The organism is Pseudomonas sp. P4_C3 (assembly GCF_056402075.1).
Genome location: NZ_JBFUIC010000010.1, coordinates 1 through 57355 on the forward strand (window position 1 = coordinate 1; position 57355 = coordinate 57355).

The 57355-nt window shown below is 59.9% G+C and carries 50 protein-coding genes and 2 pseudogenes; 38 read left to right on the forward strand and 14 right to left on the reverse strand.

The window, feature by feature from the left end; translation table 11 throughout:
* Positions 1–408 (reverse strand): ABC transporter ATP-binding protein (locus AC1DVH_RS03940; RefSeq protein ID WP_477752753.1); only part of this gene is annotated, 408 nt, incomplete at its 3' end.
* Between the two features lie 35 nt (positions 409–443).
* Positions 444–1814 carry an aminotransferase gene (locus tag AC1DVH_RS03945; protein WP_477752705.1) on the reverse strand — a complete coding sequence of 457 codons (1371 nt, stop codon included), beginning with the start codon at positions 1812–1814 and terminating at the stop codon, positions 444–446.
* A gap of 363 nt (positions 1815–2177) precedes the next feature.
* Here AC1DVH_RS03945 and AC1DVH_RS03950 point away from each other — a divergent pair, with 363 nt between their 5' ends.
* From AC1DVH_RS03950 to AC1DVH_RS03960, 3 genes are all read left to right on the forward strand, one after another.
* Entirely contained in the window at positions 2178–2954 is a 777-nt protein-coding gene (locus AC1DVH_RS03950) for an IclR family transcriptional regulator (protein WP_477752706.1), read from the forward strand.
* Between the two features lie 191 nt (positions 2955–3145).
* Entirely contained in the window at positions 3146–3565 is a 420-nt protein-coding gene (locus AC1DVH_RS03955) for an aldehyde dehydrogenase family protein (protein WP_477752707.1), read from the forward strand.
* A gap of 58 nt (positions 3566–3623) precedes the next feature.
* Entirely contained in the window at positions 3624–4166 is a 543-nt protein-coding gene (locus AC1DVH_RS03960; RefSeq protein WP_477752708.1) for a hypothetical protein, read from the forward strand.
* A gap of 64 nt (positions 4167–4230) precedes the next feature.
* Here AC1DVH_RS03960 and AC1DVH_RS03965 read toward each other — a convergent pair whose 3' ends face one another.
* The 3 genes from AC1DVH_RS03965 to AC1DVH_RS03975 all read right to left on the reverse strand — a co-directional run bounded on the left by AC1DVH_RS03965 (position 4231) and on the right by AC1DVH_RS03975 (position 6340).
* Positions 4231–4533, reverse strand: a complete 303-nt coding sequence (locus AC1DVH_RS03965; RefSeq protein WP_477752709.1) for a hypothetical protein — start codon at positions 4531–4533, stop codon at positions 4231–4233.
* Between the two features lie 104 nt (positions 4534–4637).
* Positions 4638–5078, reverse strand: coding sequence for a GNAT family N-acetyltransferase (locus AC1DVH_RS03970; protein WP_477752710.1), 441 nt, complete (start codon positions 5076–5078; stop codon positions 4638–4640).
* Positions 5079–5476: 398 nt separating this feature from the next.
* On the reverse strand, positions 5477–6340 hold the full coding sequence (locus tag AC1DVH_RS03975) for a flavin-containing monooxygenase (RefSeq protein WP_477752711.1): 864 nt from the start codon (positions 6338–6340) through the stop codon (positions 5477–5479).
* A 175-nt stretch (positions 6341–6515) separates the two neighbouring features.
* Here AC1DVH_RS03975 and AC1DVH_RS03980 point away from each other — a divergent pair, with 175 nt between their 5' ends.
* Together AC1DVH_RS03980 and AC1DVH_RS03985 are read left to right on the forward strand one after the other, a co-directional pair.
* Positions 6516–6989: an AraC family transcriptional regulator ligand-binding domain-containing protein gene (locus tag AC1DVH_RS03980; protein WP_477752712.1), complete on the forward strand. Its 474-nt coding sequence runs from the start codon at positions 6516–6518 to the stop codon at positions 6987–6989.
* Positions 6877–7464, forward strand: coding sequence for a helix-turn-helix domain-containing protein (locus AC1DVH_RS03985; RefSeq protein WP_477752713.1), 588 nt, complete (start codon positions 6877–6879; stop codon positions 7462–7464). Before AC1DVH_RS03980 ends, AC1DVH_RS03985 begins: the two co-directional genes overlap by 113 nt.
* Here AC1DVH_RS03985 and AC1DVH_RS03990 read toward each other — a convergent pair.
* Positions 7389–8843 carry a tyrosine-type recombinase/integrase gene (locus AC1DVH_RS03990; RefSeq protein WP_477752714.1) on the reverse strand — a complete coding sequence of 485 codons (1455 nt, stop codon included), beginning with the start codon at positions 8841–8843 and terminating at the stop codon, positions 7389–7391. The two genes, AC1DVH_RS03985 and AC1DVH_RS03990, sit on opposite strands and share 76 nt — an antisense overlap.
* Before the next feature lie 1605 nt (positions 8844–10448).
* Positions 10449–11384 carry a LysR substrate-binding domain-containing protein gene (locus AC1DVH_RS03995; RefSeq protein ID WP_477752715.1) on the reverse strand — a complete coding sequence of 312 codons (936 nt, stop codon included), beginning with the start codon at positions 11382–11384 and terminating at the stop codon, positions 10449–10451.
* Positions 11385–11558: 174 nt separating this feature from the next.
* Here AC1DVH_RS03995 and gtdA point away from each other — a divergent pair, with 174 nt between their 5' ends.
* From gtdA to AC1DVH_RS04115, 24 genes and pseudogenes are all read left to right on the forward strand, one after another.
* The gene (gene gtdA / locus AC1DVH_RS04000; RefSeq protein WP_477752716.1) at positions 11559–12608 is read left to right on the forward strand and encodes a gentisate 1,2-dioxygenase; all 1050 of its coding nucleotides are present in this window, start codon (positions 11559–11561) and stop codon (positions 12606–12608) included.
* A 30-nt stretch (positions 12609–12638) separates the two neighbouring features.
* Positions 12639–13337: a fumarylacetoacetate hydrolase family protein gene (locus AC1DVH_RS04005; protein ID WP_477752717.1), complete on the forward strand. Its 699-nt coding sequence runs from the start codon at positions 12639–12641 to the stop codon at positions 13335–13337.
* An 88-nt stretch (positions 13338–13425) separates the two neighbouring features.
* Positions 13426–14793, forward strand: coding sequence for an MFS transporter (locus tag AC1DVH_RS04010; protein WP_477752718.1), 1368 nt, complete (start codon positions 13426–13428; stop codon positions 14791–14793).
* 21 nt (positions 14794–14814) lie between these two features.
* Complete coding sequence (gene maiA, locus AC1DVH_RS04015; protein ID WP_477752719.1) at positions 14815–15453, forward strand: maleylacetoacetate isomerase; 639 nt, start codon at positions 14815–14817, stop codon at positions 15451–15453.
* Between the two features lie 65 nt (positions 15454–15518).
* Entirely contained in the window at positions 15519–16718 is a 1200-nt protein-coding gene (locus AC1DVH_RS04020; RefSeq protein WP_477752720.1) for a 3-hydroxybenzoate 6-monooxygenase, read from the forward strand.
* Positions 16719–17100: 382 nt separating this feature from the next.
* Positions 17101–18045, forward strand: coding sequence for a 3-carboxyethylcatechol 2,3-dioxygenase (gene mhpB, locus AC1DVH_RS04025; RefSeq protein WP_477752721.1), 945 nt, complete (start codon positions 17101–17103; stop codon positions 18043–18045).
* A gap of 43 nt (positions 18046–18088) precedes the next feature.
* The gene (locus AC1DVH_RS04030) at positions 18089–18958 is read left to right on the forward strand and encodes an alpha/beta fold hydrolase (RefSeq protein WP_477752722.1); all 870 of its coding nucleotides are present in this window, start codon (positions 18089–18091) and stop codon (positions 18956–18958) included.
* Positions 18959–19076: 118 nt separating this feature from the next.
* Positions 19077–19865 (forward strand): 2-keto-4-pentenoate hydratase, encoded by a 789-nt coding sequence (gene mhpD, locus AC1DVH_RS04035; RefSeq protein ID WP_477752723.1) that lies wholly within the window; start codon positions 19077–19079, stop codon positions 19863–19865.
* Positions 19866–19877: 12 nt separating this feature from the next.
* Complete coding sequence (locus tag AC1DVH_RS04040; protein WP_477752724.1) at positions 19878–20813, forward strand: acetaldehyde dehydrogenase (acetylating); 936 nt, start codon at positions 19878–19880, stop codon at positions 20811–20813.
* A 10-nt stretch (positions 20814–20823) separates the two neighbouring features.
* Positions 20824–21843, forward strand: a complete 1020-nt coding sequence (dmpG, locus tag AC1DVH_RS04045) for a 4-hydroxy-2-oxovalerate aldolase (RefSeq protein ID WP_477752725.1) — start codon at positions 20824–20826, stop codon at positions 21841–21843.
* 1081 nt (positions 21844–22924) lie between these two features.
* Positions 22925–23227 (forward strand): annotated as a pseudogene (locus AC1DVH_RS04050) (HAMP domain-containing protein); the annotation flags it as partial.
* 171 nt (positions 23228–23398) lie between these two features.
* Positions 23399–23917: pseudogene (locus AC1DVH_RS04055) on the forward strand (methyl-accepting chemotaxis protein); the annotation flags it as partial.
* Positions 23918–24112: 195 nt separating this feature from the next.
* Positions 24113–25162, forward strand: a complete 1050-nt coding sequence (locus AC1DVH_RS04060; protein WP_477752726.1) for a WD40/YVTN/BNR-like repeat-containing protein — start codon at positions 24113–24115, stop codon at positions 25160–25162.
* A gap of 35 nt (positions 25163–25197) precedes the next feature.
* Positions 25198–27570, forward strand: coding sequence for an efflux RND transporter permease subunit (locus AC1DVH_RS04065; protein ID WP_477752727.1), 2373 nt, complete (start codon positions 25198–25200; stop codon positions 27568–27570).
* Positions 27571–27635: 65 nt separating this feature from the next.
* Positions 27636–29243, forward strand: a complete 1608-nt coding sequence (locus AC1DVH_RS04070; protein ID WP_477752728.1) for a DUF1302 family protein — start codon at positions 27636–27638, stop codon at positions 29241–29243.
* 20 nt (positions 29244–29263) lie between these two features.
* Positions 29264–30532, forward strand: a complete 1269-nt coding sequence (locus tag AC1DVH_RS04075) for a DUF1329 domain-containing protein (protein ID WP_477752729.1) — start codon at positions 29264–29266, stop codon at positions 30530–30532.
* Positions 30533–30682: 150 nt separating this feature from the next.
* A complete protein-coding gene (locus tag AC1DVH_RS04080; RefSeq protein ID WP_477752730.1) occupies positions 30683–31789 on the forward strand; it encodes an alcohol dehydrogenase catalytic domain-containing protein in 1107 nt (368 codons plus the stop codon).
* A gap of 62 nt (positions 31790–31851) precedes the next feature.
* Complete coding sequence (locus AC1DVH_RS04085; RefSeq protein WP_477752731.1) at positions 31852–32403, forward strand: cupin domain-containing protein; 552 nt, start codon at positions 31852–31854, stop codon at positions 32401–32403.
* 255 nt (positions 32404–32658) lie between these two features.
* Positions 32659–33660, forward strand: a complete 1002-nt coding sequence (locus AC1DVH_RS04090) for an AraC family transcriptional regulator (protein WP_477752732.1) — start codon at positions 32659–32661, stop codon at positions 33658–33660.
* Positions 33661–33830: 170 nt separating this feature from the next.
* Positions 33831–35168 carry an aromatic ring-hydroxylating dioxygenase subunit alpha gene (locus tag AC1DVH_RS04095; protein ID WP_477752733.1) on the forward strand — a complete coding sequence of 446 codons (1338 nt, stop codon included), beginning with the start codon at positions 33831–33833 and terminating at the stop codon, positions 35166–35168.
* A 55-nt stretch (positions 35169–35223) separates the two neighbouring features.
* Positions 35224–36087: an alpha/beta fold hydrolase gene (locus AC1DVH_RS04100; RefSeq protein WP_477752734.1), complete on the forward strand. Its 864-nt coding sequence runs from the start codon at positions 35224–35226 to the stop codon at positions 36085–36087.
* The gene (locus AC1DVH_RS04105) at positions 36084–37487 is read left to right on the forward strand and encodes an amidase (RefSeq protein WP_477752735.1); all 1404 of its coding nucleotides are present in this window, start codon (positions 36084–36086) and stop codon (positions 37485–37487) included. The genes AC1DVH_RS04100 and AC1DVH_RS04105 overlap by 4 nt, the downstream gene beginning before the upstream one ends.
* A 195-nt stretch (positions 37488–37682) precedes the next feature.
* Entirely contained in the window at positions 37683–38708 is a 1026-nt protein-coding gene (locus AC1DVH_RS04110) for an FAD-binding oxidoreductase (protein WP_477752736.1), read from the forward strand.
* Positions 38709–38718: 10 nt separating this feature from the next.
* Positions 38719–40056 (forward strand): acetylornithine deacetylase, encoded by a 1338-nt coding sequence (locus AC1DVH_RS04115; RefSeq protein WP_477752737.1) that lies wholly within the window; start codon positions 38719–38721, stop codon positions 40054–40056.
* A gap of 595 nt (positions 40057–40651) precedes the next feature.
* On the opposite strand, the gene AC1DVH_RS04120 is transcribed toward AC1DVH_RS04115, so the two are convergent.
* The 7 genes from AC1DVH_RS04120 to AC1DVH_RS04150 form a co-directional block, all read right to left on the reverse strand.
* Positions 40652–41083 (reverse strand): bleomycin resistance protein, encoded by a 432-nt coding sequence (locus AC1DVH_RS04120; protein ID WP_477752738.1) that lies wholly within the window; start codon positions 41081–41083, stop codon positions 40652–40654.
* A gap of 313 nt (positions 41084–41396) precedes the next feature.
* Positions 41397–42698 carry an OprD family porin gene (locus AC1DVH_RS04125; protein ID WP_477752739.1) on the reverse strand — a complete coding sequence of 434 codons (1302 nt, stop codon included), beginning with the start codon at positions 42696–42698 and terminating at the stop codon, positions 41397–41399.
* Between the two features lie 120 nt (positions 42699–42818).
* On the reverse strand, positions 42819–43298 hold the full coding sequence (locus AC1DVH_RS04130; protein ID WP_477752740.1) for a MarR family winged helix-turn-helix transcriptional regulator: 480 nt from the start codon (positions 43296–43298) through the stop codon (positions 42819–42821).
* A 73-nt stretch (positions 43299–43371) separates the two neighbouring features.
* Positions 43372–44511: a cyclohexanecarboxyl-CoA dehydrogenase gene (gene aliB / locus AC1DVH_RS04135; RefSeq protein ID WP_477752741.1), complete on the reverse strand. Its 1140-nt coding sequence runs from the start codon at positions 44509–44511 to the stop codon at positions 43372–43374.
* Between the two features lie 59 nt (positions 44512–44570).
* Complete coding sequence (locus tag AC1DVH_RS04140) at positions 44571–45353, reverse strand: enoyl-CoA hydratase-related protein (protein ID WP_019689441.1); 783 nt, start codon at positions 45351–45353, stop codon at positions 44571–44573.
* Between the two features lie 31 nt (positions 45354–45384).
* On the reverse strand, positions 45385–46152 hold the full coding sequence (locus AC1DVH_RS04145; protein ID WP_477752742.1) for an SDR family NAD(P)-dependent oxidoreductase: 768 nt from the start codon (positions 46150–46152) through the stop codon (positions 45385–45387).
* Positions 46153–46199: 47 nt separating this feature from the next.
* A complete protein-coding gene (locus AC1DVH_RS04150; protein ID WP_477752743.1) occupies positions 46200–47795 on the reverse strand; it encodes an AMP-binding protein in 1596 nt (531 codons plus the stop codon).
* A gap of 238 nt (positions 47796–48033) precedes the next feature.
* Between AC1DVH_RS04150 and AC1DVH_RS04155 the strand changes: the two genes are divergently transcribed.
* The 9 genes from AC1DVH_RS04155 to AC1DVH_RS04195 all read left to right on the forward strand — a co-directional run.
* Positions 48034–48810: an enoyl-CoA hydratase gene (locus AC1DVH_RS04155; protein ID WP_477752744.1), complete on the forward strand. Its 777-nt coding sequence runs from the start codon at positions 48034–48036 to the stop codon at positions 48808–48810.
* Between the two features lie 57 nt (positions 48811–48867).
* The gene (locus tag AC1DVH_RS04160) at positions 48868–49728 is read left to right on the forward strand and encodes an enoyl-CoA hydratase/isomerase family protein (RefSeq protein ID WP_477752745.1); all 861 of its coding nucleotides are present in this window, start codon (positions 48868–48870) and stop codon (positions 49726–49728) included.
* Positions 49729–49776: 48 nt separating this feature from the next.
* The gene (locus tag AC1DVH_RS04165; protein ID WP_477752746.1) at positions 49777–50973 is read left to right on the forward strand and encodes an acyl-CoA dehydrogenase family protein; all 1197 of its coding nucleotides are present in this window, start codon (positions 49777–49779) and stop codon (positions 50971–50973) included.
* An 11-nt stretch (positions 50974–50984) separates the two neighbouring features.
* Positions 50985–52127: an acyl-CoA dehydrogenase family protein gene (locus AC1DVH_RS04170; protein WP_477752747.1), complete on the forward strand. Its 1143-nt coding sequence runs from the start codon at positions 50985–50987 to the stop codon at positions 52125–52127.
* A gap of 30 nt (positions 52128–52157) precedes the next feature.
* Positions 52158–52907 carry an electron transfer flavoprotein subunit beta/FixA family protein gene (locus AC1DVH_RS04175; RefSeq protein WP_477752748.1) on the forward strand — a complete coding sequence of 250 codons (750 nt, stop codon included), beginning with the start codon at positions 52158–52160 and terminating at the stop codon, positions 52905–52907.
* Positions 52908–53852: an electron transfer flavoprotein subunit alpha/FixB family protein gene (locus AC1DVH_RS04180; RefSeq protein ID WP_477752749.1), complete on the forward strand. Its 945-nt coding sequence runs from the start codon at positions 52908–52910 to the stop codon at positions 53850–53852. It abuts the gene before it with no gap.
* A 10-nt stretch (positions 53853–53862) separates the two neighbouring features.
* Positions 53863–55377 (forward strand): 3-hydroxyacyl-CoA dehydrogenase, encoded by a 1515-nt coding sequence (locus AC1DVH_RS04185; RefSeq protein WP_477752750.1) that lies wholly within the window; start codon positions 53863–53865, stop codon positions 55375–55377.
* 2 nt (positions 55378–55379) lie between these two features.
* The gene (locus tag AC1DVH_RS04190) at positions 55380–56582 is read left to right on the forward strand and encodes a 3-oxoadipyl-CoA thiolase (RefSeq protein WP_477752751.1); all 1203 of its coding nucleotides are present in this window, start codon (positions 55380–55382) and stop codon (positions 56580–56582) included.
* A gap of 33 nt (positions 56583–56615) precedes the next feature.
* Positions 56616–57355 (forward strand): acyl-CoA dehydrogenase family protein (locus tag AC1DVH_RS04195; RefSeq protein WP_477752752.1); only part of this gene is annotated, 740 nt, incomplete at its 3' end.

Consider the following 57355-nt stretch of genomic DNA (forward strand, 5'->3'; position numbering starts at 1 on the left):
AGCCAGGTCCAACGCTTCCTTGACGCGAACCTTTGCTTCGGCGGCCGGTATTTTGCGCAAGTTGAGGGGGAAGGCGACGTTCTCGGCCACGCTCATGTGCGGGAACAAGGCGTAACTCTGAAAGACCACGCCCATGTCGCGTTTATAAGCCGGCAGTTTACTGATGTCAGTGCCGTCCATGAGGATACGGCCACGGTCTGGCGCGTCAAAACCGGCAAGCATCATCAGTGTGGTGGTCTTTCCCGATCCGCTGGGGCCCAGCAGGGACAGAAATTCGCCCTGGCGGATGTTCAAATCCAGGTTGTCTACGACCCAGCTGCGCTCGTCATATGTTTTGTGYACACCTTCGAACCGGACCAGTACCGGACTTTCCGCTACGGGTGCTTCGATGTTGTCGGGTAGTGGCATAGGGACCCTGGTAAGCGCGCGGCCGGATTGTGCGGTCATGACCGGATACCCGCGAGGACTTCATCGAGTGCCTGAGCCACAGCCTTGAGAATAGTCTGGATCTGATCGGCATCGACGATCAGCGGCGGTGCCATCACCAGGGTGTCGCCCAGTGCGCGCAGCAGGATGCCGTTGCGTTGCAGGACATCGCTGACCTTGCTGGCCACTTTGAATTCGGCGGGGAAGGGTTCACGGGTCTGCTTGTCAGCGACGAACTCCAGTGCCGCCATCAGACCGATGCCGCGTGCATCGCCCACCAGTGGATGATCGGCAAAGGCTTTGATGCCAGCCTGGAAGGCCGGGGCAACCTCGGCAACGTGTTCGACGATAGCCAACTCGTCGTACATGCGCAGGGTTTCCAGTGCAACGGCTGCGGCCACCGGATGCCCTCCGTAGGTGTAGCCGTGCCCCAGGCCACCCAGGGTATTGCTCTGATCGGCGATGACCTGATAGACCTGATCGCTGAGCAGCAAAGCCGAGATCGGCTGAAACGCTGCGGACAAACCTTTGGCACAGGTCAGCATGTCGGGCTGAATGCCCATTGCCTGGCAGCCCCAGTAATAGCCGGTGCGCCCGAAGCCACAGATCACTTCGTCGGCCACCATCAGAATGTCGTACTTGCGCAGTACCGTCTGAACCTTGGCGAAATACCCGGCTGGCGGCAGGATCACGCCACCGGTGCCCATCACAGGCTCAGCGAAGAAGGCGCCAATGGTTTCAGGGCCAGCGTCGAGAATGGTCTGCTCCAACTCTTCGGCTAGGCGGGTGGAGAACGCTTCTTCGGTTTCCCCGGGAAGGCCTTGGCGATAGAGGTGTGGGCAACGCACATGGATGACGTCGGCCAGGGGCTCGCCCCAACCTTTATGCATGTTGGGCAAACCGGTGAGGCTGGCGGCGGCCAGTGTGGTGCCATGGTAACTGCGGTGACGTGCAATCAGGCGTGTCTTGCCCGGTTTTCCCAGCGCAATGTGGTAGTAGCGAACGAATTTGATCGCGGTATCGATTGCTTCCGATCCTGAACTCTGGAACACCACTTTTTCCAGGCCCGCCGGTGCGTGGGCAATCAATTCGGCGGCCAGGTCTGCGGCCGGTCCATGACTGCGGTGCGCGAAGGTCTGCTGATAGGGCAGCTTCAACATTTGCGCATACGCCGCTTCAGCCAGACGCGGTTGGCTGAAGCCCAGCGTTGCACACCACAGGCCTGACATGCCCTCGATGTAGCGCCGGCCTTGGTCATCAAATACATGAATGCCCTCGCCACGCTCGATCAGCAATGGACCGAGTTGTTCGTGCAGTCGCAGATTGGTCTGCGAGTGGAGATGGTGGGCGATGTCTCGCTTGGCCAGGGCCGAATCACGAGCGGTCATGACGTCATCCTCTTAAATCATTAATCAGTCGTATGCGTATGCGGTACGTAGTTTCATTTTTACGACTATTGGCGGTGATCGTCAAATGTTTTGTGTATCGCTGTAAGCAATAACGTTTCGTTGGAAGAAAAATTATTCGATGGATTTTTGTAAGGGGAAAGACTTTTGTCGAGAAATCATCCGCTTATGCTGCGGTCGGTGAGATGTCGAGATGAGGAGTTCAGTAAGGCGAAAATGCAGAGTCACAGACTTGTTTATCGATGATATACAGTTGTATCGTTTCGCCTACGCGAACACAGTGCTTTAGCACAAAGCTTGCCAGCTCGACGCGGGCTTCGATGAATCGCATGAACGGGATCAAATATGAGCGACGATGCAGGGAAAGGTGGAGTCAGATCGGTGCAACTGGCCCTCGATGTGCTCGAACGAGTGGCAAGCGCGGGGGATGAGATTGGGGTCAGTGAGTTGGCCGTACAACTGGGGACTACTAAAGGCTCAGTGTTCAGGCACCTGAAGACTCTGGTCGAGCGCGGTTACTTGAGTCAAAACCCGCAGACCTCAAAGTATCGACTGGGCATCCAGGCCTATGTGCTCGGGCAGGTAGCCGCCAGCGGCATCGACCTGCTAAGTGCATCCGCTGACGCCATTCGAGATCTGCGAGACGAACTGGGATTGACGGTGGTTCTGTCGGTGCTTCAAGCGCGCCGGTTGATAGTGGTCGAAACGCTATTGGGTAAATCCGCGCTTGAAATTGGTGTGCGTATCGGCACTGAACTGCAGCTGCATTGCAACGCCCAGGGCAAGGTCGCGCTGGCCTTTGCCAAGCAGTTGAGCATGGATCAACTCCCAGGCGAGTTGCCCGCCATCACGGTGAATACGGTGACCGACCGTGCCGATTTGGTGCACCAGGTCAGCGAAGCGAGGTCTCAAGGTTGGGCGTCAGCCATCGAGGAAGAAACACTGGGAATTTCTGCTATCGCTGCTCCGATATTAGGCATCAACGAGGAATTTATCGGCACTGTAGCGCTGGTGGCGACCGTGCAGAATATTTCTCGTGAACTGGATCCTGAACAGGTCAGGGCATTGAAAAAAGCAGCGTTGCGCGCGTCTTGGAACCTTGGGTTCAAAGGAGACTTTTGACGGGTGTAGTCATTACTGGCTAGCCGCATCCAAATCGACATGCTCCACATACACGACTTCACGGACGAGCCGGTGTAGGGGTCACCTTGGACGGGTATAGGCCGATCTTCTACTGCTTCCTACTATGGGGTCATGTTCAATGCCCCATTGGGGTAACAAGAAGCCTGAGTCATGGCGATCGACAGTAATGATTGTTCACGCCTGGGCCCTGCAGCTCGTGTATTTCTCGAGCACACACACGGTCACTTTTTGATGGGCAGTGGCAGGCGCCTACAGCCAGCATTGCTGTGCTCGACCCCTCCAGTGGTCATCAGATCAGTGCTATCGGGGCAGGCAATGCCGCGGATATCGACGCCGCTGTGCAGGCTGCTCATCGTGCTTTCAATCAGCCATCCTGGCGCGGACTGTCGCCGCTGGATCGTGAACGCCTGATCCTGCGCCTGGCCGATTTGATCGAAGCCAATATGGCACTTCTGGCTCAAGTCGAAAGCGTCGATAACGGCATGCCTTTGGGCTTTGCCGAAATCAACGTGGGCGTCGCCGCTGACGTTCTGCGCTACATGGCCGGCTGTGCACACGGCTATCCGCGCGAGCGTAGCTTACAGTTGTAGCGAGTCGGTGAAAAAAAACATTCCGATATTGCCGACTGCCTGCACTGAGGGTACGTCCATGAACCATAAGCTTTCTTCGAGTATCTGCGGTTTATTGGCTGGGGTTGTTCTGGCCAGCAATGCTTCGGCTCAGGTCACCTTGGTGTCTTGGGGGGGCATTTTTCAAGATGCGCAGCGAGAAGTGTTCTTCGATCCCCTGCGATCCGAAGGGCTGAACATTCATGAAGACAGTTGGGACGGTGGCATGGGTATCTTGCGTTCGAAGATCATGGCCGGTGACTCCGGATGGGAGCGTCAACCCAACCCTGAGGACGGGCGCAGCGCACTGCTTTGCCTGAGTGCGGAAGGCAAGGAGATGGTCCACCGGATCCTCGATGATTCTCACGAGCGAAACGAACGCATGCTGCCAGGTCCCATTCACAGGCTCGGCAGTTGCCAACTTGCGCGCACTGTGTTTTGGCCATTGCCTTTAGGTCATCCAATTCAAGCACAACTGTTTGAAGATCAAGTAAAACATCTTGTTGGTGCTGCTGTAGAGCGTTGCGCTCTCGTAGCAGCGTGTCCCGATCTGCTTGCAGCGCAAGAAAGGTTCCTAGATTGATTTTCTCTTGATCTTCTCTGCGTGACCCAAACAGAAAGCTTGGCTTTTGATCAGAATGGTAGACCTACATCCAATGACGTAAATCAGAGTGACGGATTGTTAGCTGAGCTGGCTCGACATGACTTCCCAAAGGGACTGAAATACCAAGACTGCCATACGGTAATTCTTTGTTTCGTATGGCATCATAGATTTTTTCCGTAGCTATATACAGACATGGCCATTGAGGGAATAGGGCAGAAAGTTCATCAAGATAGGATAAAGTTGCTTGCCTGATTTGTGCTTCGAAATGAAAGAGATTGCACCAGCGCAATGCCGCTTCAATTGGGCGATAGAGAATTTTGGCGTGTGGATTGTATGTGTCGGACATAAAACGATGGACCTCCACTCCTCATGGAAGGCCTCTGCCGAACACCTGTGTTTCAACCAAACTAAGGGTGGCGGCTGTTTACTCGGATTTATGATTCGGTGAGGTCATCCATTCTCGTCGAAACATTGCACGTAATTTGTATTTGTCGATACTAAGAACATCCCCTCCTCGACAATGAATGACGAATAAGCTTTGAATGCTTTTGCTAAGAATGCTGCCACAGACTCGTCAGAAAACTGCAACATTATGAATGAATGCCCATCGTGGCGAAAAAACGCAAGGAGTTTAGTAATAGCTTGAGACCCGATTTTATTTCGCCTGTGCTCCGGAAAAATAAACAAACGACGAATTTCAGATGTCGTACGACGAAAAATGCAAAATCCGACAGCTTTGTCGCGCAATAATATTATAAGACACACATCATCTAGATCCTTGTCAGGCTCAGTGAACCAAGCGAGCTCCGGCTTGGCGGCCAACTGAACGGTAGCAATCATTGCCAGACGCTGCTCCTTGCTAGCTAAAATAATCGTTAATTGCCTTACCATGTTGTTTGCTCTTTCGCAGCTGATCGCTTGACTATCATAGGTATCTGACCTCCCAGTATTAGTCGGCCTTGGGATCGGACTGTCCAATTGGCTATTGTCAGATGTTTACAGGCAATATCATTTGAAAGTTCAATATTAAAGGAGCTGCTATTTTTATTTTTTACTGAAAAGGCACTCATGTTTTTAGACTCAAATCGTACGGAATTCAAGGTTGTTAAAGCTTTGGCAGTGTCGCAGTGAACATAAGTACACAACCTTCCCGTTTGAAGGTGACATTGCGAAAATGTTGTTTCAGATGGGTTTCAAAACCTGCTTCGGTATCCGCGCTATTAGCGAAAATGCACTTTCGGTTGTAGATTGTCATCAGCCTGCGTCCAAAGCCATTGTGGTCGGTGGCATCACCCAGAATGGTTGCACTGAACAATATGCCTTGGGGATCGACAATGCTCAGGAAACCCAGTTCGTCGAACCTGCCGATATAGCCGGACAGGAAAAAGCCAGACGCGCGCTTCATTACTCCAGTACAACCGTGCGCGATGTAGCGAACGGGTGAGCGGCACGTTGGCAAACAAGCGTTTTTCCCAGTTGGCATAGGCCCGTTCATCTCGTGGGATCACCCAGGCAGGGGTGCGCTGCAGGATGTGTAGCTTGGCCACTTTTTGCGCAATTTCCGGGGCGTACTGGATAGCGCTGCTGCCCGTGCCAATCGACAGTACATGCTTGCCTGTCAGATCGTAATCATGGTCCCACTGCGCTGAGTGGAATATTTGGCCCTTGAATTTTTCCTGCCCTGGAAGCGTGGGGATAGACGGGACATGAAGGGGGCCGGAAGCCATTACCACATGGCGAGCAACAAACTGCTCACCTGCCATGGTGTCGACGGCCCACAGTCCCTTGGCCTGATCGAAGTGCATGGCGCAGACTTTACGATTGAAGCGCACGAATGGACGGATGCCGAATTTATCTGTCGTATCCAGAATGTATTGCTGGATTTCCTGCCAGCCTGCATAACGTTTGCTCCAGTCGTGCTTCGGTGCAAAGGAAAACGAATACATGTGCGATTGCACATCGCAGGCAGCGCCCGGATAGCTGTTTTCCCTCCAGGTGCTGCCTACTTCGTCGGCCTTTTCTAGCACAACAAAGTTGTCGTTACCTGCTTCGCGCAACTTGATGGCCATGCCCAGCCCACCAAAACCTGAACCAATGATGACGACATCGATAATTTTTCTTACGCCGGTATCGGCTTGTGCTTGGTTGTTCATAGGCATTCTTGGACGGGGAGGAAACTCGACGGGGCCAGTCTAGGAACCTGTACTTGCTGGGGCTATGCTAGGATTGAGAATAAATTGATAATTCCGGCAAGCTAATAAAACCAATACGGCCAGTCACCCTATCCTCGGATTCATCTACATCATCAAGAGCCTGCATAAGCAGGGTTTGGATGTCTCCCCGCTACTACAGCGCCATGGTCTGAATCTGGAGCACCTGGCCCCCGATGCCCGTATTGATCGTAACCTGGAGCTACGCCTGCTCTGTGAGTTAGCCGAAGAGCTGGAAGAGCCCAGCATCGGCCTGAGCATGGGAAGTGGCGTTGGCTTTGCCGGCTACGGTCCCCTGGGGCTGCTTATGTTGAGTTGCGATACCGTCTATGAGGTCATGCACTGCGGACTGCGCTATCAACAATTGACCTATCTGTTCAGCGAACTTGGTTTTCATCCCGGCGAGAAAACTAATGCTTTGACCCTGACACCACTCAAGCTGGCAGAGCCAGCGCGGCGATTGATGGTCGACCATCCAGATGGCCGGCACCTACAAGTTTATACGCGACATTCAGACCAGCCTGCACAAGGGCCTGCACGTCATTCAGGTAGACATTCCTTACCCCAAGCCCGCGCAGGCCCAGCTCTATGAGCAGTTTTATGGTTGCTCAGTGAGGTTTGCCGCGAGTAAAGGGCGTTTCTGGATGTATAACGTGCACTTTCAATCGCACCTGCCCAGTGGCGATCCGACGGCTAAAGCGCTCTACCGCCAGCAATGCGATCAACTGTTGCAAAAGCAAAAACAGGAACAGACCAGCAGTAACCTAGCCGAACAGGTGCGTGCGCACTTGACCCTATTTACCGAAGACTTTCCAGCGGTCGCAGAGGTGTCCGCGATTCTGGGATTGCCCGAGCGGACCTTGCGTCATGAACTGCGCCGTCTGGGGACTTCGTTTCGTCGCATTCTGGACGACTTGCGCTTCAATCGCGCACGGCAGTTACTCGAGAACAGCCAGCTACCCGGGCCGACTCAAGCTCTGGGCGCAACAGCCTATGAGGGTGTTCGCGTCTCTGGTGCCGCGTACGCTGGAAAAGACAACATCGACTCGTTTGGCGTGTGCGCGTAAGTTGAGGACAGCACGGCGCTGAGTCGATCGCCCAACAGGTTCCAGGCGCTTTTCTTCTCTTCGGCATAGTCGTGATGCAGGTAGTGGCGTCTCACCCGCGAGCCTGCCAGTACATGATTTTGGCAGCGATCGATGACGTCCAGGCTGACCCCCAAAGCCTGCATCATGGTCGCGCCCGTGCGGCGCAGGTCATGTGGCGTCCAGTCGCCGTTTTGGCCGTGGGCAAGGAGCAGGGTGTCGTCGTGACGCCGTCTTGAGAGGGCCTTGCGGTTTTTGAACCGGGCTTGGYGATCGCCGACCTGTTTACTCACCACCTTTACGTCCACATGCCCATCATCCTGCTTGTTCGGAAAGCACCACTGGGAGTCTCCCGTCAGGGTCTTGAGTTCCTGAAAAAAATGCAGGGCGAAGGGGGAGAGGAASACATGGTGGTCYTGTTTCTTGCCMCGGGTGCCTTTGACGTTTTCGCTGGGGAGGAACCAGGTCTGCYGGKCCAGATCGACRTTTTTCCWTTCGGCYTGSAGCAAYTCGCCWATCCGGCACARSGTGCCCARGCTGATCCAGAGCGCGAGTTGAGTTTCTTTTKTCAACGGCCGAATGCCRTCKTATTTTTGSCCSGCGGGGAGGGCGTTGTAATCGGCGGTCATTTGCTGGAAGCGGTTGTGCAATTCCAATAGCTCMGCCGGSGAAAGGATSCGGCTTCTTTCSGCYTCGTAGTCRGCMGGRATCAAGGGGGWGATGTCGACCAGTTCCGTCGGRTCGCCCTCGAYCARYAASGCCCGCCARGGCTGGCGYTTTCTGGCCCMGCTGAACATCTGGGTGAGGTCGGCGAAGAAACTGATGGCTTGYCGGTGAGCGCCGCGGTTGACCACGGTGCGGGTCAGCGCCCGAATATCGTGTTCGGACACACTACTCACCGCGGTCTTGCCAAGTGCCGGGAATAGGTCCTTGTTAAAACGGCGCTGCAACTCGGCATTGCCGTCTTTCCGCGCGACGCCATCCAACAGCCAGGCCTTGGCCAGATCCTGGACGGTCAGTGTTTGCGCCTTCGACGTCTTTACCTGTTCGGCCTCTATATCAGCCGCGGCGTATGCCTGTGTCTTGGCGGTCTTCTTTTGCTCGTTAGGATTGATTTGCTCATCGATGAGCGCCCGGGCTTGGTTGCGTGCCTTGCGGATGTCCGTCAGGGATTTGCGCGGCCAGGTTCCGCAGGCGTACTCTTTGTTCTGGTCGCCCCAGCGATAACGATAGAAAAAGCTGACCGACACACCGTCCTTGCGGACGGAGATTCGACCGGCCAGATTGCCATCCTCCCGGAGGATTCGGCCGGCATCGTTGGGAGTCAGCGACTCGAGTTCTTTGATGGTAATTTTGGCCATGAAATGGACTCCCCCTACTTTTACCCCCACAAAAACGTCGGCTCTTAATGGACGTTACTAGACTCTCGTAGAGCAGAACACCGCTGGAGCTCAAGCAAATACTGGCTTAGAAAAATCCAGAGTAAAATTTTGGGATCTTTCAAGAAGTATGAAAAAGGAGATGGGGTGCTAGGGGTCGAGTGTTCGAATCACTCCGTCCCGACCATTTAATTTCAAGAAATCCAGTCACTTAGCGGTGACTGGATTTTTTTATAGCTTATCGTATTTTACATTGCTGATTTTTGCCCCGCTTTTTGCCCCACCGAAGATTTCGATTATCCGCCGGTCTGACTGTGTGGGGGATTTTACGTAGAGTGTGCGTTACCGGGGTTTCAAGCGACTCCGGTGTGAGTTCACGCCGCTTTTGGCCCTTTTTCGCGCTGCCTTTGGCACCAATCCTGTCTGATATTTCTCTTCCTTTCTCAGCTTTTTCGCATGTCAGATAGCCTTGCCAAGCGCCCTGTTTCCGGGCGATTAGGGCGTTTTTCCTCACCCGCTCCGCGGCACTAAACCTTGGAAGCTCAGTTCCGATTCTTCGTTCTTAACGGTCACCATCCAAAATCAGCGAACCGRCTGTACGTCACGCGGGCCGTGCCTTTGAAGACAAACAGAAGCACCTTTAGGCCGGACTTCCGATTGTGCGCTAGGGAAACGGAACAGAGCGCGGGGAGGCGGGGAGGGTGGTTGGGCAATCGCCAGGTCTGCGGAAGGTCTCTAGTCGCCGGTCGAGCCCTTTGATCACAAGGCCCAGGGGCCGATTTGGAATCAAACTATCGCGTCCGAGAGCCTTATTCATACCTCCAAATTCGACGTTTTTGGGCCCAAACCGCAGTGCCAAACAGACCGCAAATTCACCCGACTTCTTGCTGTTTTGGTGAAAAACCATTTTGCAGGTAGTTGGCACCGATTGAGTGCCGCTGAACCCTCGAAAGATCCGTCGGCCGCGGCTTCTAGCGGTCAGCTCGGAATCTCTTGCAAGGTCCTGGTCGGTGCCAAATCCGCTGCTAACTCACACTCTGGGTGGAATCATCACCTCTTCCGGAGGAGATGGACGCAAGATTTCTGTGTGCCAATGTCCCCCGCAGGAAATTTGGCGATGGAGGGCAGGGATGGACCTAGTTGACGGCTCGTCAGGCAGTCTTCTCCAACTCTTGTCCACTGGGGGTTAGCTTATGGCGACTAGCCGAGCGCACCGAACAAGGTGATCAGGCAGATACTGAGAATCAACGTTGTACTAGTAGGGCATGGTGGTTCATGGGGATCCTTGCGCGAAATCGCAGATCATCCAGGCTCTCGCGGCCAACGGTCGGGGGAGTAGGCGTCGTCACCGATTTGCCGCGCTACGGTCTGTACGGTGTGTTGATCCAGGCCTCGCCACCTACTCCGGAATTGAACATGAGGTCACCCTGCACGCTGCGTGGGATCGTCAGCATTACAGCCCCCGAATCCTGGAAAGCCTGGCGCAGCGGCTCAAGGACTTTTTGCGTAGTACGCACTGAAGCGCGACGCTTGTGTCTGCAACTCGAGCTATGACGTGGTGGCTAACAGGACACTACGGCGCCTTATTCAGCGAGCATCCGGAAACTCGATCTGATTGGCTGACGCGTAGCGCAGGCTATCGAGCAGGTCGGTGATCCCAGGGTCGCTCTCTGTCCCTTTGCGCCAGCACATTCCCAATGTGCCGAGGGCATCGAGTTCAAACTCCAGCGGGACGATCAGGCCGCGCTGGGTGAAGTGGTCGGCCACGCGGTCCGAGGCGATCGAGAGCATGTCGCTCAATTGCAGCAGCCACAGGTTTGCAATCAGCGAGGATGACTCCACCCGATAGGGTAAAGGCCGTTGACCGGCGTTGGTCAGGGCGATGTCCAGCTTGCTGCGAATTGGCGTGCCCACCGGCCACATAATCCAGTCGAAGGCATGCAATGCCTCCCAGTCCAGTGAAGGTTGGCAGGTCAACGGGTGTCCCGGCCTGCTGATCACCCGCATGGTCTCTTCATACAGCAGTTCGCTGCACAGACTGTGACGTGGGGCGAAGTTATCGAAGCGGCCAACCACCAGGTCCAGTTGCCCTTGCTCCAGTCGCTCGAGCAGCACATTCATGGTGTTTTCCTGAAGCTCCACCTGTGCATTGGGATGTAAACGCAGAAACTGGATGATCGCCGCCGGCACCAGGTTAGGCGCAGAAGCAGGTGAAGTGCCGATGGCCACACGATACGAACTACCTTCCTGCATGGCCGCCAGATTCTGCTGGGCCCGGTCCATTTCACTCAAAACCCGCTGTGCATGACCCAGCAGCATCTGTCCTTGAGAGGTCGGTTTGAGCCCGCGGGCATGGCGTTCGAATAAGGGCGCGCCAACACTGTCCTCCAGTTCCTTCAGCCATTTCGAAAGGGCCGGCTGAGTCGTGAACGTCACCCGTGCAGCCTCACTGATACTTCCGGTCTCGGCCAGGCTGATCAGCAATTGCAGGTGACTGAGTCGTAGTCGGCGGGTCCAGTCCATCTTTTTACCTATATATTTATTAGCATGGATGCATCATAAAATAGCATTATTAGGATATGGGATGCTGCAGGATAATTCATCGGGCCACGGTTTCCACCACGCATGGAAACCGCTCTTCGAAGCGTTTACCCGGCTAAAGGGTTTGACCTTCGGCTAACTCGCCAGGGTGTCCTGATGAATAACAAAATCAACGATGTGCGTGCCGATTTTTACCAGCGCATCGACAAGCACCATCTCTTTCCGCTTTGGGAGCAGCTGCACAATCTTGTGCCCAAAGAGCCCGCCGATGCCTGTGTCGGTGCGTTATGGCGTTATCGGGAATTGCGCCCTTATCTGACTGAAGCGGGTCGTTTGATCACGGCAGAAGAAGCGGTTCGTCGCGTTCTGGTCCTGGAGAATCCTGCCATCCGTGGCTCGGCTTCGATCACCTCGAGCCTGTACGCCGGACTGCAAATGATCTTGCCGGGTGAGATCGCCCCAAGCCATCGCCACAGTCAATCGGCGCTGCGCTTTGTTGTCGAAGGTCGTGGGGCGTTTACGGCAGTCGACGGCGAACGCACGACCATGGAGCCCGGCGACTTCATCATCACACCCTCCTGGACCTGGCATGACCATGGCAACCCGACTGAAGCCGAAGGCGGCGAGCCGGTGATCTGGCTCGATGGTCTGGACATTCCCATGGTGCGTTTTTTTGGCGCTGGATTCGCCGAAAACTACGAGGAGCCGGTTCAGCCACTGACCCGCCCCGAAGGCAACAGCTACGCGCGCTATGGCATGAATTTACTGCCGATGCGCCATGAATCCAGCTCGCGAACTTCGCCTGTATTCAACTACCCCTATGCCCGTACTCGCGAGGCGCTCGACATCCTGTTGCGCCAGGATCAGGTCGATCCGTGGGATGGGGTGAAGTTGCGCTACGTGAATCCGCTTACCGGCGGCTGGCCGATGCCGACCATCGCGACCTTCATGCAAATTCTGCCGCGAGGCTTCCGTGGCCAGACTTACCGCAATACCGATGCCACGGTTTTTTCGGTCGTGGAAGGTCGGGGCAGCGTCAACATCGCCGGCCAACGCCATGAGTTTGAAGCCCGCGACATCTTCGTTGTGCCGAGTTGGGCGGCGGTGAATTTTCAGACCGATGAAGACTGCGTGCTGTTCAGCTTCTCTGACCGACCGGTCCAGGAAGCGCTGGGCATTCTTCGCGAATCCCGTGAAACCCGTTAACCCCCAATTCGTTTCTATCAGGAGTCGAGCATGACTTACGTTGTCGAGCCTCAAGCGGTTACTGCACTGTCGATCAATGGCAGCGCTGACACTTTTCCGGTGCGCCGGGTGTATTGCGTTGGCCGTAACTACGCCGCTCATGCGCGGGAAATGGGCTTTGATCCCGACCGCGAGCCGCCGTTCTTTTTCTGCAAACCGGCCGACTCCGTTGTGCCGGTGGCTTATTACCAGCCCCTGGAACTGCCTTATCCGGCCGAAACCAGCAACTACCACTACGAAATCGAGCTCGTCGTGGCCATTGGCAAGGCAGGTCGCGATATTCCGCTGGAGCAGGCCAACGACTATGTCTATGGCTACTCCGTCGGCCTGGACATGACCCGCCGTGACTTGCAGATGAAAATGCGCGAAATGGGCCGCCCCTGGGAAATCGGCAAGGCGTTCGATGCCTCGGCTCCGATCGGTCCGTTGCACCCGGCCAGCCAGATTGGCCACCCGAGCAAGGCCGGTCTGTGGCTGCAGGTCAATGGCACTGACAAGCAACGCAGCGATATCGACAAGCTGATCTGGTCTGTCCCGGAAACCATTAGCTATCTCTCGCGCTTCTTCGAACTGCAGCCTGGCGACTTGATCATGACCGGTACGCCGGAAGGTGTGGGCCCGGTGGTGGTCGGCGAGCGCATGACCGGTGGCGTCGAAGGCTTGGGCGAGATCCAGGTCGACGTCGTTTAACCCGCTCCGGGCCGGCTCCACGCCGCCGGCCCCGGATCAAACCGCCAATACATGGCCCGAAAAATGTGCAGGGCCGGAGGATTCGCTCATGTCTTCCACTGATAAAAATAACAGTGTGGATGTACAGGACTTCATCGACACCAGGCCGGTCAGCCCCTTTCAGTGGTTGGTTCTGGGCTTATGCTTTCTGGTAACGGCCATTGATGGTCTGGACACTGCCGCCGTCGGTTTCATCGCCCCGGCCTTGCGCGAGGAGTGGGGTTTGACGCCTGCGCAACTCAACCCGGTACTCGGCGCTTCATTGCTGGGTCTGATGCTGGGGGCTTTCATCGCAGGCCCGTTGGCTGACCGTTTCGGTCGCAAAACCATATTGCTGATTTCCGTTTTATTCTTCGGTGGGTGGAGCCTGGCCGCCTGTGCATCGCAGGATGTCCTTGGCTTGACCGCGATGCGATTTCTCACTGGTCTCGGATTGGGTGGTGCCATGCCCAATGCGATCACCCTGACCTCCGAGTACTGTCCTCAGCGCCGTCGCTCGTTGATGGTCACCACCATGTTCTGCGGTTTCACCCTGGGCTCGGCGCTCGGGGGTGTGGTAGCCGCCCAGATGGTCCCAGTGTTTGGGTGGCGCAGCGTGCTGTTTCTTGGCGGCCTGTTGCCGCTGTTGTGTCTGCCATTTCTGTTTGTACTGTTGCCTGAGTCGGTGCGATTCCTGGTGCAGCACTCGGCGCCTGCGACGCGGATCAGCGCCATTTTGCAACGCATTTCAGCGCAACCGCTGGCAAGCAATCTCAGCTACGAGATTCACGATGGTATCGGTGAATCCAACACTCGCCAGTCGCCGATCCACCAGATTCTCAGCGGTAGCCATCGCATCGGAACCCTGCTGCTGTGGAGTTCGTTCTCCATGAGTCTGCTGATCATTTACATGATGACCAGCTGGCTGCCGATCCTGATCAAGGATACCGGCCTGCAGCYCAGCCAGGCGGCGCTGGTCAGCGCCATGTTTCAGGTCGGCGGCACCGTGGGCGCTATCGTCCTGGGTGGGGCCATGGATCGCTGCAACCCATTCCGGGTATTGGTCTGCGCCTACATCACCGGTGCTTTCTGCCTGATGGCGATTGGTCTCTTCCATGATCAGTACATCCTGTTGATTCTCGGGGTGTTCGGCATGGGCTTTTGCATCAGTGGATCGCAAGTGGGGGCCAATGCGCTGGCTGCCGGCTTCTACCCGACCACCATGCGTGCCACCGGGGTCAGCTGGGCCCACGGTGTCGGCCGCATCGGCGCGGTTCTCGGTACCCTCGGCGGTGGCTGGATGCTAGGCATGGGTATGGGCTTTAGCGGCGTCTTCACCCTCCTGATGGTGCCCGCCGTGCTGGCCAGCGTGGCGATATTTCTGATGGGCCTACGCTACAGCCGCTCGCTGCAGCAGACCCCAATCGTCGTTCATTGATCTGCCATAGGTACTGTCACTATGAAGCTCTACAGTTTCTTCAACAGCTCCACCTCCTACCGGGTGCGTATCGCGCTTGCGTTGAAGGAGCTGCCCTACGACTACCAGGGCATCAACCTGCGGGTCGGTCAACAATACAGTGGCGAACATCGCGAGCGCAGCCCAATTGGCGGTGTGCCGGTGCTCAACGCCGATGGCGATCTGTTGACCCAATCCCTGGCCATCATCGACTACCTCGACAGCCAGTACCCCGGCCCACGTCTGATCCCGGCCGATGCCCTGCAGCGTGCCCGCGTGCTGGAAATCGCCAACCTGATCGGCTGCGATATCCATCCCGTCAACAACGTACGGGTACTCAATTACCTGCAGAACGTATTGGCCGTCACCGCTGAGCAAAAGACTGCCTGGTACAAACATTGGGTGGCCGAAGGCCTGGGCGCCGTCGAAGCGCTGCTGCGCCGCCATGGCAGCGGCGACTACTGTATGGGTGACGAGCCTGGCCTGGCCGACTGCTGCCTGATACCGCAAGTGGCCAATGCCGAGCGCATGGGCTGCGACCTTTCCTCTTACCCGCGGGTGATGGCGGTGTATCGCCATTGCCTGGAGCTGCCTGCATTTCTGGCTGCCGCACCTGCACGGCAGCCCGACTTCATTGCATAACCAATCGGCAGGCTTCGCTGCTCATTCAAGCAGCCTGCTCAGCAACGTATTTGGAGACCAGAATCATGACTGCACAAGATAAAAAACAGTCGGTTATCGTCGTCGGTGGAGGCATCGGTGGCCTCGCCGCTGCCCAGGCATTGACCCAACAGGGTATTGCGGTACTGCTACTGGAGCAGGCTGACCATATCGGCGAGATCGGTGCCGGCATCCAGCTTGGCCCGAATGCCTATGCGGCGCTCGACGCTCTGGGAGCGGGCGAGGCCGCACGGAGTCGCTCGGTGTTCACTGATCATCTGATCATGATGGATGCAATCGATGCCCACGAAGTCGCTCGCATCGATGTCGGTGAAGCGTTCCGCAAGCGCTTCGGCAACCCCTATGGCGTAATCCACCGTGTCGACATTCATTTGTCGATTCTGGAAGTGGTGCAAAACAACCCGCTGATTCAGTTCAAAACCTCGGTCTGCATTAAAAACCTTGAGCAGGACGCCGATGGCGTAACGCTGACCGACAGTCACGGCAATACCTACCGCGCCGATGCCGTGATTGGCTGCGACGGTGTGCGCTCGGTGGTTCGCGATGCACTGCATGGCGAGCCGCCGCRGGTGACCGGGCACGTGGTGTACCGCGCGGTGGTCGAGGAAAATGACATGCCCGAGGACTTGCGCGTTAACGCGCCGATGCTCTGGGCAGGCCCGCGTTGCCACCTGGTGCATTACCCGCTGCGTGGTGGCAAGCAATACAATCTGGTCGTCACCTTCCACAGCAAGGAACAGGAAGAGTGGGGCGTTACCGAAGGCAGCAAAGAGGAAGTGTTGAGCTACTTCGAAGGTATTCACCCGCGCCCACGGCAAATGCTTGACCGTCCGACCTCCTGGCGGCGCTGGGCCACGGCTGACCGTGAGCCGGTGGAAAATTGGGGCGAAGGTCGCGCGACCATCCTCGGCGACGCCGCGCATCCCATGACCCAATACCTGGCCCAAGGCGCCTGCAGYGCACTGGAGGACGCCGTGGTACTGGGGCAGGCCGTCAAGCAATGCAACTTCGACCTGCAAGCGGCTTTCCGTCTGTACGAAACCATCCGTATCCCACGCACCGCCCGAATCCTCTGGTCGGCCAGGGAGATGGGACGCCTCTACCACGCCAAAGGCGTCGAGCGTCAGGTGCGCAATCAGCTATGGGACGGACGTGCGCAGGAGCAGTTCTACGACGCCATACAATGGCTGTACGGCTGGAGCCTCGATAACTGCATGAAGCACTGATACGCCTATCGACTTCGCTTAACGCAAGCGCGGGCCATTAAAAATTGGATCTCTGAAAAGAGGTCCATTTTTTTCGTCCAAAGAAAAGTCGTTCTTTGGCGCAGCTTTTTGCGCTGTCGGGATAACGGCGTAACCCATTGGAGCGCCGATGCCGGGAGAGCTTCCTATGATCGGGTCATGTCGATGGCGACGTATTGGGACCGCTGTTAGAAATGAGCACCGACGACCACGTGCCTTGCCGGACGAAGTTTTTGCGTGAGATGCCAACCGACGAAACCAGAGCGCCAATCAAGGTTGGTTACTGATGTCTGCTACGGAGTTGATCGCTCATGAATGATGCGACGTACCGAGTCACCCTTTCGTGTAAGCACGGTGGCCTGAAGTGAGTGCCTACCTGCAATGCCTGTCGCATACCCCGCTGGTCGGTCATGTCGATCCGCTTCCGGCGGTGCTGGCCGAGGTCGATGGCGTGGTGGCCGACGCCCGGCAGCGGATCGCGCAGTTCGATCCGGAGCTGGTGATCCTGTTCGCACCGGATCACTACAACGGCTTTTTCTATGACGTGATGCCATCGTTCTGCATTGGCATGGCCGCCCATGCCATCGGCGACTTCGGCACCGCTGCCGGTCCGCTCAGTGTTCCCGGGGATCTGGCCGAAGCTTGCGCTAATACAGTGCTGGAGGCTGGCGTCGATGTTGCGGTGTCTTATCGCATGCAGGTGGATCATGGCTTTGCCCAACCGCTCGAGCTGCTGCTTGGCGGACTCGATCGTTGCCCGGTAATCCCGGTCTTCGTCAACTCGGTGGCCATCCCGCTTCCGGGTTTCCAGCGGGCCCGCCTGCTCGGCGAGGCCATCGGGACTTTTGCCCGCACGCTGAATAAACGGGTCCTGTTCCTTGCATCTGGCGGTCTGTCGCATCAGCCGCCGGTGCCGGAACTGGCCAAAGTGGATGCCCGCATGGCCGACCGACTGATGGGCAGCGGCCGAAACCTGCCGGCCGATGAGCGTGAAGCGCGCCAGCAGCGGGTCATCCTCGCGGCTCAACGCTTCATCGAAGACCAGAGTTCGCTGCACCCGCTCAATCCGGAATGGGATCAGCAGTTCCTCGACATTCTTGCCGAGGGCCGCCTTGCCGAACTGGACGGATTGGGCAATGCCGAGCTGTCTGCCCTTGCCGGTAAGTCCACTCACGAAGTGAAAACCTGGGTGGCGGCTTTCGCCGCGCTCTCGGCCTTTGGCCCCTATCAGGCAAACGACCGTTACTACCGCCCGATTCCCGAATGGATCGCTGGCTTCGGCTCGCTCAGTGCCCAACCGTCGGTCTGAAGCGACTTCGTAATGCCATTCTCTGAACTCAAGGAGTTAGCCAATGAGAGAAACATCCCAAGCCCTGACCGAAGCGTCCAGCAGCAAATTCGCTCGTATCAACGAAGGCGATCTTGAGCTGAACATCCATTACAACGACTGCGGCCAAGGCGCCGAGACGGTAGTGATGCTGCACGGTTCTGGTCCGGGCGCCAGCGGCTGGGCCAACTTCAACCGCAACATCGAGCCATTGGTCGAGGCCGGCTATCGGGTGATCCTCATGGATTGCCCAGGCTGGAGCAAGAGCGACTCCATCGTTTGCACCGGCTCACGCTCGGATCTTAATGCCCGCGTGCTGGAGGGGCTGCTCGATGTACTGGGCCTTGAGCGAGTGCATATTCTCGGTAACTCCATGGGCGGTCACAGCGCTGTCGCCTTCGCTCTGGCCAACCCGCAGCGGGTCGGCAAACTGGTGCTGATGGGCGGCGGTACCGGTGGTGCGAGTTCGTTCGTGCCGATGCCGACCGAAGGCATCAAGTTGCTGCAGGGGCTGTACCGGGAGCCGACCGTCGAGAACCTGAAGAAGATGATGAACGTCTTTGTCTTCGACACCAGCGACCTCACTGAAGCGCTGTTCCAGACTCGCCTGGACAACATGCTGTCACGTCGGGACCACCTGGAAAATTTCGTCGAGAGCCATTCCATCAATCCGAAACAGTTCCCTGATTTCGGTCCGCGTCTGGGCGAAATCATGGCGCAGACGCTGGTCATCTGGGGCCGTAACGACCGCTTCGTACCCATGGACACCGGTCTGCGGCTGATCGCCGGCATCCCCAATTCCGAACTGCACGTGTTCAACAGCTGTGGCCACTGGGCGCAGTGGGAGCACGCCGACAAGTTCAACCGCATGGTGCTGGATTTCCTGAGCCACTGATCGGGCACCTGGCGCTGGCGGACTTCGGTTCCTCCCACTCCAGCGACAGGGATGCTCGATACCCTCTTGGCAGGGTATCGGGCGGGGCTTGAACGGCGCGCAATCTCTGAGGTGAGTTATGAGTGTTACCCAACAAACTCTGGATCAACTGGCCAGCGCCTTGCGCCAGGCCCAGGCCCGCGGTGAAGCGATCGAACCGCTGCGTGAACAGATTGGCGAAGACAACGCCGAGGCCGCTTATGCCATTCAGCGGCTCAACGTCGCCCATGGCGTCGCCAACGGTCGGCGCGTGGTCGGTCGCAAGATCGGCCTGACCAATCCCAAGGTGCAATGTCAATTGGGTGTGGATCAGCCGGACTTCGGCACCTTGTTCGCCGACATGTGTTACGGCGACAACCAGGTGGTGCCATTGGCCAGCGTGCTGCAACCGAAGATTGAAGCCGAAATCGCGCTGATCCTGGAGCGCGACCTGCCAAGCGTCGACACCACTTTCGCTGAGGTCCTGGCGGCCACCGGATTCGTATTGCCGGCGCTGGAAATCGTCGGCAGTCGTGTTCAAGGCTGGAACATCCGTTTCGTCGATACCGTGGCTGACAACGCCTCCAGTGGCTGCTTTGTATTGGGTGGCCCTGCCCGACGTATCGATGGGCTCGACCTGCGCCAGGCCAGCATGCACATGACCCGCAATGGCGAAGAGGTCTCCAGCGGCAGCGGCGCCGAATGCCTCGGTCATCCACTCAATGCGGCCGTCTGGCTGGCCCGCACCATGGCGCGGCTCGGTGAGCCGCTCAAGGCCGGCGACATCATCCTGACCGGCGCGCTCGGGCCGATGGTCACGGTCGCGGCCGGTGATCGGTTCGAAACCGTTATCGACGGTATCGGTCGCGTTGCTGTCGACTTTGCATAAGAGGCACTACCCATGAAAAAACTCAAAGTCGCCATCATCGGCTCGGGCAACATCGGCACCGACCTGATGATCAAGATTCTGCGCAATGCCCGTTACCTGGACATGGCGGTGATGGTCGGTATCGATCCAGCCTCCGACGGCCTGGCCCGCGCTCAGCGCATGGGCGTGGCCACCACCCACGAAGGCGTCGAAGGCCTGACTCGCATGGACGTGTTCAAGGACATCGATTTCGTCTTCGATGCGACCTCGGCCGGCGCCCACGTGAAGAACGACGCCTTCTTGCGTTCGGTCAAGCCGGGGATTCGCCTGATCGACCTGACCCCGGCGGCCATCGGCCCGTACTGTGTGCCGGTGGTCAACCTGGAACAGAACCTCGACCAGCTCAACGTCAACATGGTCACCTGCGGCGGTCAGGCGACCATCCCGATGGTCGCGGCGGTATCGCGGGTGGCCAAGGTGCATTACGCCGAAATCGTCGCCTCGATCGCCAGCAAATCCGCCGGTCCCGGCACTCGCGCCAACATCGACGAATTCACCGAAACCACCTCCAAGGCTATCGAAGTGATCGGCGGTGCAGCCAAGGGCAAGGCGATCATCGTGATGAACCCGGCCGAGCCGCCGTTGATGATGCGCGACACGGTGTTTGTGTTGTCCGAAGCGGTCGACCAAGCCAGGGTCGAAGCCTCCATCGTCGAGATGGCGGCTGCGGTGCAGGCCTATGTGCCGGGCTATCGTTTGAAGCAGAAAGTCCAGTTCGACGTGATTCCTGAAGACGCACCACTGAACATCCCTGGCCTGGGCAAATTCTCCGGCCTCAAGACCTCGGTGTTCCTCGAAGTCGAAGGCGCCGCCCATTACCTGCCAGCCTATGCCGGCAACCTCGACATCATGACCTCCGCAGCCTTGGCCACCGCCGAGCGCATGGCGCAGTCGATGCAACAGGCCTGAGGAGAATTTCATGAACGGCAAAAAACTCTACATCTCCGACGTCACCCTGCGCGACGGCAGCCACGCCGTACGCCATCAGTATTCGATCCAGAACGTGCAGGACATAGCGCGCGCCTTGGACAAGGCCAGGGTCGACGCGATCGAAGTCGCCCACGGCGACGGCCTGCAAGGTTCGAGCTTCAACTACGGCTTCGCCGCCCATACCGATCTGGAGTGGATTGAAGCGGCCGCCGATGTGATCAGCCACGCCAAAATCACCACCCTGTTGTTGCCCGGCATCGGTACGGTGCATGACCTCAAGGCGGCCTACGACGCCGGTGCCCGGGTGGTGCGCATCGCCACCCATTGCACTGAAGCGGATGTGTCGAAACAGCACATCGAATACGCCCGCGAGCTAGGCATGGACACCGTCGGTTTCCTGATGATGAGCCACATGATCGCGCCGGAGCACCTCGCGCAGCAGGCCAAACTGATGGAGAGCTACGGCGCGACCTGCGTGTACATGGCCGACTCCGGCGGGGCGATGAACATGCAGGACGTGCGCGAGCGCTTCCGCGCGTTCAAGGCGGTGCTCAAGCCGGAAACCGAAACCGGCATGCATGCCCACCACAACCTGAGCCTCGGTGTGGCCAACTCGATCACGGCGGTGGAGGAGGGCTGTGACCGCATCGATGCCAGCCTCGCCGGGATGGGCGCCGGGGCCGGCAACGCGCCGCTGGAGGTGTTCATCGCCGCTGCCGAGCGCCTCGGCTGGAATCACGGCACCGATCTCTACACGTTAATGGACGCGGCGGATGACATTGTCCGTCCGCTGCAGGACCGGCCGGTGCGGGTCGATCGCGAAACCCTGGCGCTGGGCTATGCCGGGGTCTATTCGAGCTTCCTGCGCCACGCCGAAATCGCCGCCGCCAAGTACGGCCTCAAGACCCTCGACATCCTCGTCGAGCTGGGCAAGCGGCGCATGGTTGGCGGTCAGGAAGACATGATCGTCGATGTGGCGCTGGACTTGCTGGCCACCACCAGGTCCTGATCCGGGTACTGGCTCCCCCGGCGGGCAGTCGCTCGCCGGGGGCATCGCAAGTGTGCTGGCCAGGGACTCTCGGCCTGGCCGCCCTCTACAGGAGTTCGTCATGCTGGCCAACCTATCCCTGAAGAACAAACTACTGTTCACCATCCTGCCACTGACGCTGTTGATCTATCTGGCGACAATACTGTTGGTCTACCAGTCGAGTCGCACCTCTACCGAGGCACTGGCGGAAGTTGCGGTGGACGCCATCGTCCATCAACAAGCCGCCGAGATTGCCGCCTGGTTTGACAGCGCGCTGCAAGGCGTGCGGACCAGTGCTGACCTGCTGTCGCGGGAAATAGTCGACGGCAAGCTGGTGGACAGCCGCATCGCTGATCAGTTGCTCGAATCGCTGTTGCAGAACAGCCCGCAGGCAAGCGCCGCCTGGTGGTTGCCTGCGCAAACCGGCGACACGCTGTATTGGCTACGCGGCGAGCAGGGCCTGCAGCCGGCCCCGGGCGCATCACGTGAGGCGGTGCGCGAGGCGCTGGGAACTATGGGGGGCGAGCGCGAAAGTGTCGCGCCGCCGCGTGCGCTACCTGGCCTTTCTGCATCGCGACCGGTGATCCTCGTGCAAGTGCCGGTGCGCGTGAACGGGCAGCTTGTCGGCACACTGGGCCTGGGCCTGGATGCCGATCAACTGCAGCGGCGAGTCGGCCAACTGCGCCCTTTGGATGTAGGTCTGGCGGCGCTGACTGCCCATGATACGACGCTGGTCGCTCATCCTGATCCGACGCGTGTGGGTCGCCGTGAAGCCGATACCGAGGCGGATTTTCTGGGCGACCACTTGCAGTCGATGATCGATGCGGTGCGTAACGGCAAGTCCCTGTCCCTGCGCTTCGTCTCACCGGCGATGCGCGAAGAAGTCTTCATGCTCGCGGTGCCGGTCGTCATCGGCAATACCGCTACACCCTGGTCGTTCGGCGTTGCCCTGCCCAGCGCGGCGGTGCTCGGTGGCGTCAAGACCCTCGCGATCAAGATGCTCATTCTCGGCAGCGTCGCCGTGCTGCTGGTCGGTGGTCTGATCCTGTTGCTTGGCCAAGCCATGGCGCGACCGCTGAATGTGGTGGTGCAGGCCATTGCGCAGCTGGCCTCGGGCGAGGCGGACCTGCGGTCGCGCCTACCGGTCAAGGGGCGCGACGAGCTGGCAACCCTGGCCCATGCACTCAACGGCTTCCTTGGCACCATGGCCGACTTGGTGGGAGAGATCAAAGGCAACAGCGAGTCCCTGCAACAGACCTCCACCAGCCTGCAGCAGGAAAGCCAGTCCACCGGCGTCGTGGTCGATACCCAGCGAGATGAGATCGGTCAGCTGGCCACCGCTATGCAGCAGATGGCCATGACCGTCGAGGAGGTGGCCGCCAATGCCGTTCAGGCTGCACAGGCCACCCAGGAGGGGGATCTGGCGGTGGCGCAGGGGCAGGCCACGGTGGCCCGGTTAAGCAGCGCCATCGTCGAGGATGCGCAGCTGCTCGGACAGATATCCCAGCTGACCGGACAACTGGACCAAGCCAGCCAGGCCATTGGCGTAGTGGTGGCGGTGATCCGTGATATAGCCGAGCAAACCAACCTGCTGGCACTCAACGCGGCGATCGAGTCGGCGCGGGCCGGCGAGCAGGGCCGTGGTTTCGCCGTCGTTGCCGACGAAGTGCGCGCCCTGGCGCGGCGCACGCACAGCTCGACCGAGGAAGTCGGCAAGAGCATCGGCATGATCCAGGACAGCACGCGCAGTGTGGTGGCGATGGTCCAGAAGAGCCGCGACACCTCTCAGGCGAATGTCGCCAACGCGCGTGAGGCCGGCATGGCACTGCAGCGCATCACCGAAATGATTGGCCAGGTGCGCGACATGAGCCGGCAGATTGCCACGGCTACCGAGCAGCAGGCCACCACCAGTGAACAGCTGTCGAAAAGCCTGGTGACCATCGCCAGTTCCGCGCAAAGCGCTTCACAGAGTGCTGGCCAGGTTCACCAGCGCAGTCACCACCTGCAGACCCTGGCGGGTCGCCTGAACGGTTTGGTCAGCCGCTTTCGACTGTAAGCACCGGTAGCGTGCGGCGGACCGGTCAGGGTTCGCGGCGCGCCCGTCACTCCGAAAAATGCCCGCTTCGACATTAATTGGCGCCCAAGGGACAAGTCAGGCAGTGCCGGGATAGTCCCCTGTTCGGCCATGACTTTAGAGTCGAACTGCCTCAGTCGTCAGCCATAGACGACGCTAACCCGGCGGAATCGACCCATGTCAAAACTTATAAAAATCGATCAAACCACGGCCTTGCCGGTGTCGCCTGCGACCCTCGGTCAACGCGCCCTGCGTGCCCTGATGGCGGCGCTTCCGTGGGCGATCATCGGCGGCCTGCTGTGGGCCGGTCTGTTCATCAAACCGCAACCGGTGGGCGCCACGGTGACGCCGCCGCTGCTCGAACGACGGGACCATTTCTACGGTCTGGCCCTGACCCCGGGCGGTGAAGTCTGGGCCAGCGGCTCGAATGGCAAGATCCTCGCTTTCGCTGCGAACGGCCAGTTACGCCGCCTGACTACGCCGACCGAACTCACCCTGCAGGACATCGCCGCATGGGACGGCAGCCATGCCGTGGCGGTCGGTAACGACGGCGTTGTGCTGTTCAGCCTGGACGGCGGTCATTTCTGGCAAGCGGCGGCCAATGTGCCGCGCTCGCAGGTCGCCAACAAGCTCAACCGCGTGCGTATCGCTGCGGGCGGCCTGGCCATCGCCACCGGCGAGATGGGTGCGTTGCTGATCAGCCATGACTATGGCCAGAGCTGGCAGCGCCTGCGCGAAGAAGAAGACGTGGCCTGGAACGATGTGGCCATCCTCGATGGCGGTCAGCTGGTGGTGGTTGGTGAATTCGGCCGCATCCTGCGCAGCGATGACCTCGGTCAGCACTGGGAAGCAATCGAAGCGCCGCTGCCCGGCTCGCTGATGTCGGTGCAGTTTCGCGATGCACAGAACGGTGTGGCGGTCGGCCTGGAAGGTGCGCTGCTGGTGACCAGCGATGCTGGCCGGCAGTGGCAGAACATCAACCTGGGCATACGCGATCACCTGTTCGACGTGCTGTGGAACCCGACCCAGGCTCGCTGGTTCGCCACCGGCTCGCTGGGGCGCTGGGTGAGCGGCAGCGGCGAGGCCGACAGCTGGAAGGTCGGCGTTCTGGATGACCGCAACCTGTCCTGGCACACCCGTGCCCTGGCCGTCGGCAACGATCTCTGGCTGGCCGGCGCCGACCTTGGTCGCTGGAACGACCGGCGCTGGTCGCCTCTGAAACCCTGATCCCTGCCATGGCCCACTTCATCCGAGACAACAGCATGATCGAACATATTGCCCAATTCTGTATCCGCCGACGCGCCTGGGTGGCTGGCGTGCTGCTCGCACTGACCCTGACGCTGGGCTGGTTCGCCCTGCACATCGAAGTCCGCACGGTATTCGAGGACATGCTGCCATCGCGTCATGAATACGTGCAGACCCACGAAAAATTCAAGGACACGTTCGGCGGCTCGAACATGGTCACCATCATGTTTGAGGTCGGGCAGGGCGACATCTTCCGCACCGACGTGCTCGATAAGGTGCGCAATGTCACCCTTGGCCTGCGCGAAGTCTCCGCGGTCAATCCTTACCAGATCACCTCTCTGGCCTCGAAGAAACTCAAAGAGGTACGTGCCTCCACCGCTGGCATCGAGAGTCGCCCGCTGATGTGGCCGGACCTGCCGGTCAACGCCGAGGCGATGGCCGAGCTGAAGCAGGCGGTACTACGCAACCCGCTGGTGTATGGCCCGTATGTGTCCAAGGACCTGCAGGCGACCCTGATCACCGTCGACTTTATCGACCAACAGGTCGACTACGCCAAGGTGTTCAGCGAAATCCGTGGCCTGATCGCCAAGGTCGACGATGGCAGCGTGAAAATCCGTGTGGCCGGCGACCCGATCCTTTACGGATGGGTTGGCCATTACTTGCCGCAAACCCTGCAATTGGTGATCGGTGCCCTGACGCTGACCCTGATCCTGCTCTTCGTTCTCCTGCGTACCTGGCGCGGAGTCAGTCTGCCGTTGCTCGCCGGCGCGGTCAGTGCGCTGTGGGCGCTGGGCATCTGTCGTCTGCTGGGCATCAACTTCGAGCCGCTGGTCATTGTCGTGGCGATGCTGATCACCTCACGGGCAGTGTCGCACTCGGTGCAGATCGTCAACCGTTTCGACGACGAAATCGAGCTGCTGGCGCCCGGTGCCGATATCTCTCGCATCGCCGCGCGGGTCGCTCTGGCGGATCTGTTCCGCCCGGGCATGCTCGGGGTGATTGCCGATGCTGCATGTATGGCGGTGGTCGCACTCAGTCCGATTCCGATGCTGCAGAAACTCACTGTGCTGTCGGTGGTCTGGGTGTCGACGCTGACCATTAGCGCGGTGATCCTTACCCCGATACTGCTGTCGTTCATCCGCAAGCCGCACGGCACTGCGCACCCGATCAACTGCTTGCCGGTATTGCGCAAGGTGCTCGACCTGAGCGTTTGGGTCAGCCTGTCGAAAGCCCGTTACTGGGTGCTCGGTGGCAGCCTGCTGGTGGTGCTCAGTGYCGGTCTGTACTCGCTGAACCTGAAGATCGGCGACGCCAATCCCGGTTCGCCGATCCTCTGGCCGAACTCGCCATACAACCTCGACTCTGCTGCGATCAACGCCCGCTTCGATGGGGTCGACCGGATGTTCGTGGTGCTCGGCGAGGACGGCCATGCCGGTCTGGTCAAGCGCAACGAAGTGCTGAAGGCGATGAACAGCTTCCAGCGCTTCATGGAAGCGCAACCGGAGATCGGCGGCTCGGTCTCGATCGCCGACGTGCTGCCGCTGGTCAACAGCAGCCTGCGCGAAGGCAATCCACGTTACCTCGAACTGGCCGACAGCGAGGGCGTCAACGGCAGCCTGATGGCCATGCTCGACTCGATTTCCGAGCCGGGCGACACCTCGCGATTTGCCGATGACCAGTACGCCAACGGCTCAGTGACACTGATGTTCCGCGATCGTCAGGGCGAGACCATCCGGACCGCCGTGGAGCGGATCAAGGAGTTCATCGCCAGCCATCCGCTCAGTGAAGGTCACTGGCAACTTGCGGGCGGCCTGGTCGGCGTGATGGCGGCGATTAACGAAATCATCCTGTCCAGCCAGATCGAGGCCATCGCCCTTGCCCTGCTGGTACTCGCCGTTCTCTGCACCCTGGTCTACCGCTCCAGCGTGGCCGGCATGCTGTTCATGGTCCCGGTGATCATTTCCAACATGCTGACCTTCGCCTTCATGACCTGGAAGGGCATCGGCATGAACATCAACACCGTGCCGGTAGCCGCGCTTGGCATTGGTCTGGGTGTGGACTACGCGTTCTACATCGCCGACCGGGTCAAGGAAGAAGTCGCCGCTGGCGCCAGCGCCGAGGAGGCGGTCCGCAGAGCCCTGCATTCGGCCGGTATGGGTGTGATCGTCACCGCCAGCGTGCTGATTCTCAGCACCCTGCTGTGGTGGATGTCGTCGCTGCGCTTCCAGGCGGAAATGGGCCTGCTCATGGCCATCTGGCTGAGTGCTTCGGCGTTCTGCGCGTTATTCGTCATGCCATCGCTGATCTATGTGTGCCGCCCGCGCTTCATCTTTGGCGAGCGGTCACAGGCATCGGTCGCTGCACCCGCTTCGGCGTGTCAGCTGAGCTGAGACGAGATTCCCAAAACAACAACAACCAACGGTTCCTCGCTGCCACCATCTCTTGGGGAGACATCATGAGCAAACACCGTAACCCGGGCGCACGCATGCGCGCACCGATCGACAAACTGGCTTTAGCGATCACGCTGAGTACGCTGGCCATGCCACTGCTGGCTGAGGACAGCTTCAAATACGACGGTTATCTGCGCGAAGAACTGTCGTGGAACGCCAAGAATTGGCAGGACACACCGAACTACAACGACAAGGGCAAGCTGTCGATGGCGCGCAGCACCGCGCGGCTCAATCTGGATTGGCAGGCCGCCGACAATGTCTCGGTCGTTGCCAAGCTGCGTGCCTCGCGTGAGGTCAAGACCGGCTTCCTCGAACATCTGGAGGACATGGGCGCGAACAGCTACCACCACGCCGATGGCCAAGGCGACATCATGGATCTCTACAACAAGCAGGAGATTCGTGAGCTGTACGTCGACTTCCCGGTCGGCGAGCGCACCTCGTTCCGTATCGGCAAGCAGCAGATCGCCTGGGGCGAAACCGATTTCTTCGCCGCCAACGATCTGGTACATGGCTTCGACTACACCTGGCGCAGCTTCCTCGAGCCGGCCAACGAGGAGCTGCGCAAGACCAACAACATCATCAAGATGAATGTCGATGTGCCCGAGCTGGACGGTGGCCTGGAAGTCTTCGTCCGCCCTGGCCTGGATCGCAAAGAGGACATCGGCACCGAGATCGACATCTATGGCGGACGCTGGTCAAGCCAACCCTATGCCGGTGTCGATTTTCGCAACATTGACCCGTACAACTTTGAAAACGACGAGGGCGACTACCGCGATTTCACCGGTGGCTTGCGCTGGAGCGGTATGGCTGGCGACACCAACTACTCGTTGTCGTACCTGAAGACCTTCTACAACTCGCCGATCCTCAATGCGTCGAACAACCTCGCCATCATCGGCCAGCCGAACACGCCGTCCGGCGCGGTCACCCGTGGCACCGACCAGACGCGTGGCGTCGCCGGCGAAGTGATCTATCCGATCGTCGATATCTTCGGATTCAGCGCCAGCCGCTACTCAGAGCTGGCCGACGCGGTGCTCAGCACCGAGGTGGCCTACATCAAGGACGCGCCTTACCAGATCGAACTCTCCACGCCAACGCTGATCAGCCAGATCGTTGCGCCCGGCTTCGATGGTTTCACCCGCAAGGACGTGGTTGCAATGATGCTGCGCATGGACAAGAACATCGCTGCCACCCAGACCCTGCTGGGCACGGAAAAGCCAATGTTCTTCTCGGTGCAGCTGTTCGACAAATGGGTACAGAACTTCGACAAGGACGATCAGCTGCTCTACAGCGTCGGCTGGGGCGGCAAGGTCAAGGAGCACTCGGTCCTCGCCACCACCATCTTCGACCTCAGCTACGGCAGCGGCCGCATCCACCCCAATCTGGTGCTGGGCGCTGACCTGAGCAACGGCGGCGGCTTCGCCGTGCCGTCGGTGACATTCGAGCTGACCAGCAAATGGCGCTGGAAAGTCGAGTACGACGCCTTCTGGGACGACGCGTCGCGCAACAGTGACAAGTGCAGCGCGCCGAACGCCGCGAGCTGTGACAGCACCACCATGTTCGGTTACTTCCACAACCGCGATCAGCTGTACACCAGCCTGACCTACCTCTTCTGAGCCACACCGGAGATTTTGTCATGACCGTATCCCGTTCTACCCTGCGCCAGTCCCTGGCCCTGAGCCTCATCGCCGTTGCCAGCAGCCTGTCGTGCCTCGCCGGCGCTGCGGAGCTGCCGGCCGGCACAGTGATTTCCGCCGCCAACCTCGACCAGATCAAGAACGAAACATTCGAAGGGCACACCATCGCCAGTCTGCTCACTGAGAAGATGGAGTGGCGCATCCGCAACAGCGGCTGGAAATTGCCGCTGGCCAAGTCGAAGAACGTTGCGCTCGATCCTCGCTGGGTCGCGGCGACAGCGGCCAACGCCGGCAAGACCTCGATCAACAAGGAAGCCTGCCGGATCGATGGCTGGGGCGCCGGCGCTCCCTTCCCGAACATCGATGAGAAGGACCCTCAGGCGGCAGAAAAAATTGTCTGGAACTTCCACCTCGGCCAGCTCATCGGTRACGTGTCCCAGGTGCAGAACTTCACCCAGCTGCTGATCGACGGCGGGCGCGGCATTCATGCTGAGCCGGTCGCCGAGTTTTCCCGGTACACCATGAAAGGTCGCCTGACCGGGGGGAGTTCGGTGGAAGGCGATGGTAGCGAGCGCGGTCGGCAGTTGCTGTACTTCAAGTCGCCGTCCGATATGAAAGGGCTCGGTACTTACACCGTCATGTACGACGACGCGAAGGTCAACGACGTGTGGGCCTATATCCCCGCGGTACGCCGGGTACGTCGCCTGTCCGGCGGGGCCTGGATGGATCCGGTCGGCGCTTCCGACCAATTGCAAGATGACCTGGAGGGCTTCAACGCCCGGCCTTGCTGGTATTCGCAATACAAACTGCTGGGCAAGCGCTGGGTGCTGGCGGCCGCGAACGGCAAGGTCGACTTGTGGAACACCCAGGGCACGTCTGCCCAGGAAAAATATGCGGTGCTGGAAAACCAGCCGCCGTACTGGAACATGAACAACGACCTGTACGAGCCGCGTGAGGTTTATGTGGTCGAGGCCATCACGCCGTCGACCCACCCGTACAGCAAGAAAGTGCTGTACATGGAAACCAAATACCCACGCGTCCATTTCGCCGAGGCCTACAACCGCAAGGGCGAGTTCTGGAAGTTCATGGAGTGGCACACCGCCTACAACGCGGCCGACGGCGACATGCGCACCACCGGCAGCGCCGTGATCGACTTCCAGCGCAATCACGCCACGCTGTCCTTGATCGACACGAAGACCTGGAAGACCAACTTCGACGCCAAGTCCAATGACTTCTCTCTGCAGGCCCTGCAGAAGGCGGGTCGCTAGTCCGCCTGCGCGCCTGGCCGTCATGCGGTCGGGCACTGCTGCGGATTCCTCTACACCGCACCCTGTATGTAACAGCCACTCCAGCCCACACAGATCAAACGGTCGGATGCACCCGCCATGCGGGGCGTCACGACCAGAGGAGCCTTAACCATGTCGATGATGAGAGCCGCGCGCCTGCACGAGATTGGCGGTCGTTTCACCTTTGACGAAGTCCCCCTGCCGATACCCGGTGAACACGACGTGCTAGTCAAAGTCGAGGCGAGCGGGGTGATCCCCAATCTGAAGAACGTCACCACCCATTTCCCCGAGTGGTATCCCTTCCTGCCACTGCCGACGCTGCCGGCGGTCTTCGGTCTGGACAGCGCCGGAACCGTTGCCGCGGTAGGCGCGAAGGTCTCGGCGTTCAAGCCCGGTGACCGCGTCTACGTCAATCCTGGCGTCGGCTGTGGCGAGTGTCGTTACTGCCGGCAGGGTGAGGCGCCGCGCTGCGACGCTTATACCTTCCTGGGCTATTTCGGTTTCGGCCCCGGCTCGCAGGCGATCTTCAAGCACTATCCCCATGCCGGCTATAGCCAGTACATGACTGCGCCGTCGACCAGTCTGGTGCGTCTGCCACAGAAGCTGAGCTTCGCCCAGGCGACTCGCCTGGGCTACCTTGGCACGGCCTATTCGGCGATCCGCAAGTCAGCACTGCGGCCGGGGCAGAGCATCCTGATTCTCGGCGCCTCCGGTACGCTCGGGGTCGGTGCGACACTGCTCGCACTGGCGTTCGGCGCGGCACGCATCGTGGTCGCGGCGCGTGACGAGGGGGCTCTGGCCAGGCTCAAGCAATTGTCGCCCGAGCGTATCGTCACGGTATGCATCGGTGCCGGCGACCTCCAGGAACACGTGCGTGAGCTGGTTCCCGGGGGCGTCGATGTGATGCTCGATACCTTGGGCGCCAAGGCACCGGCGGCGCTGTCGGTGAATGCCATGCAAGCCGTCGCACGGGGTGGCCGGATTATCCAGATCGGCGGCGTCGCAGGTCCCATCCCRATTGATCCGCACCCGTTCATGTGCGCTCAGTTGCAGTACATCGGCTCGTTGTGGTTCACCACCGCCGAAGGTGACGAAATGGCCCGCATGATCGAAGCCGGCAGTGTCGACCTGTCGTTGCTGGAGGAGCGCCGCTATCCGCTCGAACAGCTCAACGAAGCGCTCGACGATATCCAGACCCAGGCCAATGGCTTCACCAACTTCCATATCGTTCACGCTTGAATATCCTGCCCGCGCCGCGAAGACCGGCGTGGGCCTCACACCTATTCGGAAGCGTTCAGACAATGACAACAATGCGCATCGTGACCGGCCGTGACAGTTCCGGCAGCTCAGTCATCATCAGCAACGGCCCGCTCGTCGGCGCCGAATCCTTCACCCATTCCCCCGGCTTTTCTGCCGCACTGATATGGCAGACCGAACCGCAGGCGCGCATCGTCGACCGCGCAGTCGACCCGACGCAGCAGGTGGTATCGGTCGTCCCGGGACCTGGGGGGACCAGCGCGCTGCTGGTCACCTTTGCACCCGACAACCTTGTCGGTATGGCCGACTTCGATCCAGTCGCAGCCGGGCAGGAGCTCTGTGCCCGGCTACCGGGGCTCGGTGAACGCTTCGAAGCGGACCATCCGGGTTTCCATTGCACCGACACTATCGACTACGGCGTAGTGCTCGAAGGTGAAGTCGACCTGGAGCTCGATAACGGGTGCACCCACCGGTTGCGCCAGGGCGATATCGTGGTGCAGGTGGGTACTCGCCATGCCTGGCGTAACCCCGGTAACACTCCAGCCCGCCTGTTGTTCGTTCTGGTGGGGGCTACGCGGTCGCCAAACCCGGTCTGAACGGGCGTAAAGCACCGCAAAACACCGAGTTTCAGACGCTTTTGTGGCGTTCGTCAGAAAGAGTGGATAGTACGGCTTTCAGGGCATGCTTCTTGCCTTTTCATAACGTCGAGCTGGCCTTGCGAAAGCGCGATGCGATCCAGTTGGAGTACACCACATTGCACGCCCGAGATTAGCCGAAAAAAAACAATTAAGCGTGTTTGTCTTGCAGTAGAAAAGTTGTCTGCCCACAGCATTGGGCGGAGGGTAAAAGCAATGGAAAATCTGGTTTTTGCGGCAACAACGCCGCCCGAAACAGTCCTGTCCCGATTCGAAGTATGTCGCACTCAGGATATCGAAGAAGCCACTCAATGGGGGGAGCGTATTTTCTGCGCGAACCGCCTGCGCAGTATGAGTAGCAAGGGGGCGGTCAATACCAGCATCTACTATCGCCGATTGGGGGGCATCGGTATCGGTCGCATGAGCTACGGCGGTGATATCACCATCGAACCGGGTGTCCTCGATTCCTTTGCGCTTATTCAGATGCCTATCCGTGGTCAGGAAATGATTGAGTACGCCAATCAACGGGTGCATTCCACACCGCAGCTCGGGTCGGTCCTCAATACCCATGCACCGTTCAAGATTCATCATTGTCCCGGTACCGAGAAGCTGATCATTCGCGTCGAGCGCAGTTTGCTTGAACGGCATTGTCAGAAGCACCTGGGCCGCACGTTACGCAATACCATCGAGTTTCAACCGGCGATGCCGCTGGACACCGCCGAGGGGCGGCGCTGGATGCGCATGGTCGGCTGGCTGTACGACAGCCTGTCGGTCGATGAGGACATGCCGGCGCTGCTCACCGCGCAGTTCGAAAATATCCTGGTCGACACGCTACTGACGTGCCAGCCGCACACCTACAGCGCTGAGCTGTGCAGTGACCCGCGAACCTCCGTCACCCCGTCGTTCGTCAAGCGTGTGGAGCGCTTCATCGAAGATCACGCCCATGAGCCGATCTCGATCGTCGAGATGGCCGAGCATGTCGGGGTCAGCAGCCGTTCTCTGTTCACCGGCTTTCGCCGTTACCGCAATACCTCGCCGATGCTCTACCTCAAGGAGGTACGCCTGCGCCACGTCCACGAGGAGCTGCAGCGCCAGAGCCCTGGTTCCGTCACCGTGACCACCGTGGCTTTCCGCTGGGGTTTCAGTCATCTCGGCCATTTCACTACCGACTACAAGCGTCGCTTCGGCGAGAGCCCGTCGGAGACGCTGTCCCGCTGATTTCAATGGACAGGGATGTCCGCCCCTCCGACCTCTCTGCGCATTTTCTGCGCTGGCGGGATAAGCCGCACAGTCTCGGGAGCGTCAGCTGCGTCTCTACTTCCTAGGATGACCGTCAAGCGTGCCGTAGTGCGACGCCAATGTCCTGTCAGCCTTTTGGGAGTCCCCACATGTCCGAGCAACCCATCATTCGCCGTCGCGTGGTTAAAACCGGCATCAGCGATGCCCGCGCCAACAACGCCAAGACCCAGAGCCAGTACCAGCCCTACAAGGATGCTGCCTGGGGTTTCGTCAACCACTGGTATCCGGGGCTGTTCAGCAACGAGCTGGCTGAAGACCAGGTCGAGGGCATCCAGATCTGCGGCATCCCGATCGTTTTGCGCCGGGTCAACGGTCAGGTTTATGCCCTCAAGGACCAGTGTCTGCACCGTGGTGTGCGCCTGTCGGAGAAGCCGACCTGCTTTAGCAAGAGCACCATCTCTTGCTGGTATCACGGTTTCACCTTCGACCTCGAAAGCGGCAAACTGGTGACCATCGTCGCCAACCCGGACGACAAGCTGATTGGCACCACCGGTATCACCACCTACCCGGTGCATGAGGTCAACGGCATGATCTTCGTCTTCGTCCGCGAAGACAGCTTTCCCGATGAGGACGTACCACCGCTGGCCGACGACCTGCCATTCCGTTTCCCGGAGCGCAGTGAACAGTTCCCGCATCCTATGTGGCCGGCTTCGCCGAGCGTGCTCGATGACAATGCGGTGGCGCTCGGCATGCACCGCACCGGTTTCGGCAACTGGCGGATCGCCTGCGAAAACGGCTTCGACAACGCTCACATTCTGGTGCACAAAGACAACACCATCGTCCACGCCATGGACTGGGTGCTCCCGCTCGGCCTGCTGCCGACCAGCGATGACTGCATTGAAGTGATCGAGGACGAGAACGGTCCGAAAGGCATGATGCAATGGCTGTTCACCGACAAGTGGGCACCGGTGCTGGAAAACCAGGAACTGGGTCTCAAGGTGGACGGGCTCAATGGTCGCCCGTACCGCACTTCGGTGGTGCTGCCCGGTGTCTTGATGGTGGAAAACTGGCCCGGCGAGCACATGACCCAATACGAATGGTACGTGCCGATTACCGATGACACCCACGAGTACTGGGAAATCATCGTGCGCGTGTGCGACACCCCTGAAGAGCGCCAGAAGCACCAGTACCGCTTTGACCATGTGTACAAGCCGTTGTGCCTGCACGGCTTCAATGACTGCGACATCTATGCCCGCGAAGCGATGCAGAACTTCTATGCCGACGGTACCGGCTGGGACGACGAGCAGTTGGTGGCCACCGACATTTCACCGATCACCTGGCGCAAGCTGGCCTCGCGCTGGAACCGCGGTATCGCCAAGCCGGGACGTGGTGTGAAGGGCGCTGTGAAGGACACCAGTCTGATCTTCAAGGAAACCGCCGACGGTCACCGCCCGGGCTACAAGGTCCGGCAGATTGCCGAAGAGTGATGTGCTCAGCTGTCCGGCGCCTGCTGCCGGACAGCCTCAGGCGAGGGAATTTTCGATGGACAATGAATTCGCTTCCACCAGCCGCTGGGTCACCGTCGACGGCGTGCGTCTGCACTACCGTCAGGTCGATGGACCGGACGACAGCCTGCCGGTGATCTTTACCCATGGCGGAGGTCCGGGCAGTACCGCCTGGAGCAATTTCCGCCTCAGCGCCACGCCATTCGCGATGCGTCACCGCTGTTATTTTCTCGACTTTGCGCAGTTCGGTGGCTCGGACATGGTGGCAGTCGACGGCCCGGTTTTCAGCTGGCATGCGCGCACGCTGCTGGGCTTCATGGATGCCTTGGGCATCACTCAGGCACACCTGGTCAATCAGTCGTTCGGTGGCTGCGTGGCGATCCGCCTGGCGGCCGATCATCCTGAGCGGGTCGCACGCCTGGTGCTGATCGGCTCGCAGCCGGTAGCGCGCGGTGTGATGCAACCGCTGGCGCTGTCCAGCAAGCATGCCGCGACGCTGATGAGCGATTACTTCTTCACCAATGGCGGGCCAAGTCAGGACAAGATGCGCACGCTGATCCAGCGCTACGAGCTGCACGACGACGCTGCTATCGACGAGGAGAACCTGCGCCTGCGCTATACAGCGAGTTGCAATCCAGGCTTGCGTGCGCTGTTCGAGCAACCTGGCGCCTTCGGTGAACCGGAAGACCTGATGCCGCTGTTTGCTCGCGTGCAGGCACCGACCTTGATCCTCTGGGGGCTGCATGACTGGTTTGGCGGCATCGATGTGCCGATGTTGATGGTCAACCAGTTTGCCGATGCTCGCCTGCACGTGATGGGCAACGCCGCCCACCACTTGCAGAGCGAACAGCCAGCCGAATTCAACGCGTTGGCACTGAATTTCCTTGGAGGCTACCGATGATCGGCAGTAGCGATCTGCACTATCTTGAGCTGCACGAACTGTCACTGTTGATTCGCACCGGAAAGCTCTCTCCGGTGGAAGTCACCGAGGCGCAGTTAGCGCGAATCGAACGGCTCGACGGGACGTTGCAGGCCTTTGCCAGGGTCACTCCGGAGCTGGCGCTCGACCAGGCACGCGAGGCAGAACGCGAACTGTCGTGCGGCGAATGCCGTAGCCCGCTGCATGGCATCCCGCTGGCGGTGAAGGACTTGCTGCACACGGCCGGCGTGCCCACGGCAGCGGGCATGCCGATTCACCAGGCATTCATTCCGCAGGAAGATGCCACCGTCGTCACCCGCTTGCGCGAGGCGGGGAGTGTGCTGCTTGGCAAGCTGCAGATGACCGAGGGTGCCTTCGCCATCCACCACCCGGACCTGCCCACGCCGATCAATCCCTGGCATCCGGGCCATTGGGCCGGCGCTTCTTCCAGTGGCAGCGGCGTGGCCACCGCCGCGGGTCTGTGTTATGCCTCGATTGGCAGCGACACCGGTGGCTCCATTCGTTTCCCCTGCGCAGCCAACGGCCTGACGGGGCTCAAACCGACCTGGGGCCGGGTCAGCCGTCATGGTTGCTTCGAGCTGGCCGCCAGCCTTGACCACATCGGCCCCATCACCCGCAGCGCACGCGATGCCTTGTTCCTGCTGTCGACCATCGCCGGCCACGACCCCAAGGACCCCACCTCGTTGCCCAGCGTTTGCCTGGAGGTGCCCAGCGTCGAGGATTCGTTCCGCGGCCTGCGCGTCGGCATTGACGAGGCCTGGTTGAGTGATGGTGTCGACTCGGTGATTCAGCAGGCACTGGAACGGATCATGGCGATTGTCCGTGACAGCGGTGGCACGCTGCAGCGCGTGTGTATGCCGGACACCCGTGTGGTGAGCGGCAACTGGGAGGCTCACTGCGGCGTGCAGACTGCTGTTGCCCATGCCGCCACTTACCCGCAACGTGCAACGGAATACGGTCCGGCGCTGAGCCGCCTGATTGACGGTGGGCGAGCGCTCAGTGGCATGGATTACCAGCGCGTACTGCTCGACGCGCAGCGTTTCAGCGGAGAGCTGGACTACGTGCTGAACGACGTCGACCTGCTGCTCGCCCCGGTACAGCCCTACGCTGCGCCGACCCACGAACAGCTGGCCAGCCTGGCTCAGGACCCGGAGGCCAATCGCCGGCTGATCCAGTTCACGGCACCGTTTAACGTCAGCGGTCACCCCTGTATCAGCCTGCCTTGCGGCTTCACCGCCGATGGCCTGCCGATCGGCTGCCAGTTTATTGCCGGTCGGGGCGGCGAGGCCGTGTTGTGCCGCGCGGGCATGGCTGTGCAAAAGGTTACCGACTGGCACCGGCGACGTCCTGCCGGTCTCTGATGACTCCTTGGTTTGCCCGTGCCACTTGGCACGGGTTTTTTTTTGCGTGTGTTGCCCGCAGGATTTTGCGCTGTCGGGATAAGACCRTAGCCCAAGGGAGCGCCGACACCCACCAAGGCTTTTTATGATCGGCCCATGTCAATAATCCGGCCGCTTGCGGCCGTAGCCCGATGCCTGCCAGGGAGCCGAACTCTGATGAACGATAAACAGCACCAAGTCACTGTCAATTTCTCCGATGGCGTCAGCCGTAGCTTCAGCGTCGCCGCGCAAACCAGCATTCTCGATGCCGCTCTCGAGGCGCAAATTCCACTGCTCTATCAATGCCGCTCCGGCAGCTGTTCAAGCTGCATTGCCCAGCTTGCCGACGGCGATGCGTGCACTCGCCCGGGCGCCAGCTCGACGCTGCTGGCCAGCGAGTACAGCGCCGGACAGCGCCTGCTGTGCCTCTGCCAGGCGCAGTCCGACTGCACTTTCGATGTCGCTTACAGCAGCGAAGTCGGCTCCAGCACGGCGCAGCAAGTGCACGTCTTCGTCAATGCTGTCGAGCGTATCGCCAGCAACGTGATGCGCCTGACTCTGGAACTGGCCGATGGCGACTGGCTGGAGTTCCGACCCGGCCAGTTCATGCAGATTGAAGTGCCCGGTTATGGCGTGGTGCGCAGCTACTCACCCTCGAGCACCGCGGCGCAGTTGCCCAAGCTGGAGTTCCTRGTTCGCCTGTTACCAGGCGGCGCCATGTCCGGTTACCTGGAAGAGAAGGCTACGACTGAGGACGTGCTGACGCTGAGCGGCCCTTATGGCGCGTTTTTTCTGCGCGAGGAAAAACGCCGCGCGCCGCATATTTTCGTCGCCGGTGGCACCGGCCTGGCGCCGATTCTGTCGATGATCGATGCCTTGCGCCAAGGCAGCGGACGCAAGCCACCGATGCTGCTCAGCTTCGGTTGCGCGGTCCCGGACGCGCTGTTCTGTCTCGACGACATTGAACTGCGCCAGCAATGGCTGCCAAGCCTTGAGGCGCGGATCTGTGTCGATCGCGAGCCGCGTGACGGCCTGCACCACGGCAGCCCGGTCAGCGCGCTGCGCGAGGGCGATGTCAGTGCCGACACGGTCGCTTACCTCTGCGGCCCGCAGCCGATGATCGATGCCGCTACAGCGCGGCTGATCGAGCTGGGCGCCGATCCCGCGAACATCTTCGCCGAACAGTTCGTGGCCAGCCACTAAGGAACCCGCCATGCAATCCACCCTGCAATCCACCACGGCCGTCAACTTCTCCGCCGAGCAAATGAGGTGGTACGAACAGGCCTGCGCCAAGATCGACCCCAAGCGTCTGCAGAACCTGTTGTACAACATCACCAACATCCATAGCCCTACCGGTGCGGCCCGTGCAGCCAGCGAGCACATGAAGGGCTACCTCGAAAGCATTGGCATGGCCGCACGTTACCAGCCAATGAGTTTCACCAGTGGCAATGTGTTGGCCGAACTGCGCGGCAGCGGCGGCGGCGCCAGCGTGCTCTTGTATTCACCAATCGATACCCACCTGGAGCTGGACGAAGCCGAGAAGATCCTCACCGGTCCCGCCGACGAAGCGGACATGCAGCCATCGGCGCAGCAGATCGACGACTGGGTTTTCGGCCTTGGCGCTTCCAATCCCAAGGGCATGATCGCGACCCTCACCGAGGTGGCCACTGCGTTGATCGAGGCCGAAGTACCGCTGGTTGGCGACCTGCTGGTCGGCCTGGCCGATGGCGGCATGCCGGTGGATGTTTCGGCCCGCCAGCATGCCGGTATGTCCAATGGCGTGACACACCTGATCAACCGTGGCGGCGCGCCTGACTTCGCCATCGTGATGAAGCCGTGGAACTGGGTCTATCACGAGGAACCTGGCATGGGCTGGTTCAAGCTGCGCGTGTACGGAACCCTCGGCTATGCCGGCGTTCCCCGTGGCACGCCGGGCTTCCGTAGTTCGGTGGTGCCGGCGGCGACGGTGATCCAGGATCTCGAGCAGTGGATCATTGAGTATGCCGAGCGCAACACATCCGGTCAGATCAAGCCGCACGGCTGGATCGCCGGGGTGCGCGGTGGCAATCCGGAACGCCCGGCCTTTCCATCGGCGGTTACCGAGATCTTCTTCGACGTGCGGATCAACCCGCGCACCAGCCCCGCCGAGGTCAAGGCACAGTTCGCCGGGTTCGTCCGCGATCTGCAGACGCGACGCCCGGAACTGGTCCTCGACTGGGAGATGTACGGCTCGGTGGCCGGCGGTAGCACCGATGCACAGAACTGGATCGTGCAGTCCGCCCGGCGTGGCTGGGAGCATATCGAGGGGCGCGCGCATGGCGAGGCCGACCTGCTCGGTGGGCAGACCGACGGTGCCGCGCTGCGTCGCCTCGGCATCCCCACTGCGCGCATCGGCTGGCCATGGCCGGCCGAAGGTGCACCGCTGCCGGTCGCCGAAGGGCTTGGGGGCATGGGCGCGACCTACATCCCGGATCTGCTGCCGTGCGCCAAAAAAATCATGTACGCACTGATCGACACCCTGACCCGGCCTCGTAGCGAGTTGGGCCTGTAGTCAGCGACTTGAGTTCTTTGATGGTAATTTTGGCCATGAAATGGGTTCCCCCTACTTTCCCCCCCCCACAAAAACGTCGGTTCTTGATGGGCGTTCCTGGACTCTCGTAGAGCTGAACACCGCTGGAGTTCAAGTAAATACTCGCTTGGAAAAATTCAGAGTGAAATTTTCAAAGCTTTCAAGAAATATGCAAAAGGAGTTGGGGTGCTAGGGGCCGAGTGTTCGAATCACTCCGTCCCGACCATATAATTCAAGGGGTTGCGAGACTTTATCTCGCGCCCCCTTTTTATTTTTGGTCGGTGTTACCCTACAAAACCATTGGCTCTAGGTGGAATCTTCGGCTGTGATAACAAGGGCGGAGTTTGTCCCGTGAGTCTTGGTCTCAGCTTGATAAGTGAATTGACGACGGTTTTTGTGGGTTCATTCCTGTTGCACGTTGCACGTTGCACGTTGCACGTTGCACGTTGCACGTTGCACGTTGCACGTTGCACGTTGCACGTTGCACGTTGCACGTTGCCGGCGCTATTGGCCGATTGCTGCCTGCCGGCAAGGGCTGCAATCAACTGTGGATTCAACCGGTCGACTTGGCTCGCGTTCAGATTGAACAAACCGGCCGCTCACCCAACCGTTCTACCAACCTTACGAGATAACCATCGGGATCCTGGACGATGAATTCGCGCTGGCCTACTTCTACATTGTTAGCCCGATACCAGGTGTCTTTGCATCCTCGATAGAGCGGAAATCCAGCGTGGCCAAGTTTTTGGATGATTGGTGCGACAGCCACAACGTCAATCTGTAGGTTAATTCCTCTACCAAACGGCTTGGTCAGGGGCGCAGTCAGCCATTGGCCTGCGTCCGGATCAACCTGCTCCAGCATTACTTGAGCACCATTTAAGTCGAGGTAAGCGAATCCATCCTCCGGGCGTTGATAAGCTACTTCGAGCCCTAGGCAAGACACCCAAAAAGCCAGGCTGCTATCCAGGTCAGTAACCATTAACTCTGGAACCAGTTTGTTACGTTCAAACATGAGATGACTTCCATTTCAATAAGCTCATTCGCCGGGTTCGGGCAGTCTAAATAACTTTTTCACGGTATCAGTGCTCTGCACTTCTGGCATTGGTGCCACACGGGACGTGACGAGCATGATGATGCACGGTCGGGAGAGTATTATCGAGTTGCGTTGAATGGCGGCTTCAGCCGATTGCTGCCTGTCGCGAAGGTCAGCAATTGAAAGCAAACCCTCGCCTCAGCGGTGGCACAACCCAGGTACATTCTGACCCGGGTTGTGGTGAGGCTACTCCGTCTGAATCCAATTCAGGGACAATTAGCGAAGACCTGGGTTACCAGAACTTGAACGTGTAAGCGACGATCAGTCGATTTTCATCGACATCCGTCGTTTCGCTGCCGCGATAAGTGACATTGCGCCAGCGCAGGCTCAGGTTTCGTAAAGGCCCGCTCTGGATCACGTAGGCAATGTCGGTATTGCGCTCCCACTCTTTGGCGGCAACGCCTCGAATATCGAAATCATCGCCTCGCATGTAGCGCGTCATCAGTGTCAATCCGGGCATACCCATGGGGGCAAAGTCATAGTCGTAGCGCAATTGCCAGGAGTCTTCCCTGGCCCGGACGAAGGGTTGGTAGGTGCCGTTGTTCAAGGCCCAGGGGTCGGCGACCAACAGATAGGGAAGGCCGGTGTCGCCACTTTGGTTTTGATAACCAATGCCTAGTGAATGACCGTGGCTGCTCAAAGTGAACATGCCGCCCAGATAGCGGTTGTCGACGTTGGTCTGGCCCTCGTCATCGCTGCCGAAGTAGCGCATGTCGGCCTTCAGGTTGATGCTTTCGGTCAGGGCCGATTTGTACAAAAGACTGGCGGCATTCTGGCTGTAATTATCCTTCAGTTCCGCGTGGTAAAACGTGGCACTGAGATCGGGCTGGATGGAGTAGGTTGCGCCTGCGTAGTTGAAACGGTCCGAGGGCACGCCGCCGGTGGAGCCGTCGGCCGCCATGCGCATGTCTTCGTAGTCGGACGAGTCACGCTGGTGGGCCTGGCGAAACTGTCCGGCAGTGAGGCTCAGGTTCTGGATGTCGGTGGAGACGACCTGACCACCCTGATAGGTTTGTGGCAGCAGGCGCGTGTCATTGCGAAACAGCACCGGCATCACCGGTTCGTGGTTGCCGAGGGTGACCAGGGTCTTGGCGACTTTGAGCTTGGCGGTCGGAGCCAGGAAGCTGTACTCATCGACCGGCTCGCCGGTTCGTTGATTGCGCTGCAGGACACCCGTACCGCTGCTACCGCCGCCGGAGTCGAGCTTGACGCCGACCAGCCCCAGGACATCCAGGCCAACGCCAATCGTACCCTCGGTGAACCCCGAGTTACCGCGCAGAATGAAGCCTTGAGCCCAGTCTTCGGCCTTGTTCTGGGGCTTGCCATCATGGCGTGGTCCGTCGGACAGACCCGCGTCCCGGTAATCGCGATTCATGTAGAAATTTCGCGTTTCCAGGCTCAAGTGACTATCGGCGATCAGGTCTGCATGGGCCTGTGTAGCGAGCAATAACGCAGACACACAAGAGGCTGTCAGGGAATACCGGGCATGAGTCGGCCCGGCCATATGCCCGGTGACGGGATTGGCTGTACGCATGATGAGATGTTCCTGCCTGCTGTGAGTTGTTTTTGTTGTTCAGCCAGCCCCTGGAAGGGGGCTGTTTTAGGGTTTTATGAACAATGACTCTTCGGCGAGGGCAGGAAGGTTGAAATCGGACTATTGCGCCTCGTCGTCTTGCTGCTCGTCGCCAAGCGATATGGCTGCCATGTCGCCTTGTAGCTTGTTGAGGTAATGCAGGAAGCTGACACTGTCGTCGAAACTGAAGCCTTTCAACGCCTGCTGGTAAAACGTCTGGATCCGCTCCTGCAACGAGTCCCAGAATGCCCTGCCGGTATCGGTCAATTGCACCAGGCGTGCACGTCCGTCATCCGGGTGCGGTACGCGTAGCACATGATTATCGCGTTCCATGCGCTTGAGCACGCCGTCCAGGCTCTGGCGGCTGACGAACAGGTACTCGGTCAGTTCAAAGAACGAGATACCGCCTTCATAACGTTCACGTGACAGTGCGCCGAGCACGGCCCATTGCACCGTGCWGATGCCCATCTCTTTCTGGACTTGCCTTTGCAGCACGTTGCCGGTCTGGAACAACCGGAAAAACAGCGTATTGGGTACGGATCGGGTATCGCTATTGTTCATTAATGTTCCTTGTCGGCTCCGTCAGGGCGAGCGCGATTGTATGAGCGCCTGGCCTGGCGGAGCAGACAGGGCATCAGCTAGGGACAAACTCGCGCGCGATGATATTTTTCATGATCTGCGCGGTGCCGTCACCGATTTGCAGGCCAAGTACATCGCGCAAGCGCTGGGCGAACGGCAGGTCCTCGCCATATCCGGTGTGTCCATGGGCCAGCAAACACTGCTTTACCACATCGAACGCCAGTTTCGGTCCCCACCATTTGTTCATGGCCGCCTCGGCATTGTGCGGCAGCTTATTATCCTTGAGCCACAAGGCGTAATAGCACTGCAGGCGCGCAGCATGCACGTAGGTCTGCAATTCTGCCAGTGGGTGGGTCAAACCCTGAAAGGTAGATAAGGCTTGGCCGAAGGCCTTGCGCTCGGTCAGCCAATGCCAGGTTTCATCCAGCGATTGCTGGGCCAGGGCCAGGCACTGCAGGCCGATCAGGGCGCGACTGTAGTCGAAGCCTTGCATGACCTGTTTGAATCCCTTGTTCTCATCACCCAGGCGATGGTTGACCGGCACCTCAACGTTGTCGAAGAAGATCGAGCCGCGGCCAATGGCACGCTCACCGGCATCGTCGAAGCGAGTGGTGCTGATACCCGGCAGGTTCATGGGGACCAGGAACGCGCTGATGCCACTGGCGCGTTGCTCTACCGTACCGGTGCGGGCGAAGACCACGGCGACGTCAGCCTGATCGGCCATGGAGATGGACGTTTTCTCACCGTTGAGCACATAAACGTCGCCCTTGAGTTCGGCCTTCAGGCGCAGGCTGGCGGCGTCCGATCCGCCGCTGGGTTCGGTCAGGGCGATGCAGGCGACCTTGCGCCCGGCGGTCATTTCACCCAGCCATTCCCGGGCCAGCGAGGATTCGGCGTACTGAGCGATGATTTGTCCGTTTAGCGAAGTCAGCAGTGGGATGTACGCTACATTGAAGTCACCACGGGCCAGTTCTTCGATGATCAGGCCGGCGGTGACGCAGTCCAGGCCGCTGCCGCCGAATTCTTCTGGCAGTTCACCGCCGAGCAGACCCATTTCACCCATCTGGGAAATGACTTCGCGCTCGATGCGGCCATCGCGATCCCGTTGGCGGTAACCGGGGGCGAGTACGTCAGCGCTGAATCGTGCAACGCTTTCGCGGATGGCATTTTGTTGTTCTGTGAATGCAAAATTCATGATGCTCTCCAGGCCATTCGGGTGCTGTGCCGGCAGCGGGATGGCTGCCGGCACAGGGATCATTTGTAGAATTTGCGGAACTCGGGCTTGCGCTTTTCCTTGAACGCGGCGACGCCTTCCTTGGACTCTTCAGTGTCGTAGTACAGACTCAGGGCCTGCATGCCCAGGCCGCCGATACCGCCGATATTGGCGCTGTCGGCATTGAACGAGCGCTTGGCGATGGACAGCGCGGTCGGGCTCTTCTCGAGAATTTCCTCGCACCACTTCTGTACTTCTTCATCGAGCTGTTCGTGGGGTACCACGGCATTGACCAGGCCCCAATCCAGAGCTTGTTGGGCACTGTACTTGCGGCACAGGTACCAGATCTCGCGGGCGCGTTTTTCACCGATCAGGCGCGACAGGTAGGCGGTGCCGTAACCCGGATCGACCGAGCCGACCTTGGGGCCGACCTGACCGAACACGGCTTTGTCGGAGGCGATGCTCAGGTCGCAGACCACGTGCAGCACGTGCCCGCCACCGATGGCAAAGCCGTTGACCCGGGCGATCACTGGTTTGGGCACTTCGCGGATCAGGTTCTGCAGCTCTTCGACCGGCAGGCCGATCAGGCCGCGACCGTCGTATTGGCCTTCATGGGCGCCCTGGTCGCCACCGGTGCAGAACGCCTTGTCGCCAGCGCCGGTGAAGACGATGACGCCGATTTCCTTGTTCCAGCCGGCGCGGTTGAAAGCGTCAAGCAGCTCCATGCAGGTCTGGCCGCGAAACGCGTTGTAGCGCTCGGGACGGTTGATGGTGATGGTTGCGACGCCATTGAGTTCTTGGTACAGGATGTCTTCGTAGTTCATTGCATGCTCTCCCATTTGAGTGTCGCCTGGCTTAGCCAGCCATCGTCAGGCCGCCGGACACGCTGATCACTTGACCGGTGATGAAATTGGCATCGTCGCTGGCGAGCAGGGCGATGATTCCTGGATAGTCTTCCGGTTGGCCGAGGCGACGCATCGGCACGGCATTCTTGAAGGCTTCCAGGAGCTTTTCCGGGTTGCTGGAGGTTTCGGCCACGCTCTTGAGCAGCGCGGTGTCGGTCGGACCGGGGCAGACCACGTTGACATTGATGTTCTTGGTCGCCAGTTCCCGCGCCAGAGTTTTGCTCAAACCCACCAGGCCGGCCTTGCAGGCCGCGTAAACCGCCTCTCCCGACGAGCCGACGCGGGCGGCATCGGAGGCAACGTTGATGACTTTGCCGCCACCGGCCTCGAGCATTTTCGGCAGCACCACGTGGTGCATGTTCAGGGCGCCGGTCAGGTTGATTGAAATCAACTGTTCCCACAGCTTGGGCTCGGTCTTGAGGAACGGCATGAAACGGTCGAAACCGGCGTTGTTGACCAGTACCGTCGGTACCCCCAAGTCGTTTTCGATGGCGGCCACGGTTTCGGTGATGGCGGCGTATTCGGCGATGTCGGCGGCGTAAGCGACTGCTTTGCCACCGGCTTCACGGATCAGATCGACGGTGGTTTGCGCCGCGGCACTGTCGCGATCAAGCACGGCAACCAGGCTCCCTTCGGCAGCGAAACGCTGACAGACGGCGCGACCGATGCCGCCGCCACCACCGGTGATGATCACGGTTTTTCCACTAAGGCCTTTCATAGGGGCATTCTCCAAGTCAGTTGAGTTGCGTGTTTCGAATGTGTGGATCAGCGACGCTTGGCCGGGTCGATGCGAATGCTCGCGGCCCGCTCATGCAGCTTGAATTTCTGGATTTTTCCGGAGGGCGTGCGGGGCAGGGCGGGCAGCACTTCCAGGTATTCGGGCAAGTAGTTGCGCGACAGGTTGTGTTCGAGCAGGAAGGTCACCGCGTCATCGAGGCTCAGGTCCGTATAACCGTCATGCAAGGTGACGTAGGCGCAGACACGCTCGCCAAGACGCTCGTCCGGGCAGCCAACCAGGGCCACTGCCGAAATGGCCAGGTGCTTGTAGAGCAGGTTTTCCACCTCCACCACCGGGATGTTTTCGCCGCCCCGGATAACCACATCCTTGGTTCGCCCGGTGATGCGGATATAGCCCTGGGCATCCATGCGGGCCAGATCGCCGGTGGCGAACCAGCCCTGGGCATCGACGCTGTATAGATCGGGACGCTTGAGGTAACCCACGAACAGACTGGCGCCACGGACCTGAAGGTGGCCTTCGCTGCCGGCAGGGACTTCAATCCCGGCATCGTCGACCACCTGCACCTCCATCAGGGGCAGGGCCACGCCGTCGGTGTAGATGGCCCACTCGGGATGATCCTGCGGACGTGTCATGGTCGAGGCGCCGGTTTCAGTCATGCCCCAGGCCGAGATGATTTTCGCGTTGATGCTCTTGCCTGCCTTTTCCACCAGGCTTTCCGGAATGGGGGCGCCGGCCGAAACAAAAATACGCAGGCTCGACAGCGCATCGCCGTTCTGCGGCGCGAGTTCGATCAAATCGGCGAGAAACGGTGTCGAGGCCATCGTAAAGGTGGGGTGCTCGGCGGCAGCGATCCTGATGGCGGTGCGTGCATCCCAGACGTCTTGCAGTACCGCCGCCGCCCCGAGGTAGATGGGCATCAGCATGCCGTAGAGAAAGCCGGTCTGATGCGCCATGGGCGAGGCCATGAAGATAATGTCTTCGTGGCCAAGTTCCAGGCGTTCGGCATAAGGAATGATATTGCTCAACAGGGTTCTGGAAGTGTGCAGCACGCCCTTGGGTTCACCGGTGGTGCCGGAGGTGAACAGCAGTTGGACAATGTCGTCGGCTTGCGGGCGACGCTCGGCGAACAGAACCTGAGTATCGCCATTATTTTCCCATTCCCGATTGAGCAGTTGCTGTTCAAAGCTGTTGTCGCCGTCGCCACCTATTACCAGTACATGGCGCAGTTCCGGCAGATCGGTGCGCAAGCCTTCAGCCATGCTGGCGTAATCGAACCCCCGGAAGTTTTTGGGCACGACCAGCAGATGACTGCGGGCATGGCCGAGCATGAAGCGCAGCTCGCGTTCCCGGAAGATCGGCATCAGTGGGTTGAACACGGCACCGATACGGGCGCAGGCCAGGAACAATGCCGTCATCTGCCAGCCGTTAGGCAACTGGCAAGACACCACGCTGCCTTTTTCCACACCCAGGGCGGCCAGGCCGGTACCCATGCGGGTAACCACTGCATCCAGTTCGCCGTAGGTAAACGAGACGGGGTTGTCCTCGCCAGCCTGGTAGCTCGACAGGGCGCGGCAGTCTGCGCCTCGGGCAAGCTGTTCATCCCAGTAATCTGTAATGATCATGTCACTACTAGTGCTGGTGATGGACGTTTCTGGATGACGATCTGCTGGTGTGCCTGTCCAGGTGTTCATTTATAGATATCGACTCTTAAGGGTTGGAGTTGTTATTCTCTTACGATCTGGTATTGCCCTTTCGATGAGCTGAAGATAAGGCTTTCAAAATTAATATGTCAACATGTTGTCTTTATATTTTTCTGTGGATATATTCGAAGGCATTCCCGGACAACAAGAGGTAGGTGACATGGTTTTCCTGAATATCCTTGTCGAGCGGCGTGCAGCCGTCGGCCTGATCCGTTTGAATCGCCCGACTGTCTATAACGCCCTCAATGACGCCTTGATGACCGAGCTGGGCCAGGCGCTGCTGGCCTTCGAAGCCGATGAGCAGATTCGGGCCGTGGTCATTACCGGCAACGACAAAGCCTTCGCGGCCGGTGCCGACCTCAGCGAATTGCAGTTCAAGGGCTTTGCCGATGTGTACCTGGAAGATTTCGTCACGGCCAACTGGGAAACCGTCACCCGCTGCCGCAAACCGGTGATTGCAGCGGTTGCCGGCCTGGCGCTGGGTGGTGGTTGCGAGCTGGCGATGATGTGCGACATGGTCATTGCGGCCGACAACGCCCGTTTCGGCCAGCCCGAAGTCAAGGTCGGCACGTTGCCCGGTGCCGGCGGCACCCAGCGCCTGACCCGCGCCATCGGCAAAGCCAAGGCCATGGACCTGTGCCTGACCGGGCGCTTCATGGAAGTCGATGAGGCCGAGCGCTGCGGCTTGATCAGCCGTGTGGTGCCCCTGGCTGACCTGCTGGCTGAAGCCCTGGTCGTGGCCTCGCAAATTGCCGCTCATCCGGCCATTGCGGTGAAACTCAATAAAGAAGCGGTTAACCGTGCCTTTGAAACCACCTTGGCCGAGGGTGTGCAGTTCGAGCGCCGTTTGATGCACGCCAGTTTCGCCAGTCAAGACCAGAAGGAGGGCATGCAGGCCTTCGCCCAGAAGCGCCAGCCGGTGTGGACTCATCGCTGATAAGCGCGATCGCTTGGCAAGCAACATAAAAACAAGAAGAGCAAGAGGAACAGTCCAATGACTTCAGTCGTGCAAATGACCCGCGAGGAAGGCGTGGCCTTGATCCGGGTCGACAACCCACCGGTCAATGCCCTAGGCCATGCCGTGCGCGCCGGGCTGCTGGAAGCTTTTATTGCAGCCGAACGGGACGAGCAGGTCGAATTGATCATGCTCTATTGCGCCGGGAAGACCTTTATTGCCGGCGCCGATATTCGCGAGTTCGGCCAGCCTGCCCAGGCGCCAATCCTGCAAACGCTGACCATGGCCATAGAGAACGGCAACAAGCCTTCGCTGGCGGTGTTGCACGGATCGGTGCTGGGCGGGGGGCTGGAAATCGCGCTGGGCTGTCACTACCGCATCGCTCACAGCTCCTCCCGACTCGGCCTGCCGGAAACCCGTCTGGGCCTGTTGCCCGGTGGTGGCGGCAGCCAACGCCTGCCGCGTTTGGTCGGTGTGGAAAATGCACTCGACATAATCATCACCGGTGAGCCGATCGAGGCAACTCAGGCACTGTGGCTCGGTCTTGTAGACGCACTGTTCGATGATGAGCCTCTGGTCGCAGGCCTCCAGCATGCGCGGCAACTGTTGGTCGAGCGGGTTTCCGTGCGGCGCGTCGGCCAGATGACGGTGCCAACGGCGCCTGCCGAGGCGAGCGCATTGATTGCGGCCCGGCGCAGCGAAATCTGCCGAACCCAACCTGATTCTTTCTCGACGCCGCGCTGCCTTGCTGCAGTCGAAGCAGCGATCCAAATGCCATTGATCGAAGGCTTGCAGCGCGAGCGCGCACTGTTTCTCGAATGCATGGCATCGCCCCAGCGCGCGGCTCTGATCGAAGACTTCTTTGCCCGGCGCCAGGCGGCCAAGAAACGCCAAGGCTGAACCCGAGGCCAGCCTGGGGTTGGCCTGACCATCGATAGAGGACTTTGCATGGACATCCACTACACACCTGCCGAGGTTGAGTTCCGCGCTGAGGTGCGAGCCTTTCTTCGTGACGCGCTGCCAGCAGACATCGCCAGCAAAGTTCGCTTGGGCAAGCGTTTGAGCAAGGACGACCACCAACGCTGGCAGCGCATCCTCGCCCGCCGCGGCTGGTACGCGGCCAATTGGCCGGTGGCCTTTGGTGGCACCGGTTGGGGCGTGGTGCAAAAACACATTTTCGAGGAGGAGTGCGCAGCCTTCGGTGCGCCGCGCCTGATCTCCTTCGGCGTCAACATGGTTGCACCGGTGATCATGAAATTCGGCAGCCCGGCGCAGCAGGCGCATTACTTGCCGAGGATTCTGTCGGGCGAAGACTGGTGGTGCCAGGGCTATTCCGAACCGGGCGCAGGCTCGGACCTGGCCAGCCTCAAGACCCGCGCTGTGCGTGAGGGCGACCACTATGTGGTCAACGGCCAGAAAACCTGGACCACCCTGGGTCAGCACGCCAACATGATTTTCTGCCTGGTGCGCACTGACAGTGAAGCCCAGCAGCAGCGGGGCATTTCCTTCCTGCTGATCGACATGACCACGCCCGGCATCAGCGTGCGCCCGATCATCACCCTTGAAGGCGAGCACGAAGTCAACGAAGTGTTCTTCGACACCGTGCGCGTGCCGGTGGAAAACCTTGTAGGTGAGGAAAATCAGGGCTGGACCTGTGCCAAGTACCTGCTGACCCACGAGCGCACCGGGCAGGCCGGCATCGGCCAGTCCAAAGCCGCACTGGCGCATCTCAAGCAGGTCGCCCTGCAGGAACTGCGCAATGGTCGGCCGTTGCTGGAGGACCCGCAGTTTCGCTTGCAGGTCGCCGAGGTGGAGATTCAGCTGCTGGCGATCGAGATGAGCACCTTGCGCATCCTCGCCGCAGCCCAGGCCGGCGGTGTGCCCGGTGCCGAAAGCTCGATCCTGAAGATCAAGGGTTCGGAAATTCGCCAGGCCATCAGCCACTTGCTGCGTAAAGCGCTTGGCGTCAAGGCGTTGCCTTTTGTCGAGACGGAACTGCACGACGACTTCACAGGCACCCCGCTGCACAGCGATTACAGCGCGGCCCCCGCCAGTCAGTATTTCAACCTGCGCAAGCTGTCTATCTACGGCGGCTCCAATGAAATTCAAAAGAACATCATCGCCAAGATGATTCTTGAGCTTTAAGGAGGTACGCAATGGACTTCACACTCAGCTCCGAGCAGCAGATGCTGCAGGACACCGTGGCCCGACTGGCCCGCGATCACTACAGCTTCGAAGCCCGCGAAGGCTACTACCACAGCGAAGCCGGCATGAGCCCGGCATTCTGGAGCCAGATGGCTGAACTGGGCCTTTGTTCGGTGCCGATTGCCCAGGAACATGGCGGCTTCGGTGGCAGCGGCGTGGACAACATGCTGATCATGACCGAGCTCGGTCGCAACCTATGCCTGGAGCCGTTCCTGCAATCGCAGATTCACGCGGCCGGTCTGCTACAGCAACTGGGCGATGCCAGCCAGCAGGCGGACCTGCTGCCGCAAGTGGCCGAAGGTTCTTTGCAACTGGCCGTGGCGCTGGAAGAACTGCAAAGCCACTACCAACTGCACGATGTGCACACCCAGGCGCGCCCGGTCGAGGGTGGCTGGTGTCTGTCCGGGCGCAAGATCTGCGTGGTGGGTGCTGCCAATGCGGGGTTGATCCTGGTGTCGGCGCGCACTAGCGGTGATGCATGTTGCGAACACGGCATCAGCGTGTTTCTGGTCGAGGCGCAAGCTTATGGGTTGCAGCGTCACGATTACCCCTGCATCGATGGCCCGCGTGCCAGCGACTTGATCCTGGATGATGTCTTTGTGGGCAGGGGCGCTTTGCTCGGTAACGTCGGCGAGGTCTTGCCGGCCTTGCGTTATCAGCAGGGCCGCGCCATTGCCGGGCAGTGCGCCGAGGCCGTCGGTGGCATGCAGGAAGCTTTTCGCCTGACCCTCGAATACCTCAAGACGCGCAAGCAGTTCGGTGCGCCAATCGGCAAATTCCAGGTGTTGCAGCACCGCATGGCCGACATGCGCGGCGAGCTGGAAATGGCCACCTCGATGGCGATCCTTGCTGCCTGCGTGGCCGACCAGGCCGATAGCGATGAACGCAGCCGGCAACTGGCCGCTGCCAAATTCGTGGTGGTCCGCGCCGCACGCCTGATCGCCGAGCAAGCGATCCAGTTGYACGGCGGTATCGGAATGACCTGGGAATACAACTTGGCCCATCACGCCAAGAGGTTGGTGATGCTGGGTCACCAATTGGGCGATGACGATCATCATTTGCAGGCCTACGCCGAGCTACTGCACAGCGCCTGATCCATCACTGCACTAACACGGGAACACACTATGAAAGTACTGGTTGCGGTAAAGCGTGTGGTTGATTTCAACGTCAAGGTCCGCGTCAAGGTGGACAGCTCCGGCGTTGACCTTGCTAACGTCAAGATGGCGATGAACCCCTTCTGCGAAATTGCCGTGGAAGAAGCGGTGCGCCTTAAAGAACAAGGCATTGCCACTGAGGTTGTGGTCATCAGCATTGGTAGCAGTGCGGCACAGGAGCAGCTGCGCACGGCCCTGGCACTGGGTGCCGACCGTGCCATCCTGGTCGATGCCGGCGAAGACCTGGGCTCCCTGACCGTTGCCAAACTGTTGAAGGCCGTTGTCGACAAGGAGCAGCCGCAGTTGGTGATCCTTGGCAAACAGTCCATCGACAGCGACAACAACCAGACCGGCCAGATGCTCGCTGCATTGAGCGGTTACGGTCAGGGCACGTTCGCCTCAAAAGTCGCCATCAGCGGCGACAGCGTTGCGGTGACCCGCGAAATAGACGGCGGCGCACAGACGGTCGCCCTGAAACTGCCGGCCATCGTCACCACCGACCTGCGTTTGAACGAGCCGCGCTACGCATCGCTACCCAACATCATGAAGGCCAAGAAGAAGCCGCTGGAGGTGCTCACGCCGAGCGCCCTGGGCATCAGCTGCGCCTGCACCGTGCTGACCCTGAAAGTCGAGGCACCGGCCGCGCGTAGTGCCGGGATCAAGGTCAAGTCGGTGGCCGAACTGGTCGAAAAACTCAAGAACGAAGCGAAGGTGATCTGAATGGCTATCCTGGTTATCGCTGAACACACCAACGCAGCACTGGCGGCCGCTACCCTCAATACCGTGACCGCAGCGCAGCAGATCGGTGGCGACATTCATGTGCTGGTCGCAGGTCAGGGCGCTGGCGTCGTGGCTGAAGCGGCGGCGAAAGTCGCTGGCGTGGCTAAAGTGCTGCTGGCCGATAACGCTGCCTACGCTCACCAGTTGCCGGAAAACGTCGCGCCTTTGATAGTCGCGCTTGTTCAAGAAGCCGGGGCTGATAGTTACAGCCACATCCTGGCTGCCGCGACCAGTAATGGTAAGAACATCCTGCCGCGGGTTGCTGCGCAACTGGATGTCGACCAGATCTCGGAGATTATTGCGGTCGAAAGCGCCGATACCTTCAAACGCCCGATCTATGCGGGCAACGCCATCGCGACGGTGCAGTCGTCTGCCGCCGTAACGGTGATCACCGTGCGCGGTACCGGGTTTGACGCCTCTGCCGCCGAAGGTGGCAAAGCCGTCATCGAAGCTCTCGCCATAGTCATCGACAGCAGTCAGTCGGCTTTCGTCAGTGAAGAGCTGGCCAAGTCCGATCGCCCGGAGCTGACCACTGCGAAGATCGTCGTTTCGGGTGGCCGTGGCATGCAGAACGGCGACAATTTCAAACACCTCTATGCGCTGGCCGACAAGCTCGGCGCGGGCGTGGGGGCGTCGCGTGCTGCCGTCGATGCCGGTTTTGTGCCGAACGACATGCAGGTCGGCCAGACCGGCAAGATCGTCGCGCCGCAGCTGTACATCGCGGTGGGCATCTCCGGCGCCATCCAGCATCTGGCCGGCATGAAGGATTCTAAAGTGATCGTTGCGATCAACAAGGACGAAGAGGCGCCGATCTTCCAAGTGGCCGACTACGGCCTGGTGGCGGATCTGTTCGACGCCGTGCCGGAACTGGAGCGGGCGATCTGAGGAGGTGCTTGTGGATACGTTCAAACAAATCGGTGTAATCGGCAGCGGCGCGATGGGCCGGGGGATCGCTCAGTTGTTCGCCACCGCAGGCGTTCCGGTGTTGCTGTATGACAGCCGCAGCGAAGCGACGGAGGAGGCGCTAAAAGCCAATCGGGAGTTGCTTGAGCGTTCCGCAGCCAAGGGCAAGTTGAGCAGTGAAGCGCTGGCCAGCGCACTGTCTTGCATGCGCGCGGCCAATAGCCTTGAGGCTCTTGCCGATTGTGATTTATTGATCGAGGCGATCGTTGAGAACCTCGAGGCCAAGCAGGGGTTGTTCCGTGCGTTGGAGCAAGTGGTCAGGGTCGACGCGGTGCTGGCGACCAACACCTCCTCCTTGTCGGTGAGCCTGATTGCCAGTGCCTGCCGACATCCTGAGCGGGTGGCCGGGTTTCATTTTTTCAACCCGGTGCCACTGATGAGAATCGTCGAAGTGGTGCGCGGCGAGCTGACCGACCCGAAGGTGGTCGAGCGCCTGGCGACGTTGGCCGGGCGTGCCGGTCATTTTGCCGCGACGACCCCCGACTCACCAGGCTTCCTGGTCAATCACGCCGGGCGGGCCTTCGGTCCGGAGGCGTTGCGTATCCTGGGCGAAGGGATCGCCACCCCGGCGCAAATCGATCGCATCCTCAAGGACAGCCTCGGCTTTCGCATGGGGCCGTTCGAGTTGTTCGACCTGGTAGGCCTCGACATCTCCCATGCGGTGATGGAGTCGATACACACGCAGTTTTATCAGGACCCGCGCTACACCCCGTCGGCGATGGTGCCCCCCCGTCTGGCCAGTGGCTTACTGGGGCGCAAAACAGGGCAGGGTTTCTATCGCTACCAGGACGGTAGCGTGGTCGAGGAAGCGCAGCAGGCGCTGCCGCAGGTGGCCATCACCCAGCCGTTCTGGTTGGACTGCGGCAACTCGGCCATCCGCGAGCGGATCGCCGCGGTGCTGTCCGTTGCCGGCGTGGTGCTGGAGCAGGGCGATCAACCCAGTGCGACCGCCATCTGCCTGGTGACGCCGCTGGGCGAGGATGCCAGCAGCGTGATCGCCCGTAAGCGACTTGCGCCGCGACGCAGCCTGGCGTTGGAAACCTTCGTCGGCTTTGACACGCGTCGCGTACTGATGCGCCAACCGGCGCTCGATGCACAGGTGCTGGCGCAAGCACGCCAGGCCTTGGGCGCCGATGGTGTGCCGGTGGAAGTCATCAATGACTCGCCGGGCTTCATCGCCCAGCGTGTGCTCGCTGGGATCGTCAATCTGGGCTGCGAGATTGCCCAGCGTCGTATCGCCGAGCCGGCCACTCTGGACCGTGCGGTGCAGTTAGCCCTCGGTTACCCCCATGGTCCGTTGGCTTTTGGTGATCACTACGGTGCATTGCAGATCCAGCAGATCCTGCACCAATTGCATGAGCTGTATCAGGAGCCGCGCTATCGGATCAGCCCCTGGCTGCGGCGCCGGGTCCAGCTCGGCCTGCCCCTGACCACTGCCGAGGATTGAGCATGACAGCCTATATCTACGATGGTCTGCGTTCGCCGTTCGGTCGCCATGCCGGTGCCCTGGCCGGTGTGCGCCCCGATGACCTGCTGGCCGGTGTGGTGCGTGCCCTGGTGGCGCGTAACCCGTTCGAGGCGCAGGACTATGAAGACCTGATCGCCGGCTGCAGCAGTCAGGCAGGTGAGGACGGGCGCAACCTGGCGCGTCATGTTGCGCTGCTGTCCGGGCTGCCGACGGCCGTTGGCGGTTTGACTGTCAATCGTCTCTGCGGCTCCGGCCTGGCCGCCGTGCTGGATGCTGCTCGCGCCGTACGTACCGGCGAAGGCGAGCTGTTTATTGCGGGTGGCGTTGAGAGCATGAGTCGTGCGCCGTTCGTGGTGGCCAAGGCGCAAAGCGCCTGGTCGCGCGACTTTCAGGTGTACGACAGCACCCTCGGCGCACGCTTTCCCAACCCGAAGGTAGAGTCCGGGTTCGGTGCCGATTCGATGCCGAAAACAGCGGACAACGTCGCTCATGAACTGGGCATCACTCGCGAAGAAGCCGACATCTATGCCGCTCGCAGTCAGGCACTGTTCGACGCAGCAGTGCGGGATGGATTCCAGGCTGGTGAAATCCTGCCGATCGAGGTAGCGCAAGGGCGCAAGCAGCCACCGAAGATCGTCGACCGTGACGAGCATCCGCGTCCGCAAAGTAACTTCGAGGCACTGTCGGGCCTGCAACCACTGTTTGACGGCGGCGTTGTCACCCCAGGCAACGCCTCGGGCATCAACGATGGCGCGGCTGCGCTGCTGATTGGCTCGCGTGCCATTGGCGAGAAGGCCGGTTTCAGGCCTCGCGCGCGCATCCTGGCCGGCGCGGTAGCGGGTGTCGAGCCGCGCCTGATGGGCCTCGGTCCGGTGCCTGCCTGCACCAAGGCCTTGCAGCGAGCAGGCTTGAGCCTGGCGGACATGGACCTGATCGAAATCAACGAGGCGTTTGCCTCGCAAGTACTCGGCTGTGCCAAGCAACTTGGCCTGGCCTTCGATGATCCACGCTTGAACCCCAATGGTGGCGCCATTGCCATTGGTCATCCGCTCGGTGCCTCCGGTGCTCGCCTGGCTTACAGCGCGGTGCGTCAGCTGGAACGTAGTAAAGGTCGCTTCGCCCTGGTCAGCCTGTGTATTGGCCTGGGGCAGGGTATCGCCTGCGTGATCGAGCGCCTCGACTGACAACATAACAAGAACCAACCCGGAGAAATTCCCATGGGCAACAAGGCAAGCTTCAACTGGATCGACCCGCTGCTGCTGGATCAGCAACTGAGCGAAGAAGAGCGCATGGTCCGCGACAGCGCCCAGCAGTTCGCCGCCGACAAGCTGGCGCCACGGGTGCTGGAGGCTTTTCGTCACGAGCAGACGGACCCGGCGATCTTCCGCGAGATGGGCGAGACCGGTCTACTCGGCGCGACCATTCCCGAAACCTACGGTGGCAGTGGCCTGAACTATGTGTGCTACGGCTTGATCGCCCGCGAGGTCGAGCGGGTGGACTCAGGTTACCGCTCGATGATGAGCGTGCAGTCATCCCTGGTGATGGTACCGATCAATGAGTTCGGCAACGAAGCCACCAAGCAAAAGTACCTGCCGAAACTGGCCAGCGGTCATTACATCGGCTGCTTCGGTCTGACCGAGCCTAACCATGGCTCTGACCCGGGCTCGATGATCACCCGCGCGAGAAAAGTCGACGGCGGCTATCGCCTGACCGGCAGCAAGATGTGGATCACCAACAGCCCGATTGCCGATGTCTTCGTGGTCTGGGCCAAGGACGATGAAGGGCAGATTCGCGGCTTTGTCCTGGAGAAGGGCTGGGAGGGCCTGAGTGCACCAGTTATCCATGGCAAAGTCGGCCTGCGTGCGTCGATTACTGGCGAAATCGTCATGGACAATGTGTTCTGCCCTGAAGAGAACGCCTTCCCTGAAGTGCGTGGTCTGCGCGGCCCGTTCACCTG

What these genes read in the sequence shown, in the direction of transcription:
- AC1DVH_RS03995 (WP_477752715.1), bottom strand. Translation starts at nt 11,384, where the DNA reads ATGGACTGGACCCGCCGACTACGACTCAGTCACCTGCAATTGCTGATC.
- AC1DVH_RS04155 (WP_477752744.1), top strand. Translation starts at nt 48,034, where the DNA reads ATGGTTTTCCTGAATATCCTTGTCGAGCGGCGTGCAGCCGTCGGCCTG.
- AC1DVH_RS04180 (WP_477752749.1), top strand. Translation starts at nt 52,908, where the DNA reads ATGGCTATCCTGGTTATCGCTGAACACACCAACGCAGCACTGGCGGCC.
- AC1DVH_RS04090 (WP_477752732.1), top strand. Translation starts at nt 32,659, where the DNA reads ATGGAAAATCTGGTTTTTGCGGCAACAACGCCGCCCGAAACAGTCCTG.
- AC1DVH_RS04145 (WP_477752742.1), bottom strand. Translation starts at nt 46,152, where the DNA reads ATGAAAGGCCTTAGTGGAAAAACCGTGATCATCACCGGTGGTGGCGGC.
- maiA (WP_477752719.1), top strand. Translation starts at nt 14,815, where the DNA reads ATGAAGCTCTACAGTTTCTTCAACAGCTCCACCTCCTACCGGGTGCGT.
- AC1DVH_RS04105 (WP_477752735.1), top strand. Translation starts at nt 36,084, where the DNA reads ATGATCGGCAGTAGCGATCTGCACTATCTTGAGCTGCACGAACTGTCA.
- AC1DVH_RS04040 (WP_477752724.1), top strand. Translation starts at nt 19,878, where the DNA reads ATGAAAAAACTCAAAGTCGCCATCATCGGCTCGGGCAACATCGGCACC.
- AC1DVH_RS03970 (WP_477752710.1), bottom strand. Translation starts at nt 5,078, where the DNA reads ATGGTAAGGCAATTAACGATTATTTTAGCTAGCAAGGAGCAGCGTCTG.
- AC1DVH_RS03950 (WP_477752706.1), top strand. Translation starts at nt 2,178, where the DNA reads ATGAGCGACGATGCAGGGAAAGGTGGAGTCAGATCGGTGCAACTGGCC.
- AC1DVH_RS04150 (WP_477752743.1), bottom strand. Translation starts at nt 47,795, where the DNA reads ATGATCATTACAGATTACTGGGATGAACAGCTTGCCCGAGGCGCAGAC.
- AC1DVH_RS04115 (WP_477752737.1), top strand. Translation starts at nt 38,719, where the DNA reads ATGCAATCCACCCTGCAATCCACCACGGCCGTCAACTTCTCCGCCGAG.
- AC1DVH_RS04070 (WP_477752728.1), top strand. Translation starts at nt 27,636, where the DNA reads ATGAGCAAACACCGTAACCCGGGCGCACGCATGCGCGCACCGATCGAC.
- aliB (WP_477752741.1), bottom strand. Translation starts at nt 44,511, where the DNA reads ATGAATTTTGCATTCACAGAACAACAAAATGCCATCCGCGAAAGCGTT.
- AC1DVH_RS03965 (WP_477752709.1), bottom strand. Translation starts at nt 4,533, where the DNA reads ATGTCCGACACATACAATCCACACGCCAAAATTCTCTATCGCCCAATT.
- AC1DVH_RS04175 (WP_477752748.1), top strand. Translation starts at nt 52,158, where the DNA reads ATGAAAGTACTGGTTGCGGTAAAGCGTGTGGTTGATTTCAACGTCAAG.
- AC1DVH_RS04160 (WP_477752745.1), top strand. Translation starts at nt 48,868, where the DNA reads ATGACTTCAGTCGTGCAAATGACCCGCGAGGAAGGCGTGGCCTTGATC.
- AC1DVH_RS04095 (WP_477752733.1), top strand. Translation starts at nt 33,831, where the DNA reads ATGTCCGAGCAACCCATCATTCGCCGTCGCGTGGTTAAAACCGGCATC.
- AC1DVH_RS04140 (WP_019689441.1), bottom strand. Translation starts at nt 45,353, where the DNA reads ATGAACTACGAAGACATCCTGTACCAAGAACTCAATGGCGTCGCAACC.
- AC1DVH_RS04005 (WP_477752717.1), top strand. Translation starts at nt 12,639, where the DNA reads ATGACTTACGTTGTCGAGCCTCAAGCGGTTACTGCACTGTCGATCAAT.
- AC1DVH_RS04030 (WP_477752722.1), top strand. Translation starts at nt 18,089, where the DNA reads ATGAGAGAAACATCCCAAGCCCTGACCGAAGCGTCCAGCAGCAAATTC.
- AC1DVH_RS04190 (WP_477752751.1), top strand. Translation starts at nt 55,380, where the DNA reads ATGACAGCCTATATCTACGATGGTCTGCGTTCGCCGTTCGGTCGCCAT.
- AC1DVH_RS03960 (WP_477752708.1), top strand. Translation starts at nt 3,624, where the DNA reads ATGAACCATAAGCTTTCTTCGAGTATCTGCGGTTTATTGGCTGGGGTT.
- gtdA (WP_477752716.1), top strand. Translation starts at nt 11,559, where the DNA reads ATGAATAACAAAATCAACGATGTGCGTGCCGATTTTTACCAGCGCATC.
- dmpG (WP_477752725.1), top strand. Translation starts at nt 20,824, where the DNA reads ATGAACGGCAAAAAACTCTACATCTCCGACGTCACCCTGCGCGACGGC.
- AC1DVH_RS03985 (WP_477752713.1), top strand. Translation starts at nt 6,877, where the DNA reads ATGGCCGGCACCTACAAGTTTATACGCGACATTCAGACCAGCCTGCAC.
- AC1DVH_RS04125 (WP_477752739.1), bottom strand. Translation starts at nt 42,698, where the DNA reads ATGCGTACAGCCAATCCCGTCACCGGGCATATGGCCGGGCCGACTCAT.
- AC1DVH_RS04120 (WP_477752738.1), bottom strand. Translation starts at nt 41,083, where the DNA reads ATGTTTGAACGTAACAAACTGGTTCCAGAGTTAATGGTTACTGACCTG.
- AC1DVH_RS04165 (WP_477752746.1), top strand. Translation starts at nt 49,777, where the DNA reads ATGGACATCCACTACACACCTGCCGAGGTTGAGTTCCGCGCTGAGGTG.
- AC1DVH_RS04060 (WP_477752726.1), top strand. Translation starts at nt 24,113, where the DNA reads ATGTCAAAACTTATAAAAATCGATCAAACCACGGCCTTGCCGGTGTCG.
- AC1DVH_RS04100 (WP_477752734.1), top strand. Translation starts at nt 35,224, where the DNA reads ATGGACAATGAATTCGCTTCCACCAGCCGCTGGGTCACCGTCGACGGC.
- AC1DVH_RS03975 (WP_477752711.1), bottom strand. Translation starts at nt 6,340, where the DNA reads ATGAACAACCAAGCACAAGCCGATACCGGCGTAAGAAAAATTATCGAT.
- AC1DVH_RS03945 (WP_477752705.1), bottom strand. Translation starts at nt 1,814, where the DNA reads ATGACCGCTCGTGATTCGGCCCTGGCCAAGCGAGACATCGCCCACCAT.
- mhpD (WP_477752723.1), top strand. Translation starts at nt 19,077, where the DNA reads ATGAGTGTTACCCAACAAACTCTGGATCAACTGGCCAGCGCCTTGCGC.
- AC1DVH_RS04085 (WP_477752731.1), top strand. Translation starts at nt 31,852, where the DNA reads ATGACAACAATGCGCATCGTGACCGGCCGTGACAGTTCCGGCAGCTCA.